Origin of the sequence: Maritimibacter alkaliphilus HTCC2654 (assembly GCF_000152805.1) — a bacterium.
Lineage (GTDB): Bacteria > Pseudomonadota > Alphaproteobacteria > Rhodobacterales > Rhodobacteraceae > Maritimibacter > Maritimibacter alkaliphilus.
On record NZ_CH902578.1, the window covers coordinates 3,187,750 to 3,243,549 of the forward strand.

Genomic DNA, 55,800 nt, shown 5'->3' on the forward strand with positions numbered 1-55,800 from the left:
CGCCGTTCACGCCGCCATTGGCGTTGATGTGCTCGGCGGCAAGCTGGAAGCTGGTGTAAGCGGCTTCGCCCGACGGGCCGAACGGACCCGAAAGCGGGTCGATGAAGGCCATCTTGATGGTGTCGGCGCTGGCCGCACCGATCGCGATCACGGATGTTGCAGCCGCCAGAATGGCGGTTTTGCGAAAGTTCATTGAATCCTCCCTTTTTTCGAAAACGCCCGTCTGCGGGTGCCTTCTATGTTCCGCAGTGAAAAACGATGTTTCATCCGAGTCAAGAAATTTGTGAAACTCATTTTCGCCTTGCAGAACTGCGAGGCTTTGTGCCGATATGAAGAAAACGGGAGGAGAATCACCCATGCCGGATATGGGTCAGGAAAGTCTTGCCGACTTTCGGGCAGAGATCGCTGACTGGATCGACCGCACCGCGCCCGCCTCGCTGCGGGATCGCGCCTTCAGTGAAGACGACATTTGCTGGGGTGGCAAGCGTTGGGTTTTCACCTCGGACGACCAGAAGGTATGGCTGGAGGCCTGCGCCGAGCGCGGGTTGACCGCCCCGACCTGGCCGGAAGCATACGGTGGCGCAGGGTTCAGCCGGGCGCAGGACAAGATCTTCAAGGAAGAGATGGACAGGCTTCGGGTCAAGAAGCCGCTGGACAGCTTCGGCCTCTGGATGCTCGGCCCGGCGCTGCTGGCTTTCGGGACCGAAGAACAGAAACGCCATTTCCTGCCGCAGATCACGCGCGGCGAGGTGCGTTGGTGTCAGGGCTATTCGGAACCCGGCGCCGGGTCGGATCTTGCCAGCGTTCAGACCCGTGCCGAGGACATGGGCGACCATTGGCTCGTGAACGGCTCGAAAATCTGGACCTCCTACGCCGACAAGGCCGACTGGATTTTCGCGCTCGTACGCACCGACCGGGACGCGCCCAAGCATCGCGGCATCAGCTTCATGCTGATCGACATGGAAAGCGAGGGCGTCACGACCAAGCCGATCCGGCTTATCTCGGGCAAATCGCCGTTCTGCGAGACGTTCTTCGACAATGTGCGCGTCCCCAAGAGTTATGGCGAAGGGCTGTCGGCGATCGTCGGAGAACAGAACCGGGGCTGGGACGTGGCCAAGCACCTGCTGACCCATGAGCGCGAGATGATCGGTGGCGGCGGCTCGGGTCTGACCGGCGGGCGCAGCGTGGCGAGCGTGCTGGCGGACGAGGGGCAGGACGATCCCGTCATCATGGGCCGCGCGATGAAACTGGGCGTCGATGAGCTTGCGATGAACCTGACGCTGGATCGCTACAAGGACATGGCGAAACAGGGGGGCGTCGGCAATGCCTCGGCCATGCTGAAATACTACGGGACCGAGTTGAACAAGGCGCGCTTCGAGCTGCTCATGTCCGCTGGCGGGTCCGATGCGCTGGCGTGGGAGGGGCCTTATGGCACGCTCGCGCCGGAATGGCTGCGCACCAAAGCGAATTCGATCGAGGGCGGCACGTCCGAGGTGATGCTCGACATCCTCGCCAAGCGCGTCCTCGAATTGCCGGGGGACTGACGGGATGGCGATGCTGATACCGACCGAAGATGAAACCATGCTGCGCGATGCCGCGCGCGGGTTTCTGGACGACGCGGCCCCGGTCGCGAACCTGCGGGCGAACCGCGATCAGGGCCGTGCCTTCGACCCGGACCTGTGGGCCGAGATGGTCAAGATGGGCTGGGCCGGTGTGCTCGTGGGCGAGGACGAGGGCGGTTCCGATATGGGGTTCGCCGCCGCGAACATTCTGGCCGAAGAGATGGGGCGAACGCTTGTCGCGTCGCCGTTCCTGTCCTCCGCTGTCATCGCGGCCAGCGCGCTGCGTGCGGCAGGGCGGCCGGCCGGTGCAATCGCGTCGGGCGACGTGACCTATGCGCTGGCGGTGGACGAGGGGCCGAAGTTCGCGCCCGCCGCGACGGCGATGCAGGCCAGCGCCGATGGAAACGGATTCCGGCTGTCGGGCACCAAGACATTCGTGGGCGAGGGCACCAGCGCGACACGCATCCTCGTGCTTGCCAAGGCCGAGGCCGGGCTGACGCTCTTCGATCTCGAAGCCGACCGCGTGGGCCTGACCCGTGACAAGCTGGATCTCGTCGACAGCCGTGACCACGCCGCGTTGACCTTCGACAACGTGCAGGCCACGGGCGAGGATGTCGTGGGCGAAGTCGGGCAGGGTCTGGCCGCTCTGGCTCCGGCGCTGAGGGCCGGACATGCTGCATTGGCCGCCGAGTTGACGGGCCTGTCGGCGGGTGCCTTCGGCATTACCGCCGCCTACCTCAAGGAGCGCAGGCAGTTCGGGCGGCGCATCGGCAGCTTTCAGGCGCTCCAGCATCGGGCCGCGCATCTGTGGTGCGAAATCGAGGTCAGCGCCTCGACGATCCTGAACGCGGGTCGTGTGCTTGACGCCACCCCCGATGAGGCCGACCTTGCGGTCTCGCTCGCCAAGGCGCGGGCCACGGAAACCGCGAACCTCGCCGTGCGCGAGGGGGTTCAGATGCATGGGGGGATCGGCATGACCGACGAATACGACATGGGCTTTTACATGAAACGCGCACGGGTCGCGGCCGAATGGCTGGGCGACTACGGCTATCACGCGGCGGTGGTCGCACGGGCGCGGGGGATGGCGGCATGAACATGACCCCTGCACGTCTTTTCGACCTCACCGGGAAGGTGGCGCTCGTCACCGGCGGTTCATCGGGTATCGGGCGTATGGCGACCGAAGGGCTCATGGCCGCGGGTGCCAAGGTGCTGATCGCCAGCCGCAAGGGCGATGCCTGCGTGGCGGTCGCAGAGGAACTGAACGCGCTGGGCCTGCCGGGAACCGTCGAAGGGTTCGCGGGCGACGTCTCGACACAAGAGGGCGTCGATGCGCTCGTCGCCGAGGTCAAGACCCGCACGGATCATCTGAACATCCTGATGAACAACGCAGGCCGCACCTGGGGCGCGCCGCTGGGCGAGTTTCCCTGGGACGGCTGGGACAAGATCAACGCGCTCAACGTCACGGGTATGTTCCAGCTCACCCAGGCGCTTCTCCCCCTGCTCGAAGCCGGGGCGCGGGATGCCGATCCGGCCCGTGTGGTCAACACCGGGTCGGTGATGGGCACCGTGCCCAAAGGCGGCGGGGCCTATTCCTATGCCGTGTCCAAAGGGGCTGTGCACCACATGACCGCGATCCTCGCCAACGACCTGGCCGAGCGCGGCATCACCGTGAACGCCATCGCGCCGGGCCCGTTTCCGTCGAAGATGACCGCCTTTGCGCTGACCGATCAGGATCAGGCCGGGCGCACCGCCGACCGTGTGCCGCTTGGGCGTCTCGGGCAGCCCTCCGACATCGCCGCGGCGCTGCAATACCTGTGCGGACCGGGTGGCGCCTATGTCACCGGGGCGATTCTGCCCTTGTCCGGTGGCATCAACGTCCACTCTCCCGGCTCGCTGTTTGCGGAGTGACGCGATGACGCTCGATGAATACCTTTCGCTTCAGGGTCGCGAACTCGGCGTTTCGCGCTGGTTCGACATTACGCAGGAGCGGATCGACGCCTTCGCCGAAGTGACCGAGGATCACCAGTATATCCATACCGACCCGGTGGCCGCCGCACGCTCGCCCTTCGGCGGGACGATTGCCCACGGGTTCCTGACCGTGTCGCTCTTGTCGGCCATGACATACGATGGCGTTCCGGCGATCGACGGCACGAAGATGTCCGTCAACTACGGCTTCAACAAGCTGCGCTTCCTGTCGCCGGTGAAGGTGGGGAGCCGCATTCGCGCACGCTTTGAACTGAAATCCTGCGACACGTCCCGGCCCGGCGAAATCACCACCGTGACCAAAGTGACGGTCGAAATCGACGGGGCCGAGAAACCGGCCCTCATCGCCGAGTGGATCGGTCGCAGATATCTGGAGACGAACGAATGAGTGTTTCTTTCGAGGGCCGCGTGGCCATCGTCACGGGCGCCGGGGCCGGGCTGGGCCGGTGTCACGCCTTGGGTCTGGCCGAGCGCGGCGCCAAGGTCGTGGTCAATGATCTGGGCGTCGCGACCGACGGCAGCGGATCGGGTTCGGACGCCGCGCGCGCGGTGGTCGAGGAGATCCGGGCTGCGGGCGGTCACGCCATCGCCAACGGGGCCGATGTGACCAGCGCCGACGACACCCGCAAGATGGTGGACGAGGCGATTGCCGAATTCGGCCATGTCGACATCCTCGTCAACAACGCGGGCATCCTGCGCGACAAGAGTTTCGCCAAGATGGACCTGTCCGACTTCGCCAAGGTGCTCGACGTGCATCTCATGGGGACCGTGAATTGCTGCAAGGCGGTCTGGACCCACATGGCAGCGCGCGAATACGGGCGGATCGTGGTCACGACCTCCTGCTCGGGCATGTACGGGAATTTCGGACAGTCGAACTACGGTGCCGCCAAGGCCGGTGTCGTGGGGTTGATGAACACGCTCGCCATCGAGGGCGCGAAGAAGAACATCAAGGTCAACACGCTGGCCCCCACGGCGGCGACGCGGATGACCGAGGCGCTTCTGACGCCCGAGACGCTGGAACTGCTCCAGCCCGAGACGATCACGCCGGGCCTTCTGGCGCTCGTGGCCGAGGATGTGCCGACCAAGATGGTGCTGGGCGCAGGCGGCGGCTGTTTCGCAGAGATCCGCATCACCGAAACGCAAGGTGTCGCGCTGGTCGGGGACGACCTGAACGTCGACGGCGTGGTCGCCGCGATGGACCGCATTCGTGACCCCGAAGGCGCTGCCGTGATGGACAACGCGTTTTCGCAAACTCGCAAATATGCCCGCATGGGCGCGGCGGCCCGAGGCCTCCCGCTCCCGTGGAACGAATAAGGAAGGACAGAACCATGCGCGATGCCGTCATCGTCTCGACCGCCCGCACCCCGATCGGCAAGGCCTTTCGCGGTGCCTTCAACAACACCCATGCGCAGGAATTGATCGGTCATGCCGTTCGCCATGCCGTCGACCGCGCCGGGCTCGAGGGTGGCGAGGTGCAGGATTGCGTGATCGGCACGGCGATCCAGCAGGGCTCCACGGGCGGCAACATCGGGCGTCAGGCGGTCATCCGCGCGGGGCTGCCGACCAGCGTGGCGGGCATGTCGATGGATCGGCAGTGCGCGTCGGGCATGATGGCGATTGCGACGGCGGCCAAGCAGGTCGTGCATGACGGGATGCAGGTTGCCATCGGCGGCGGGGTCGAGTCGATCAGCCTCGTCCAGAATCAGGACATGCGCACCGATCACCTGCGCGACCCTTGGGTGATGGAGCATGTGCCATCGCTCTACATGAGCATGTTGGAGACGGCCGAGATCGTCGCGGACCGCTACAACGTCAGCCGCGAGGATCAGGACGAATACGCGCTTCAAAGCCAGCAGCGCACGGCGGCGGCGCAGGCGGCGGGCAAATTCGACGACGAGATCGTGCCGCTGACTTCGACGCAGGCCATCATCGACCGGGACACCAAGGAAGTGTCCTTCGCCGAGGTGACGCTGGAGAAGGACGAGGGCAACCGCCCCTCGACGACCATCGAAAACCTCTCGAGCCTGTCGCCGGTGTTCCGGGACGGTCAGGTCGTGCAGGAGGGCAAGTTCATCACGGCGGGCAATGCCTCGCAACTGTCCGACGGGGCCAGCGCAAGCGTCATCATGGAGGCGAAAGAGGCCGAGAAGCGCGGGCTTCAGCCTTTGGGCCGCTATGTCGGCGTGATGGCCGCCGGTCTCGACCCCGACGAAATGGGGATCGGGCCCATCTACGCGGTGCCGAAACTGCTTGAGGCTCATGGGCTCAAGATGGACGACATCGGGCTGTGGGAACTGAACGAGGCTTTTGCCTGTCAGGTGCTCCATTCCGCCCGCGTCCTTGGCATTCCGAATGAAATCCTGAACGTGAACGGCGGCGCCATCTCGATCGGCCATCCCTACGGCATGTCCGGGGCGCGCATGGTCGGGCACGCGTTGATCGAAGGAAAACGTCGCGGCGCGAAATACGTAGTCTGCACCATGTGCGTCGGCGGCGGCATGGGCGCGGCAGGGTTGTTCGAGGTGCTCTAAGCGCCAAACACTATTGCCAATAATTGAACACTAGTGTTCAAATAAGCGAGCCGGCATCCGGCCGGACAAGGAGGACAGAATATGGATCTGGGCGTCACCGAAAAGGTCAAGCCACTGATCGAAGCCGTGCGAAAGCTGATGGCGGAAAAGATCGTGCATCTCAGCGAGGAATACGAAGGCGAGATCGGGAACAACCCTCAGAACGACCGCTTCGTGCTGAACGACCGTCAGAAGGAAATCCTCGACGAGCTGAAGTCCGAGGCGAAGAAACGCGGCCTGTGGAACTTCTGGCTGACCGACAGCGAGGCGGGCTATGGCCTGACCACGGTCGAATACGCCTACCTCGCCGAAGAGATGGGCAAGGCGCCGTTGGGGGCCGAAACCTTCAACTGCTCGGCCCCGGACACCGGCAACATGGAAGTGCTGGAACGCTATGGCACGCAGGCCCACAAGGACCGCTGGCTTAAACCGCTCCTCGATGGCGAAATCCGCTCGGCCTATGTGATGACCGAGCCGGGCGTCGCCTCCTCCGATGCCGTTCAACTGTCTTTCGAGGCGAAGAAGGACGGGGACGAATGGGTGCTGAACGGTGAGAAATGGTGGATCTCGGGCGCGGGCGATCCGCGCTGCCAAGTCTACATCGTTCTCGCCCAGACCGACCCGGAGGCGGCCAAACACGCGCGTCACACCATGTTCGTGATGGACGCCGACACGCCCGGCGTCGAGATCCTGCGCCCGATGCAGGTCTTCGGCAACGACGACGCGCCGCACGGTCACATGCACATGAAGTTCACCGACGTGCGCTTGCCCGCCGACGCCGTGATCCTTGGCGAAGGCCGGGGGTTCGAGGTCGCACAGGGGCGGCTTGGACCGGGGCGCATCCACCACTGCATGCGTGCCATCGGTCAGGCCGAACGCGCGCTGGAGCTCATGTGCAAACGCGGCCTGTCGCGTGAGGCCTTCGGCAAGAAGATCGCCTCGCTCGGTGCCAACTTCGACATCATCGCGAACGCGCGGATGGAAATCGAAATGGCCCGGCTGCTGTGCCTCAAGGCCGCCTACATGATGGATACGTTCGGCGTGAAGGAAGCGCAGCCGTGGATTTCGCAGATCAAGGTGGTGGCACCGCTCATGGCGACCAAGGTGGTGGACGAGGCGATGCAGATGCATGGTGGCGAGGGCATCAGTCAAGATCAGCCGCTGGCGCGGATGTATACCAACCTGCGCACCCTGCGCTTCGCCGACGGTCCCGATGCGGTCCACAGGCGTCAGGTCGCACGCGCCGAGCTGCGCAAGTACACCAACGAGAAGATCTGAATGGGTCTTCTCACCGTCATACGTCACGCTCAGGCGTCGTTCGGCGCGGCGAATTACGACAAGCTCTCCGAGCTTGGTCATCGCCAGTCCGAGGCGCTGGGCGTGGCGCTCAAACGGCAGGGCTGGGCGTGGCCGGACAAGGTGATGGTCGGCTCGCAGGTCAGGCATCGCGAGACGCTGGAGGGGATCGCGAAAGGCTTTGGCGTCGCGGCCCATCCGGTGGTGCATCCGGGCCTGAACGAGTTCGATTTCTCGGCGCTGCTGGCGGCGCACAAGCAGACCGACGCGCTGCCCGAACACACCAAAGGGGACCGCGCCGCGCATTTCCGGCAGCTCAAGGCGACCGTGCTGGCGTGGCAGGCGGATGAAATCGAAAACCCGCCCGAGACCTTCGGCGCCTTCGTCGGCCGGGTGCAGGATGCTATGGCGGCGGCCGAGGGCGATACGCTCATGGTCTCGTCCGGTGGCGCGATCAGCCAGATGGTGCGGCTGGTGATGGATGCACCTGCCGAGCAGCAGATCCTGCTTCAACTCCAGATGAAGAACTGCGCCGTGAACAAGATCGTGCAGGGTCGCAACGGCGCCTATCTGCACGGCTTCAACGAAACCCCGCATATCGACGCCGCCAATGCGGACGAGATGCTGACCTATAGCTGAGGGAGCCATGACCGACACCCAGCAGCTCGACACCGACGCCGTCGCGAATTGGCTGGAAGCCAATATGGACGGCTTTCAGGGGCCGATCACGGCAGAGAAGTCCAACGTGGGCCAGTCGAACCCGACCTTCCGGCTCGACACCCCTACGGGTCCGTATGTTCTGCGGCGAAAGCCGCCCGGGCAGCTTCTGAAATCGGCCCATGCGGTTGATCGGGAGTTTCGGGTGCAATCGGCGCTGGCAGAGACGGACGTGCCGGTCGCCAAGATGCATGTTCTTTGCGAAGACCCCGACGTGATCGGGTCGGATTTCTACGTGATGGAGGCGGTCGCGGGCCGCAATATCGACGACCCGCGCATCCCGGACGTGTCGAACGAAGAACGCGCGGCGATCTATGCCGAAATGTGCCGCGTGCTCGCCGCGATCCACGAGGTCGATATCGAGGCCGTGGGCCTGTCGGACTATGGCCCGCTGGGGAATTACTTCGAGCGTCAGATCGGGCGCTGGACAAAGCAGTATCGCGCGTCCGAGACCGAAAGCATCGCGGACATGGACGCGCTAATCGACTGGCTGCCGGCGAACATCCCCGACGACGATCAGCGGCGGCTGGTGCATGGCGACTACCGCATCGACAACATGCTGTTCGAGACGGACGGGCCGCGTTGCGCCGCCGTGCTGGACTGGGAGCTATCGACCATCGGGCATCCTTATGCCGATCTCGCCTCGCTCCTCATGCAGTGGCAGATGCCGCCGGGGGCCGAGGGGCGGGGTCTGGCTGGCGTGGACCGGGCGAGCCTTGGCATCCCGACCGACGAGGAGTTCGTGGCGATGTACTGCAAGGCGCGGGGGCTCACGGGCATTCCGGGCATGAATTTCTACATCGCCTTCGCGTTCTTCCGCATGGGGGCGATCATTCAGGGCGTCTATAAACGTGCGCTCGACGGCAATGCGTCGAACCCGGAACGCGCGATGCGTCTGGGCAAGGCGGTTCCACAATTCGCGGCAGGGGGGCTGAAGGCGGCGCATGGCTGAGTTCGACGGGAAAGTGGTGCAGATCACCGGCGCAGCCTCGGGCTTTGGCGCGATGGCGGCGACGGAGTTCGCGCGGGCGGGCGCGAAGCTGATGCTGTCCGACATCAATGGCGACGGGCTGGACGAGGTCGCGCGCAATCTCGAAAGCCTCGGGGCCGAGGTGGTTGCCGACGCGCTGTCGGTGGCCGACGATACTGCGATGCGGGCGCATATCGAAAAGGGCGTGGACCGCTTCGGACGGCTCGACATCGCGCTGAACAACGCCGGGATCGGGGGCGGGCTGGCGCGGCTGCCGGACATACCGCTCGACACCTACGATCAGATCATGCAGATCAACGCAAAGGGCGTCTTTATCGGGATGCGCCACCAGTTGCCGGTGATGCTGAAGCAGGGGGCCGGGTCGATCCTGAACACCGCCTCGGCTGCGGGGCTGGTCGGGTCGGGTCAACTCTCGGCCTATGCCGCGTCGAAGCACGCGGTGATCGGCATGACCAAGGCCGCCGCCGACGAGGTTGCGCGCAAGGGCATTCGCGTGAACGCGATCTGCCCCAGCTTCGCGTCCACTCCGATGGTCGAGGCGATGGGCGATGCGATGGGCGAACGCCACGGCGTCAGCCGGGACGATGCTTACGGCATGATCGCCAGCCGTGTGCCGATGCGCCGGGTGGCGGACCCGATGGAGGTGGTGCAGGCCATGCTCTGGATCGTCTCGGACGCGAACACGTTCATGACAGGCCAATCCATTTCGATTGATGGGGGCCTGACCGCTGTATAAAGGGGACTGTCATGGGTAAGGACGATCTGATCGACGACATCGACGCGGATGGTGACCGCAAGTTCGTGACCGCGCTTGCGCGGGGTCTCGACGTGCTCAGATGCTTCCGGCCCTATGAAACGAACCTGACCAATCAGGAAATCGCGCAGCGCACCGGCCTGCCGAAACCGACGATTTCGCGTCTGACGCATACGCTGCGCAAGCTCGACTATCTTGTCTATTCCGAACGCACCGGCACCTACCGCCTTGGCGCGGGGGTTCTGGCCTTGGGCTTCGGGGTGTTGTCGTCGATCGAGATGACCGACCGCGCGCGCGAGGAGCTGGCCGCCCTGTGCGATGAAGGGCCGAACCCGCACATCACCTCGGCGCTGGCCGAACAGCACCGGATGCGGGCGGTCTATACGACCGTGCACCGCTCGAAGGAAGCGATTGCGCTGACCATCAACGTGGGCGCGCGGCTGCCGTTGTTCTACTCGGCCATAGGCCGCGCGATCCTTGTTGGCATGACGGAGAAGCAGCGCACCGCGCTGGTGGATCAGGGGCTCGCGCAACTGCCCGACGAGCGGGAGCGGATCATCTCATCGGTCGAAAAGGGCCTGCGCGACTACGAGGAGCACGGGCTTTGCACCGGCTTCGGGGAATGGCGCAAAGATGTGAACGGGCTGGCGGTGCCGGTGTTTTCGCTGAATGGCGACCGGATCTATGGGTTGAACGTCGGGGGGCCGTCGTTCTTCGTGGAGCCGGATCAACTGCTCGAACATTATGCCGAGCGGGTGAAGCGCGCGGCGCATAACCTGTCGTCGGGGGCACCGGGGAAACCGGCGGCGTGAGCCTCGACCCGTCGCTCATCGAAGACCCGTATGAATTCCAGAAGCTTCTGGGGTTCGAGATCGAGGACTGGTCCGAGGACTATGCCCGGTTCAGGCTGCCGATCACCGATAAGCTGGGCAACCGTTACGGCATTCCGCATGGCGGCGTTTACGCAACCCTGATCGACACGGTCATGGGGTTCGCTGCCTGCTACACGGGTGACCCGGAAACGCGGCGGCTGGCGATGACCCTTTCCCTGAACGTGAATTACCTGGCGCAGCCCAAGGGCACGGTCCTGATCGCCGAGGGTCGGCGGACGGGCGGGGGGCGCAAGAGTGTCTTCGCCGAAGCGTCGATCATCGATGACACCGGGGTGACGGTCGCGACCGGGACGGGCGTGTTCCGGTATCGCTCTACCTGACATTTGGAGTTTGCAGGGTGTGGTCGGGGCCGCAATCGGTGCCTGTTCGCAATACCAGAATACTAGGATTCTAGTATCCTAGGCGGCTCTCGATGCCTTTGAAAATACAGTAAAATCAGTGATTTGAGAGATTTTCCGCGTCGCCCGATACCGTGATAAGGTTAATGCGGGGCGATGGCCCCGCATTGGAATTCGCAAGATCAACCCGCAAGATCAGGCCGCGTAGGTCGCGATCACACGTTCGAGGTGATAGTCCACGTCGCCCAATTGCGCGTCGATCATGACGAGCCGTTTGGCGTAGTGGCTGACCGCCGCCTCCCAGGTCATAGCGATGCCGCCATGCATCTGGATCGCTTCCTCGGCCACCAGCCGCGCTGCCCGGCCGATCAGAGTCTTGGCCATTGCGACGAACTTCGCCTGCTCCTCGGCGCCCATCTTGCTCGCGGCGAGGATGGTGATGGACCGGGCCTGTTCGATCTCGGTCACAAGGTCCACGGCGCGGTGTTGCAGGGCTTGAAACTTGCCGATGGCGACGCCGAACTGCTTTCGCGTGCGCAGATAGTCGAGCAGGATTTCGTTGGTCGCATCCATCGCGCCCACAGCCTCGGCGCACAGGGCGAGGCGACCGGCGTCCAGCGCATCTTCGAGCGCGGCGGTGGCGTCGGCGAGCACTTCGGTTCCCGGCGTGGCGTCGAGGAACAGTTCCGCCGCGCCGCCGCCATCGATCAAGGCGTAGCCCGTGACCTGCGCGTCCGAGGCCTTGACCTCATAGACCGCGAGGGTGCCACCGGATCTGGCCGCGACGAGGAACACCTTGGCATCCGCGCCGCCATAGACCACGGCCTTGCGGCCCGTCAGCTTGCCGTCCTTCGCCTCGGTCTCGATCGCGTCGAGGTCGTAGGGCGCGTCGAGTTCGCCGATGGCGACCGCGTAGCGCACCGAACCGTCGAGGAGCGCCGACTGGTCGGCCCCGGCGGCGGTCAGCAGTTTCGAGGCCAAGAGCGAACCGAGAACCGGGGCGGGGCAAATGCCGCGCCCGAGCGCCTCGAACACCGTCGTGATGTCGAAGCCAGCGCCGCCAAACCCGCCCGCATCCTCGGGCGCGAGGGCGTAGAGCACGCCCAACTCGCACATCTCGGCCCAGAGCGCTGTGTCGTGGAACGGCGCGTCATAGGCCACTTTCACGCGGTGGTCGTAGCCATATTTGTCCGAGATGAACCGGTTCAGCGAGTCCGACAGCATCCGGCGGTCTTCGGTCAGGGAAAAGTCCATGTCAGAGCTCCAGCATCGCTTTGGTCAGGATGTTTCGCTGGATCTCGTTCGACCCCCCGAAAATCGACAGTTTGCGGTTGTTGAAATAGTCGGCGGCATTGTTCACGTCGCCCGCTTCGACGAGGGCGGCGTTGCCGAACATCGCCTCGGACGGGAAGGGGGCCGCGGCCGGACCCAGCGCGCGGCGGGCCAGATCGTTCAAAGCCTGACGGATCACGGTGCCCTTGATCTTGAGGATCGAGGTTTCCGGCCCCGGCGCACCCTGCGTCTGCGCGGTGTAGAGCATCCGAAGGTTGGTGATCTTCATCGCTTCCAGCTCGATTTCGACATCCGCGATCCGGGCGGCGAAAAGCGGGTTCTCGATCAGCGGCTTGCCGTTGCGCTTGGTGCGGCGTGCGAGCGCCTTGACCTCTTCCAGCGCCTTCATGCTGAACCCGACGCCCGCGATGTTGGTGCGCTCGTGACCCAGCAGGAACTTGGCGATTGTCCAGCCCATGTTCTCTTCACCCACGAGGTTCGCGGCAGGCACGCGGACGTCGGTGAAGAACACTTCGTTCACCTCGTGGCCGCCTTCGATCAGCTTGATCGGGCGCATCTCGATCCCCGGCGTGGCGAGGTCGACGAGGATGAAGCTGATCCCCTCCTGCGGCTTGCCGTCGGTCTTGGTGCGCACGAGGCAGAAGATCCAGTCGGCGTGCTGGCCGAGGGTGGTCCATGTCTTTTGCCCGTTGATGACGTATTCGTCGCCATCGCGCACCGCGCGGGTCTTGAGCGAGGCAAGGTCCGAGCCGGCGCCCGGTTCGGAATAGCCCTGACACCACCAGTCGGTCCCGTCGAGGATGCGGGGCAGGTAATGGTCCTGTTGTTCTTTCGATCCAAATTTCTGAAGCACCGGCCCCAGCATCGCGAGGCCGAAGGGCACGATGCGCGGGGCGTTGGCGCGCGCGGCCTCTTCTTCGAAGATGTGTTTTTCGACGGGCGACCAGCCGGTCCCGCCGAACTCCACCGGCCAGCCATAGGCGAGCCAGCCCTTGTCGTTCAGGATCGCGTGCCAGCGTTCCATGTCGTGCTTTTCCAGCTCTCCGCCGATCCGCACCTTTTCGGCAAGGTCGTCGGGCAGGTTGTCGGCAAGGAACGTGCGCACCTCATCGCGGAACGCTTCCTCTTCCTTGGTGAAGCTCAGGTCCATCTCACCCCTCCTTGTTCAGATCGGCAAAGGTCGTCCCGTCCTCGGCCATACGCCGCAGGATCGCGGGCACTTTCCAGTAATACGCATCATCCTCGGCATAGCGTTCAATCCGCGCGACGAGTTCTTTCGCGCCGATGGTGTCCGCATAGTGAAGCGGGCCGCCGCGGAAGCGCGGGAAGCCGTAGCCGAACAGGAACACCGCATCCACGTCGATGGGCCGCAGTGCGATCCCCTCTTCGACCACACGCGCGGCTTCCGAGATCATGGCGGTCATATAGCGCTCGACGATCTCTTCGTCGGTGAACGTCTTGGGCAGGATACCTTTGGCCGCCCGTTCCGCGTCGATGATTTCCAGTGCACGGGGGTTCGGGCGGATGCCCTCGTCGTCGTAGATGTAGAACCCCGATCCGGTCTTGCGGCCGAACATGCCCTCTTCGCAGATCTTGTCGTGGATGCGCACATAGCGTTCGTCGTTCGGTCGTGTTGCCGACATGCGCTTGCGGTTGGCCCAGCCGATGTCGAGGCCCGCGAGGTCGCCGACTTTGTAAGGCCCCATGGCGAACCCGAAATCCTCAAGCGCGTTGTCGATCTGCTGCGGGCTCGCGCCATCCTCCATCAGATATCCGGCGGTCTTGCCGTAATAGGCGAGGATGCGGTTGCCGATGAACCCGTCGCAGACGCCCGCGCGCACGCCGACCTTCTTCATCTTCTTGGCCAGCGCGAAACCCGTGGCGACCACTTCGGGCGCGGTCTTGTCCGCGACGACCACTTCCAGAAGGCGCATCAGGTTCGCGGGCGAGAAGAAGTGGAGGCCGATCACATCCTCGGGCCGGGACGTGGCCGAGGCGATTTCGTTGATGTCCAGATAGGACGTGTTCGACGCCAGAATGGCCCCCGGTTTGCAGATCTTGTCGAGCTGGCCGAAGATGTCCTTCTTCACGTCCATGTTCTCGAACACCGCCTCGATCACGAGGTCGACGTCGGACAGCGATTCCATGTCGGTCGACGGTTCAAGCCGCGCCATCGCGTTGTCGCGCTTGGCCTCGCTCATCTTGCCGCGTTTCACGGCCCCGCCCAAGTTCCCGGTGATGAAGCCGACGCCCTTGTCCAGTCCCTCCTGCGAAATCTCGATCAGGCGCACCGCGAAGCCAGAGGTCAGGGCCGCCGTGGCGATGCCGGACCCCATCGTGCCGCCGCCGATCACGCCGATCTTTGCGATCTCGCGCGGCGTCGCCTTGCCTTCGGGGATCTTCGACACGGCGCGTTCCGCGAAGAAGGCGTGGCGCATCCCCTGCGATGCGGGGTCTTTCAGCCCTTCCATGAAACTCTTGCGCTCATAGGCCATGCCGTCGGCCATCGGGCCGGTCGACATCCTGACCGCTTCGATCATGTTCGGCGCGGTCGGGTGGTGCTTCATCTTCTTCGCGACCATCTTGGCCGCATCGTCCAGCGCGGCCTCGTCCAGTTCGACGCCAAGGTCGCTGGTGCGGCGGGTCTTGAGCTTGCCCGACAGCACGTCTTCGGCGGCGGCGAGCGCCACGTCGCGCGGTTCGCCCGCCTCAAGCCCGTCGATCAGACCCATCGACAACGCCTCTTCGCCCGAGACCTGCCGCCCGGACAGGGCCATGTCGAGCGTGTTCTTCATGCCCATCAGGCGCGGCCCGCGCTGGGTGCCGGACGCGCCGGGCAACAGGCCTAGGTTCACCTCCGGCAGACCGACGCGCAGCCCCTTGACCCCCACGCGCGCGTGGGTGCCCATGCAGATTTCCAGACCACCGCCAAGCGCGGTGCCATGCGGGGCCGAGATCACGGGTTTTTCGCTCGCCTCGATCGCGTTGATCGTGTCGGGCAACGACGGCTCCAGCGGCGTCTTGCCAAACTCTTTGATGTCGGCACCGGCGACGAAGGTGCGGCCCGCGGCGTAGATCGCGATGACCTCGATCCCGGCGTCCGCGTTGGCGGCGGCGACCGCGTCCACCAGCCCCTGCCGCACGGCTTGGCCCGAGGCGTTGACGGGCGGGTTGTCGATGCAGATCAGCCCGACCTTGCCCACACGTTCGAGGGTCATGACGTCGTTGATCTTGGTGGTCTCACTCATGGGTGGCTCTGTCCTCTGTCAGGTCGCGACCGCCGCATCCCGCTCGTCGAGCAGGTGGGCGAAAGTCTCGGTCAGTTTGTGTTTCAGAATCTTCCCGGTCGCTGCCGCCGGGAACTGTTCGATGATGAAGATATGCTGGGGCACCTTGTAGGGCACGAGGTGCTCGTGAAGAAAGGCCTTGAGATCCGCTTCCGTCACGCCGGGCTTCGCGGTGACGAAGGCCAGCACTTCCTCGTTGCCGGATACGCGACGCCCGACGACGGCGGTCTGATAGACGTCGGGATGGCGTGTGAGCATCGCCTCGACTTCCGGCGGGTAGATGTTGAAGCCGGACCGGATGATGAGTTCCTTCTTGCGGCCCATGATCCAGAGCGTTCCGTCCGGGTCGATCTTCGCGAAGTCGCCGGACCGGAAGAACCCGTCTTCGCGAATGGCGGCCCGCGTCGCTTCGGGGTTTCGGTAGTAGCCCTTCATGATGTTGGGGCCACGGATCAGAAGCTCTCCGATCCCTTCGTCGTCCGGCTCGTCGATGATGCATTCCACACCGTCGAGGATCTGGCCGCAGGACGTGTCGTCGCGCGGGGTGTCGCGCCGGGTGCCCGCAACGCCGGGCGAGGTTTCGGTCAGCCCATATCCGTTCTGAAGATGCAGGCCGAAGGTCGCTTCGATCTTTTCTTTCCACTCGGGGTCGAGCGGCGCACCACCGGACGAGATATAGCGCAGCTTGGGGGCATCGGGCGGTGTGCCGCGCTTTGCGAGTTCGGCGAGGATCGCCTGATACATCTGCGGAACGGCGGGCATGACGCTGCCGCCTTCGGCGAAGGCGTCGAGGATTGCGGGCGCCGAGAAGCGCGGCAGGAACCGGATTGCGCTGCCCCCGGCAAGCGAGGCGAGGAAGACCGAGGCGAAGCCGAAGATATGCGTCCCGGGCAAAACGCCGACGACCAGATCGCCGGGGGCCATCCCGCGCAGGCGCGCCGATATTTCCGCATTCCAGATCAGGTTCCCATGGGTGAGCATGACCCCCTTGGGGGCGGATGTCGTCCCGGTCGTGTAGATCAGGGCCGCGACGGAATCGCGCGGGGTCCCGGTCTCGGGTTCGGGCGCGGTGTTTTCGCCGGGCAGGGGGCCTGCCACCAGAACGTCGCCGCAAGGCAGGGTGCCGCGCGACGTCGCGCCAAGTCGGTCGGCATGGGCTGCGGACGGTACCGATGCCTCGGGCGTGAAGATCGCGAAGCGGGCGCCTGCGTGGTTGCGCAGGGCGTCCAGTTCATCGTCGGACATGCGGGCGTTCACGGGCATAACCCAGGCGCCGAGGCGGCTCGCCGCGAGAATCGCGATGGCATAGGTGGCGCAGTTTTCCGAAACGATCATCAGCCGGTCGCCGCGCTCGACCCCTGCGGCCTTCAACATCCCGGCCATGGTATCGGCCATGGCTTCGACATCCCCGAAGCTGTAGTGCGCCCCGTCATGGTCGACGATTGCAAGGGCGTCGGGCGACTGCCCGCGGGTCAGTTCGTGAATGCGATCCATTGATCCTCCCTCGGGCTCTGGCGGCCCGTATTCGGACCGTAGTCCAGCAAAGCGAGCAGGTCAATATTGTGAAACGACCGTTTGCATTGCGGAATAATGGCCGACCAGATGGTCGATTATTCACGCCCCATTGCGGTGGGGTCAAGTCACGTCCTGTCCGCCGCCGATCAGGCTGCACGATCTGGCGCGGATCGCCTTAACCGTTATAGTCCCGCCCATGACGACGATCCCCACGACACAGCCCGAAGACGCAGAACAGCGCCGCGCGATCGCGCCGGTGATCTGTTATCCGACCGAAACGCTGCCTGCGCCCGATCTTGCGCTCTATCGGGCGGCGCGCCGGACGGCGCGGAAGGTGGGCGAGGTGCTCGTCCCGCCCCGTGACGCTGCGACCTTCACGGTGCCGGCTGGGTCGTTCTTCCGGATTTCGAGCGTCGAGGGCCCGCAGGTCGGTGACCTGAACCTGTGGAACGCGCAGGATTTGTCGGAGCGATTCTACTCCGGCAAGACCCGCGCCCTACATGGCACGCACCTGACGGCGGGCGAGCGGATGTGGTCGAGCTTTCCGGACATGCGGCCGATGGCGACCATCACCGAAGATACGCTCGGCTGGTATGGGATCGACAGCTTCGGCGGTTCGGTCCACGACGTGATCGGCACGCGCTGCGATCCTTACACCAACAATCTGCTGTCGGGCGGACAGTATCACCACTGTTGCCATTCCAACCTGACGCGGGCGCTGGCGGGTCACCTTGGGGTCGGTCCGGCCGAGGCCGAGCCGCATGTGCATGACGTGCTGAACGTGTTCATGTGCACCGGCTTCACGCGCGACACGGGTCAGTATTTCATGAAGGCCTCGCCCGTGCGCCCCGGCGATTTTCTGGAGTTCTTCGCCGAGATCGACCTTCTCGGCGCCCTGTCGGCCTGTCCCGGCGGCGATTGTTCGTCCGAGCATTCGTCGGACACCGCTGCCTGCCATCCGCTGCTGGTCGAGGTCTTCACGCCCGAGGCCGCTGCGCTGGGCGGTTGGACGCCGCCCGCACCCAACGGCTACGACCGCAGCCACGGGCACTGAACCGGATCAGGCGGTTTTTCGGGTCCGTGCGCGGCCTTCCCACAACCAAGCGGCAACGGCGAGGCCGGCCGCGATCAGCAGCATGAGCCACGGGGGCGCAAGCGGCATGACGCGCAGGTTCTCGACCACGTAGGCCCCGCGCGGGGTGTAGCCGATCCAGCCGCGACCGATGGCGGCGCGGCCCGCGTTGACCGACCGAAGCTGCGGATTGCCCTCTTCGATGGCGGCCGTCCCGCCCCGCATCGCGGCCATGATCGGGGCGAGGGGGTCACCGCTGGCGATGGTTTCCTCGAATTCCTTAGGCGAGGCGGGGCCGACCGCGACGACCGAAGTCTGGTCGCCCTCTTCGAGCCGGAACAGACCGATCTGGGCCGAGGCGAATTCCGAGCGGTAGAGGCCGGGCGCGACCTCTTCCATCTGCACCTCTTCCTCGGTCCCGTCCGGGCGGGTGACGGTGACGGAGCGTGCGCCCTCGCTCATGGTGCGCCGGGTGATCGTGACCTGATTGCCGGTGGCTTCCGCGGTCAGCGCCTCTTCCTCAAGCTCCGGTTCCTTCATCATCCAGTGGGCGAGGCGGCGCAGAAGTTCCAGTTGCGGTCCGCCGCCTTCGAAGCCGCGATCCCAGAGCCACGCGTGGTCGGAGGCGAGGAGCGCGACGCGGCCTTCGCCCACGCGGTCCAGTGTAAGAAGTGGACGGTCGCCCGCGCCCTGCATGACGGTCATGCCAGCGGTTTCTTCGAGTTCGACAAGGCGCATCCAGCGGCCCCAGCCGCCTTCGGGCGCGAAATCTTCCAGCCCGCGCGTGACCGGGTGGCGCTGACCGAGGTCGGAAATCTGGGGCGAAAAGCCCTCTTCGATCACCCGCGCGGTCGGTTCGCCGGGGAGCACCTGACCGAGCGGCGAGCGGGCGAGGCTTTGGGCCGAGGCGAGGTCGGGTCCGGCGGCGACCAGCACGGCGCCGCCCTGTTCGATGTAGTTGCGCACGGACAGCAGATAGCTCGCGGGCAGGATGCCGCGCAGTTTGTAGCGGTCGAAGATGATGAGGTCGAACTCGTCGATCTTCTCCATGAACAGTTCCTGCGTCGGGAATGCGATGAGCGACAGCTCCGACACCGGCACGCCGTCCTGCTTTTCGGGCGGGCGCAGGATGGTGAAATGGACGAGGTCCACCGCACTGTCGGACTTCAGAAGGTTGCGCCATGTCCGCGTGCCGGGGTGCGGCTCGCCCGAGACGAGCAGCACGCGCAGGCGGTCGCGCACGCCGTTCATGGTGACGACGGCGGTGTTGTTGCGGTCGGTCAACTCGCCTTCGAGCGTCGGGGTGGTGAACTGGATCACGTTCTGGCCGCCGTGGGTCAGCGTGATCGGCACGGTCAGCTCGCGGCCCGTCGGCACCTGAACCACTTCCGGCTCGCCGCCGTCGATCGAGATCGACAGGTCGACCAGCCCGCTTTCGTCCGCGTCCCCCATGTCGTCGATGCGCAGGCCGATCTGCTGTTCCTCGTCCAGAATGCCGAACGCCGGGGCGTTGGTGACCACCAGCCGCCGGTCCCAATCCTCTTCCCGGCCGGTCCTGAGCAGATGCAGCGGGGCGGGCAGGTCGGGCGCGGCTTCAAGATCGTGCAGGCGGCCGTCCGAGATCAGGACCATCCCGGCGACGCGGTCGCGCGGCACTTCGGCCAGCGCCTCGGCCAAGGTGGTCATGAGGAGAGAGCCGCGATTGTCCTCGCCGTCGCTCATCCGCGTGATGCGCAGTTCCAGACCTTCCGTCGCCGCAACGCGGGCGGTGAGCGCGTCCAGCGCCGCCTCGGTTTGTTCCGCGCGGTCAGACAGGCCCTGCGAGGCGCTTTCGTCCACGATGGCGAGCATGATGTCACCCTCGGGCGCGCGTTCTTCCATCTGAAGCGACGGCCCCGCGAGCGCGAGCAGAAGCGCCGCCGCGCCCAGCGTCCTGAGCGCCCAGCCCTTGAGCCCGCGCCAGATGGCGAAGATCAGGATCGCGGCGACGATTCCGCCGGCGATCCAGAGGACCGGCCAGTCGGAGGCCGGGTCGAAGATGACGGACGAGGCGTTCATTGGCCGAGCCTTTCCAGCAGGGCAGGCACGTGGACCTGATCCGACTTGTAGTTGCCGGTGAGCACATGCATCACGAGGTTCACGCCGAAGCGATAAGCCATCTCGCGCTGCCGCTCGCCTGCAAAGCCCCGGCCCACCGGAAACATCGGCGATCCATTCTCGTTCACCGCCCAGGCCGACGCCCAGTCGTTGCCGCCGATCAGAACCGGCGTCACCCCGTCGTTGAGGTTGCGAAACGGCATGCCCTCGGCCCGTTCGGCGTCGGGCGGCGAGCTTTCGACCCAGACCGACTGACCGAAATAGCGGCCCGGGAAATCGGCGAGCAGATAGAAGGTGCGCGTCAGCACGTGATCGTTCGGGATCGGCTCCAGCGGTGGAATGTCGAGCGGGCGTGCCAGCGATCTGAGCCGCGTCCCTTCGGCCGTCGCACCCGAGCCGAACCCGGCCACGTCCCCGTCACGCGTGTCGAACACGATCATGCCGCCACCGCGCAGATAGGCGTTGAGCTTGGCATAGGCTTCGGACGAGGGCGCGGGCTGGGTTTCCTCGACCGGCCAGTAGAGCAGGGGATAGACCGCAAGTTCGTCGGTCTCGATGTCGATCCCGACCGGGGCGACGGGTTCGACGGAGGTGCGGGCGAAAAGCTGTTGGCCGAGGCCCTGAAGCCCGGCCTCGGATACGCGGTCGAGTTGGGCGTTGCCCGTGCGCACGTAGGCAAGGGTGACCTCGCCGGCGGCCGCGACCAGTGCCGCTTCGTCGATGGGGGTCGCTTTGGCCTCGTCCTGTGCGCGGGCGTATTGCGGCGCGATCATCAGGGCGACCCCGATCACCGCAGCGGTCGCCGCCGCCTTGCCGCGCTTGCCGCTCAGACGGCCCGTGAGGAACAGCGAGGCGATCACGTCGACGGCCAGCGCCGCCAGCGCCAGCAGGAGAAGCCAGCCGGACAGATCGGTTTCCTCGCGCTCGCCCTGCCATTCGGGCACGACGCCCGCGGGCCAAGCGGCGGGGCGCAGCACGGTGTCCTCACCGATCACGTTGACGGCGACGCGGCGATCTTCGTCGGCATAAAGGCCCGGCGGCAGGTCGGGGCCGACGCCCTGTGTCAGTTCCTCGCCCGGCACGCCGGGCCGCTCGCCCGCGTCGTCGAGCGCGCCGAAGCCGTCGAGCAGGGTCTCGGGCACCCATGTCGTGCCTTCCAATTCGCCCGCGTCGGGCGTGCCGGTCCGGGTCGAGACCGCAAGGCGTTCGAGCATCTGAACGAACAGGCCCGACAGCGGAAGCGACGACCATTCGGCATTGGCCGACACGTGGATCAGCACGACCTGACCATCGGCCAGCGTCTTGCGGGTGACGAGCGGGGTGCCATCGACCAGTTCCGCGATGGTGCGCTCGGCCAGCAGGGGGCCGGGTTCGGCCAGAACCTGACTGGTAACTTCGATGTCGTCGGGAATCGCGAGACCGTAGAACGGGCTGTCCTCGGGGAACGGGGCCAGCGTGCGGGGTTCGCCCCAGCTCATCGCGCCGCCCACTTCGCGCCCGCCCACGCGCAGACGCACGGGGAGAAGCGGATCTTCCTCGGCGCGGCCCGTATCGGCGGCGGCAAGCCGTGGTCCGGCGAAGCGCAGCAGCAGGCCGCCCTCGGCCACCCATTCCTCCAGCGCGTCCTTGTCACTGGGCGCAAGCGCCGGGACATCGGCAAGGACGACCACATCGGGGCTGGCCGCGATCAGGTCGGACAACGCGCCCTCCAGCACATCCGCGGTCGGCACGAGAGCTTCGCGCAGGTAGTGAAGCGGCGAGAGCAGTTCCAGCCCTTCCTCGCTGTCGCCGCCGATCAGCGCGACCTTGCGGCGGCGCAGGGTGTCGTCGGCCAGCGTCACGGTTCCGGCGCTGCGCAGCCCCTCGACCTCGAACCGGGCGATCCGGTTGCGCAGTTCGGGGGGCAGGGAAATTTCGGTCACCGCTTCGGTCGCACCCTGTTCGAAGGTAAGCGTGGCGCGGGCCAGTTCGCGTTCGATGCCGGCCGGATCGGGGCCTTGCCCGGTCAAGTCTATGGTTTGCGCGGCATCGGACGTGGACCGGGTGGCCGACAGGCGCACCATGCCGTCCGCGATCCGGGCCGGTTGCAGACCGATACGCGGGGCAGGCGGCTCCGACACCGTCAGCGCACCGCGCGACTGAAGCTCGCGGGCCAAGGCGGCGCGGGAGTCGCCCGCCAATCCGTCGGACAGCCAAAGCGTATCGAACCCCTCGTCCACCGTGTCCAGCCAATCGAGCGCGGGCGCATGATCGACGGGCCACGCTTTCGGCAGAAGGCCATCGAGCCGGGCTTGCGCGTCTGCGGCCGAGCGCAGGGGCAGGCCGCCTTCGGGTGGGAGGTCGTTCAGGGCCACCACGGCCACGCGGCGCCCGGTCGATGCCGCAGCCTCCAACCGCCGATCCGCAGCCTCGAGCCGTGGGCGCCAGTCGGGCGCGGCGGCGTAGCTGTCATCGACCAGCACGACCAGCGGGCCTGAGCCGGTCTCGACCGGCTCCGGGTTCAGGATCGGGCCGGAAAAGCCGAAGATCATCGCGGCGACGGCCAGCATTCGCAGAAGGAGAAGCCACCAAGGGGTCCTGTCGGCCTCGCTGTCCTCGTCCTCGAGACCCAGCAGAAGCGCGACACCCGGAAAGGCGCGGCGGATCGGTGCGGGCGGGATCGCGCGCAGGATGATCCAGAGGATCGGCAGGGCGGCCAGCGCGATCAGCAGCCATGGGGTCACGAAACCGATGGGACTGAGCGTGAACATCAGGCGCGGCCCTCCAGCGCCTGATACATCCAAAGCAGCGCCGAGGCGGGGCTGTCATTGGTGTGATGCGTGTGAAACCGCCATCCGGTCAGTCCCGCCATCGCGGTCAGCCGTTCCTTGCGCCGTGCCAGCCGGGCCAGATAGCGATCCCGCAATTCACCGGCCTTGCGCGTTTCGAATTCAAGCGTGTTGCCCATAGAATGAAACACGGTGCGCCCGTCGAAGGGAAACGCCTCTTCCGAGGGGTCGAGCACCTGAAGCAGAACGCCTTGCACACCCCGGTCGGCGGCCGTCGCCAGCGCCTCTTCAACCGGGCCGGGGTCGGCCATGAAATCCGAGATGAAGACGGCCCGCGAATGGCGCGGCAGGATCGACACGTCCGGCACGCCGTAATCCTGCGGGGTCTTGTCCGCCAGACGTTCGGCCACGCGGCCAAGCTGGACCTCGCCGCGCATCGGTCGGATGCCCATATCGGTCAGCCCGACCCGTTCGCCCGCCTGCACCAGAAGCACGGCGGCCGCGAGCGACAGAAGCGCGGCGCGGTCGGCCTTGGTGACAAGGTTCTTTTCCGACGAGAACTGCATCGACTGGCCGCGATCGACCCAGAAGACGACGGATTGCGCCGCCTGCCATTCCTTTTCGGCGACGAAATGCACGTCGGACCGGGCCGAGCGGCGCCAGTCGATCGATCGGGCGGGGTCGCCGGGCTGGGCCGTGCGGTATTGCCAGAAGGCATCGCCCATGCCGGGTCGGCGCCGCCCGTGTTCCCCCAGCACGACACCCCGGGCCAGTTGGCTGGCCTCGGCGAGCAGGGGGGGGAGCGGCGCGGCGAGCGCCTCGGCCCTTGGGCGCAGGGGAAGGGTCAAGCGGCGGCCTCGGACAGGCTCAGGCTTCCGACCACACCGTCGATGATCCCGCCCAGAGATTCGCCACGGGCACGCGCCGCGTAGGTCAGCGCCATCCGGTGAATGAGCACCGGGCGGGCCAGCGCACGCACGTCGTCGGGGCCGGGGGCGAGCCGCCCGTCCATCAGCGCACGTGCACGGGTCAGCAGCATCAGGGCCTGCGCGGCACGGGGGCCGGGGCCCCAGGCCACGGATTCGCGCACCGTATCAGGGGCGGACGAGTCGTCAGGGCGGCAGGCCCGCACGAGGTCGAGGATCATCTCGACGATGTTCTCGCCCACCGGCATCCGGCGGAGCAGGCGCTGCGCGGCGATCAGGTCGTCGGTGTTGAACACGGCGCTCGCCTGTTCCTCGTCCGCGCCGGTCGTGGCCAGAATGATGTCACGCTCGGCATCGCGGTCCGGGTATTCGACATCGACCTGCAAGAGAAAGCGGTCGAGCTGCGCTTCGGGCAGCGGATAGGTGCCCTCCTGCTCCAGCGGGTTCTGGGTCGCCAGCACATGAAACGGCTTGTCGAGCGCGTGTTCGTGGCCCGCGACCGTCACCGCGCGTTCCTGCATCGCCTGAAGCAGCGCCGACTGCGTGCGCGGCGACGCCCGGTTGATTTCGTCCGCCAGCAGGAGCTGACAGAATACCGGACCCTGAATGAACCGGAACGAACGGGTGCCGTCGGCGCCTTCTTCCAGAACCTCGGAGCCGAGGATGTCGGCGGGCATCAGGTCGGGCGTGAACTGGATGCGCCCACCCGAAAGACCCATGACGGTCGACAGCGTTTCCACCAGCCGTGTCTTGCCCAGACCCGGCAGACCGATCAGAAGCGCGTGACCCCCGGCCAGCATCGCCGCCATGACCTGTTCGACCACGGTGTCCTGTCCGATGATCCGCTTGGCCACCATGCTGCGCGCCTCGGCCAGCCGGCCCCCGAGCGCCTCGATATCCGCCACGAGGTCTTCTGCTTCGTCCATGACACGTCTCCGATCTGTTCGTCGGGATCAGTAAAGGGCAAGGAACGGGGGGAAGCAAATGACAGTTATGACAAAAGGCGTTCACGGCACCGTGTCGGCGGCCCTTGCGGAAAATCGAGGCGGATTCTCGCTGTTCGCGTGCCGGAATAGAACGCGGACTGCCCGTGCAGGGAGGCGGAGCATGGCGAGAATCCGGCACCCGCTTGCCGAGGTTCACGGAACGCGGGCCGGATGATACGTGTTGAGAGGGCCAAACAACCAAGGTGCACGGATGACAAAGACCACGATGACCGGACAAGTCGGAATCAGCGCCGAAAGCCTCGCCTCGTCCGCGAAGAAGGCAGCCAAGGGCGGCTTGCCGCCCGTGGACAAGTGGAATCCCGATTTCTGCGGCGATCTGGACATGCGCATCGCGCGGGACGGGACGTGGTTCTACCTTGGCACGCCCATCGGTCGGCATGAGCTGGTGAAACTGTTCTCGTCGATCCTTCGCAAGGACGGGGACGATTATTTCCTCGTGACGCCGGTCGAAAAGGTCGGGATCACCGTCGATGACGCGCCCTTCGTGGCGGTCGATTTCGCCCGCGAGGGCGACGCGCTGCGGTTCGTCACCAACGTCGAGGATGAGGTGCTGGCAGGCCCCGACCACCCGATCCGCGTGGTCCGCGACCCGGAAACCGGGGAGCCGTCGCCCTACGTCAACATCCGCCGCAACCTTGAAGCCCTGATCGACCGCAAGAGTTTCTACCGGCTCGTCGAGATCGGGGAACATGCCGACCATGACGGCGAAAGCTGGTTCGGCCTGCGTTCGCAAGGCGCGTTCTTCCCGATCATTCCAAGCGCGGAACTGCCCTGAGCCTTAGTCCCGCTTGGCGTATCCGTTCAGGTAAGCGTCGATCTTGTCACCGTTCAGGGTCATCTCGATGTTCCCGAAATTCGTGCCCGTGATCCTCACGCCGTCGGCGTCCGCGCCGGTCAGGAAGCCGTAGATCGGGGCGTCGATGTCGATGTCGGTATCGTCGCCGGTCAGGTTGCCCGAAAGCCGCGTGTTGATGTGCTGATCGGTGATCGTCGTCTCGGCGATCTCCAGCGCGCCGTTCAATATCGCCAATGCGTCGGCATTCGTCGCTTCGACGGCGGTGGTCTTCGCCTCTTCGGGCGTCAACGTGCGGTCGGTCAGAAGCGACTCGAACCCCGCGAATTTCGGGTCGTAGACCGGGATGCGCCCCGCGTTCTCCACCCGCCCGGAAATGGTGCCGCTCGACGCCGAGAACGCGGCTTCCAGCGTCATCGAGGCGAGCATCAGGTCGTGGTCCTTCGCGCCCGGTCGCGTCATGTCGAGGTACATTCCACCCGTGTAGGTGGCTGTCCCGCTGGTGGGCAAAGTCGCGGTCTGGTCGGATTCGTCGGTCGCCAGAATCGCGGCGGTGTAGGCGAAGGCAAAGGCTTCGATCCATCCTTCGTCGCTGCCGACGCCCGTCGTCGAGGCGATGGTGCATCCACACAGGGACAACGTGGAAACAGGCCAGACCAGATACGACCTGAAAGTCGTCAAGTAACGCATAACGAATCCCCTAAGTGTCCTAATCATTACATTGATGCACAGAACCCGCGATGCGGCCAGAAATACCCTGCATCCACGAACACGCTCATGTGGTGAAGATGGTTCGGGTCAGCGGGCGACCGCGATGCTCTCGAACCATCCGATCAGGGTTTCGCCGTTCCTCGTCGCGCCGAACGGACTCCCGATACTCGGATCGGGCGTGCGGCCATGCGTGTCGTTCACCGCGACCACCTCGCCTGAGTTTCCAAGGATGTTGCCCTGCAAGACCCCGTCAAAGGTCGTCTCGCCGCCCGCGCCATGTTCGACCGATCCCGAGGCGCTCGCGAAGAAAACACCGTTCTGCACGGATGTTTCGGCCAAGGTGATCTGGCCTGAGACCGCTTTCGCAGGCCGCAAGGCCGCGGTGATCCTTGCGCGTGCGGCCTCTGTGTCGACGCAATACCCACCGCACGACACGTTGCTGTCGACCGGGTCTTCGTAAACCCCAAGGTTTTCCAGCACGAGAAAATCGGACACCTCCCCTGAAATGCGCTTTCCCGTGGATGAGACGCCGCGTTGTAGGTCGCAAGCCCGACGTAAAGGTCTTTCGTGTTTCGGTTCGGATCGACCGCACTGACTTCGGCGATCCCTTCATACCGTGCCGTGCCGGAGGTGGGGACATTGGCCACTTGCTGATCGACCGTTGCGTAGAAGTAGGCGCGTTGGGCGTCGACCCAGACATCTGCGTGTCTGGACCCCATGCATCCAGTCAGTGTGGCCAGCACCCCCATCGACAGGAGCAGCCGAAATGAATTCATGGAAAAACCCTCAACAATCGTTCTGAGGGTGGCGTAACAATGCCGCCCGATCAAGCGCCGAACCGGCGTGCGCGATCAGTCCTTGAGCGTGGCTTCCAGAAACCGCTCGAAATCGTCGAGGTTAACCGGCTCGAACTGTCCGAACCCCTGCATCCAGACGCTCGCCGCCTTCAGCGCACCGGGTTCCAGCTTGCACCACGTGACCCGCCCGAGTTTTTCCTGACTGATGAGGCCGGCGGCGGTCAGGATGCGCAGATGCTTGGAAATCGCGGCCAGCGACATGTCGAAGGGTTCGGCCACGTCCGTCACCGCCATGTCGTCCTCGAGGAGCATGGTCAGGATCGCCCGTCGCGTGGGATCGGCCAGCGCGGCGAAGGTGAGGTCGAGCTTGTCATTCACGTTATGGGCGTAGGTCGCGCGGCGGCTTTGGTCAATGCACTTGGCGGGCGGGGGTGTTCCCCGCCCACCCTTGGGATCACTTTCGGGACAGCGACAAAAGGATACCGAACCGATCCTGACCGCCCTGGTCGAAGCTCAAGCCGTCGTCAGAACTCCCATAGACCGCCAAGTATTCGGCACCGTCGCCCATGAAAGCGCCGCTCGTCTGGCCTGACAGATCGGTCACGCGCGTTCCGCTCTTCAAAGTGCCGTCGGTCGCGAACGTCAAGAAAGATGGGTCGTATTCGCCGCGCGCGGTCAGGATAACTTCGCCGTCGATGACCGATGCGTTCTGCATAATGCTCTTCAACGCGCGTTCCTGTTCCGCCGTCGTATCGGCGCTGGCGTATGCGTTCAGCACCTGCTCCAGTTCCTGAACGCTCAGATCCTCGCGAACCACGAAATTCTCGAGCTTGCCGTCAATGTCGGCCTCGTACCCGGTGAACCGCGCTTCATAGGTCGATGTCCCCGCGAATAGATCCTGTCTCGTGGTCGCCTGATTGCCGACCGCGATCGTGGCCTGACCCTCGTATGTCGCCGTCCCCGAAACCGGCATGTCGTAAGTTGCGTCCGCGTAGAGCGCGCCTTCCGTCGCTTCGGACGCAGCATAGTAGGCATCGAGCCTTGCATCGCGCAGACCGGCGGCATCCGACGACATCTGACACCCGGCGAGCAGGATGATGGGCCCTATGAGGGCACCGTATTTTCCAAATTTCATTATTTTCCCCTTTTGGTTCCGACGTCAGGTCGGAGCCAGTACCGATACTAGGCGTCTTGATAGTAGGCAACTATTTAATTTTATTGGACAATTTCGTACAAGTGGGTCGCTTTCGAGTGAGTATCCTGAGCGGCGTAGCGACGAAATGCCGATTGGCCTGAGGCGCATCCGGTTGCGGGCCGGGACCGTCTTGAGCGGGTGCTGTCGAGCACGATCAACCAAAAGGTTGAATATGCCCGGACGCACCAAACGGTCCGCCTGCGCGGGGACGCGCGCGCCATTTCGGATTCTCGGTATTAGAAAAATTCAACCATTACAGATGCTTAACTCCATTTCCCGCGAACCGTTCCGGCGTTGACTCCTCACGTCCCACGGATTAGCAATCCGGCAACTCTTCGAAGGGGGCAAATCCGACTTGGCGAACCCGCTGGACGATCTTCCGAAAGACCGCCTGAAGGCGCTCGAGGACCGGATCGCTTCGCGAAAGCCGAAGGCCGAGGACTGCCCCCACCAGAAGAAGGACTATGCGATGGCGAACCTCGCCTGGCGCATGGTGATCGAATTGGTGGCCGGTCTGGGGATCGGTTTCGGGATGGGATACGGGTTGGATTACCTGTTCGGCACTTTGCCCCTGTTCCTCGTCATATTCACGCTGCTCGGGCTGGCAGCCGGCATCAAGACGATGCTGAACTCGGCCCGGGAGCTTGGGGAAAAACAAGCGGCCAAGGCCGCAGATGGTAAGGAAGACGCTCGTGGCGACTGAAGCACATGGTGAAGAAGGCGGCCTGGTATTCCACCCGCTGGACCAGTTCATCGTTAAACCGCTGTTCGGTGAGGCGGGTGACGCGGTTCATTGGTACACGATCACCAACGTGACCCTCTGGATGGCGCTGGCCGTCATCGCCATCGTCGCCCTGTTCGTCTTCGGCTCGCGCGGACGGGCCATCGTGCCGACCCGCACCCAGTCGATCGGCGAGATCCTTTACGGCTTCACCTACAAGATGGTCGAGGACGTGGCGGGCAAGGATGCGGTCAAGTTCTTCCCCTACATCATGACCCTGTTCATGTTCATCCTGTTCGCGAACTATCTTGGCCTTCTGCCGATGTCCTTCGCGACCACCTCGCATATCGCGGTGACCGCCGTGCTCGCGCTGGCCGTGTTCCTGACCGTGACCATCGTCGGTTTCGTCAAGAACGGCGCCAAGTTCCTCGGTCTCTTCTGGGTCTCGTCCGCGCCGCTCGCCCTGCGCCCGATCCTCGCGATCATCGAGCTGATCTCGTACTTCGTGCGCCCCGTCAGCCACTCCATTCGCCTGGGTGGCAACATCATGGCCGGCCATGCCGTCATGAAAGTGTTCGCGGGCTTCGCCGCCGTCGCGGCCATCTCGCCCTTCGCCGTGGTGTCGATCACCGCCATCTACGGGCTCGAAGTGCTCGTGGCCGGTGTTCAGGCCTACGTCTTCACGATCCTGACCTGCGTCTACCTGCACGACGCGCTGCACCCGTCGCACTAATCCAAGGACAACGGGTGCTCAGGCCCGCTTAACCCAAGAATATCAACTCGAATTCCATCGTAAGGAGAAACATCATGGAAGGCGATATCGCACAACTCGGTCAATTCATCGGCGCTGGTCTTGCTGGCATCGGTTCGGGCGCTGCCGCCATCGGCGTGGGCCACGTGGCTGGTAACTTCCTCGCCGGCGCTCTGCGCAACCCGTCGGCTGCCGGCGGCCAGACCGCCACGCTCTTCATCGGCATCGCCTTCGCGGAAGCTCTGGGGATCTTCTCGTTCCTCGTCGCGCTTCTGCTGATGTTCGCCGTCTGATCCTGCCGAACCATCCTTACGACCGGTGGGGTCGGCGCTAGCCGATCCCACCGAAGTATTCAGGGTTCCAGGAGGACACGATGGCAACTGAAACAGAAAACGGCGTAGCCGACGCGGCGCATGGCGCAGCCGAGGCCAGCGGTGCTGGTATGCCGCAGCTCGAGTTCTCGACCTTCGGGAACCAGATCTTCTGGCTCGTCGTCGCGCTCGTCATCATCTTCTTCGTGCTCTCCAAGATCGCGCTGCCGCGCATCGCGGGGGTACTGGCCGAACGTCAGGGCACGATCACCAACGACCTCGCCGCAGCCGAAGAGCTGAAGCAAAAGGCCGTTGACGCCGAAGAGGCGTACAAGAAAGCACTGGCCGACGCCCGTGCCGAGGCGAACAAGATCGTCGCCGACGCCAAGGCCGAAATCCAGTCGGACCTCGACGCCGCTCAGGCCAAGGCCGATGCGGAAATCGCCGCCAAGACCGCCGAGTCGGAGAAAGCCATCTCCGAAATCCGTGCGGGTGCGCTGGAAAGCGCGACCGAGGTGGCGAAGGACACGACCAAGGAAATCCTCGCCGCGATGGGCTTTTCGGCAGATGCCAAGACCGTCGATGCTGCGGTTTCCGAACGGATCAAGGGGTAAGGCCATGAAGAAACTTCTGACCCTTCTCCCCCTCGTCGCCGCCACGCCCGCGCTGGCCGCGACCGGCCCGTTCATCTCGCTCGGCAACACCGATTTCATCGTGCTGCTGGCGTTCATCCTGTTCGTTCTCGTGCTGGTCTACTTCAAAGTGCCCGGCATGATCGGCGGGATGCTCGACAAGCGGGCGGACACGATCAAGGCCGAACTCGAAGAAGCCCGCGCCCTGCGGGAAGAAGCGCAGACCATCCTCGCCTCCTATGAGCGCAAGCAGCAGGAAGTGAAGGATCAGGCCGCGCAGATCGTGGAACATGCCAAGACGGAAGCCGCCGAGGCTGCCGAACAGGCGAAGATCCAGATCGCCGAGTCGATCAAGCGTCGCCTTGCCGGTGCGGAAGAGCAGATCAAGTCGGCCGAAGCCGCCGCAATCAAGGAAATCCGCGACACCGCCATCGCCGCCGCCATCGGCGCGTCGAAAGAGGTGATCGCCAAGAAGATGACCGCGACCGAGGCGAACAAGCTGATCGACGCCTCGATCGGCGAGGTCGAAGCCAAGCTTCACTGAGCTTCACACACGATTATTTGGAAAACCCGGGCCATTCGCCCGGGTTTTTCGTTTTCGGGCCTAGCGTTCGACGGGCGCGCGCGTATCGCCCCAGCCATCCACAAGGCAGCGCGCCCGAATGGTCAGGGCGCCATCCGGCACCTCCGACAGCGTGAGGCTGCGGGTAAAGGGCTGCTCGTCCACATGGGGATGCACCAGTTCCCGGATGCCCAGCGAGGTGCCGTCCGGCCCGAACACCTCCCATGCATCGGCATAGTGATCCCAGCCTTCGTCCGGGTGGCTCAGGGTCACGTTGACCGTCGTCCCCTCAAGCCACGCGCGTTCGATCACCGGCACGTCGGCCAGCGCGGGCAGGGGGATGAGGGCAAGGATCAGCGCGGTTTTCATTATGGGTCCGGGGTCATCAGGGTCTTGCGGGAATTCGATGCGAACTCCCGCCGCCAGAGGACCACGAAGGTGATGACGGTTGCAATCAAGAGTGCGAGAGGTCCCAAAAGCCACGCCAGCGCGGCCATCGCGAAATAAACGGCTCTGAGACCCCGGTTGTAGCTGCGGGCCGCGTTGATGTTGATTTCGGCGGCCTTCTCGGCGCGCGGGTAGGCGTCGGGATCGTTGGGGTCGTTGGGCACGCTCGCCATGACGATGGCGTTGTAGCCGAACAGCCGGTGCGACCAGACGAAGGCCAGAAATCCGGCGGTCACGAAGAGCAGGACGAAGAGGATCTTGATCTCCCACACGATCTGTGGGGCTTGGGCGTCGATCAGATCTTCGGCCACATTTCCCAATCGCTCGGCATTGCCCAGAAGCGCGATGCCAGAGCCGATGGCGATCATGCAGGCCGAGGCGAAGAACGTCGTGCCCTGCCGAAGCGACGACAGCACCGAGGCATCGAAGATGCGCGGTTGGCGGGTCACGAACTGTTTCATCCAGTCATGACGATACTGGCGCATGACCCGGCCCATCGAGGGGCGGTGATCCGGCGAATGTTCGATCAGCCAGCGGATGCCGATCCAGGCCATGAGGAGTGACGCCACGGCCACGCCGTCGAGCCATGAAAACGCGGCGAGAACCTCGGCCACCGTTCCCATCGGTCAGAACGGCTTGGCCACGACGGCCCAGAGGATCGCGATGACGACGAGGACCGAGAGTTCGTTGAAGATGCGCAGGTACTTGTCCGACTGCTCGAACGATCCACGCTGCGCCTTGATGACGAGCCGTCCGGTCCAGACGTAGTGAACCGCGAGCAGGGCGACGAGGCCGAGTTTCAGCCAGACCCAGCCGGGAAACCCCTGATCCCATGCCATCCACAGCCCGGTGATCGCCGCGATCACGCCGAGCCCGGCGGAAAAGCGGTACAGGCGGAAGGTCAGGTCACCGATCGGCCCCTGTGCCGTGTGACGATCCCAGTCGCGCTTCCAGTAGATAATCGCGCGGGGGACGGCGAAAATCGACGTCATCCAGCCCATGACGCAAAGGATATGTATGATCTTGACCCAAGCCATGATGCGAGATGACCCGACATCCGATGCGAGCGCAAGGGCGATACACGGGTTTGCGTCGGTGCCGTGCGGGCCGTATTACGTTCGGGACAGGGAGGTGCGCCATGCAGATGCCAGAACCGCGCGAGGACATCCTCGCCCGAAAGGACCGGATCGTATCGCGCTTGCGCGAGGTGTTGCCCGCCGACGCCGTGATCGACGACGGGATCGAACTCAAGGCATATGAATGCGACGCCCTGTCGGCCTATCGCTGCCCGCCGATGTGCGCGGTCCTGCCCACCTCGACCGCCGAGGTGAGCGCGGTGATGAAAATCTGCCATGCCGAGGGCGTTCCGGTGGTCCCGCGTGGCTCCGGCACCTCGCTCGCCGGTGGGGCGCTGCCGACGGCGGACAGCGTGATCCTTGGGGTGGCGCGGCTGGCCGACGTGCTGGAGGTCGACTACGCCAATCGGTTCATCCGGGTCGAGGCCGGGCGCACCAACCTGTCGGTCACGGGCGCGGTGGAGGCGGACGGATTCTTCTATGCCCCCGATCCGTCAAGCCAGCTCGCCTGCGCGATTGCGGGCAATATCGCGATGAATTCCGGCGGGGCGCATTGCCTGAAATACGGGGTCACGACCAACAACCTGATGGGCGTCAAGATGGTCATGGCCGATGGTGAAGTGATCGAGATCGGCGGCGCGCATCTGGACGCGGGCGGGCTGGACCTTTTGGGTCTCGTCTGTGGCTCCGAGGGCCAGTTGGGCGTCGTGACCGAGGCGACGCTGCGTATTCTCGCCAAGCCGGAAGGGGCGCGGCCCGTGCTGATCGGTTTCGACTCGAATGTCGTCGCCGGGGCCTGCGTGTCGGACATCATCAAGACGGGCATCGTGCCGGTCGCCATCGAATTCATGGACCGCCCCTGTATCGAAGCGACCGAGGCCTTCACCGGCGCGGGATATCCCGATTGCGAGGCGCTGCTCATCATCGAAGTCGAAGGCAGCGAGGCCGAGATCGACGACCAGCTGTCCCGCATCATCGCCATCGCCGAACGCCACGACCCGGTGGAGGTGCGCCAGTCGGCTTCGCCCGAGCAGAGCGCGAAAATCTGGCTCGGGCGCAAGTCGGCCTTCGGCGCGATGGGGCAGATCAACGACTACATGTGCCTCGACGGGACGATTCCGGTCAGCGAATTGCCGCATGTGCTGGGCCGGATCGGGGAGTTGTCGGATCAATACGGGCTGAAGGTCGGTAACGTGTTTCACGCGGGCGACGGCAACATGCATCCGCTGATCCTCTACAATGCCAACACCCCCGGCGAGCTTGAGAAATGCGAGGCGATGGGCGCGGATATCCTGAAGCTCTGTGTCGAGGTTGGCGGCTGCCTGACCGGCGAGCACGGGGTGGGGATCGAAAAGCGCGACCTGATGGGGGTGCAATACACACCCGAAGATCTGGACATGCAGATGGCGGTCAAGGACGTGTTCGATCCGGGGTGGATTCTGAACCCGGCCAAGGTGTTTCCGCTCGACGTGAGCGCGGCGCGGCGCGGATAGATTTCGCCCGGGCTTGGGCCCGGTCGACCCGGTCGGGGGGCCAGCCCCCCGAACCCCCCGAGGTTTTTTGAAACAGAGAAGATGATGCGGATCGAGAGTGAGACGGACCTCGCGGAGGCGGTGAAGGGGGCGAACGGGCCGCTCCGGATCAAGGGTGGCGGCACGCACGACGTGGGCGCGCCGGTCGTCGGCGAGGTTCTGGAGGTCGGGATCGTTGGCGTGACGCTCTATGAACCGGGGGCGTTAACGCTGGTGGTCGGGGCCGGAACGCCGCTGGCAGAGATCGAGGCGCTTCTGGAGGACGAGGGGCAGAGGTTGGCGTTCGAGCCGATGGATCATCGGGTGCTCTTGGGCACGTCAGGCGTGCCGACCATCGGCGGGGCGGTCGCGGCGAACGTGTCAGGGCCGCGGCGCATCCAGTCGGGCGCGGCGCGCGATTTCACGCTCGGCGCGCGGTTCGTCGATGGCGCCGGGCGCGTCGTGAAGAACGGCGGGCGGGTGATGAAGAACGTCACCGGCTACGATCTGGTCAAGCTCATGGCCGGGTCGTGGGGCACGCTCGGGGTGTTGAGCGAAGTGAGCCTGAAGGTGCAGGCGCGGCCCGAAGTGCAAGCCTCGCTCGTGGCCGAGGGGCTTTCGCCCGCTCAGGCCGTGCGGAAACTGTCCGCCGCATTGGGATCGCCCTTCGACGTCACGGGGGCGGCGCATCTGGTGGGCGGGCGCACGCAGGTGCGGCTCGAAGGGCTGACGGGGGCGGTCGCTTACCGGACCAAAGCCTTGCAGGACGGACCGCTCGCCGGGTTCGAACTGGTCGAGGGGGCCGCGAGTGCGGCGCTCTGGGCCGAGGTGCGCGACGTGGCGCCCTTTGCCGGGACGGATGCGGCGGTGTGGAAAGTCAGCGTGAAGCCGGGGGATGCGCCGAGGCTTCTGGACGCTCTCGGCGCACGGGTGAGCGATGCGGTGCTGGACTGGGGCGGGGGGCTCATGTGGCTCGCCGTGCCGGACACGGGCGACTGCGGTGCCGAGGTGTTGCGGGGCGAGATCGCGAAGCTGGGCGGACATGCGACGCTGGTGCGCGCGCGTGCCGAGACACGGGCCGCCGTGCCGGTGTTCCAGCCGGAGCCTACGCCCATCGCGGCGCTGAACCGGCAGATCAAGGCGAAATTCGATCCGCGGGGCATTCTGAACCCCGGTTTGATGGGGGTGTAGTTGCAGACGTTTTTCTCGGATGAGCAACTGATCGACCCCGGCATCGCCCGGTCGAACGAAATCCTGCGCGCCTGTGTGCATTGCGGGTTCTGCACCGCGACATGTCCGACCTATCAGGTGCTTGGCGACGAGTTGGACAGCCCGCGGGGGCGCATCTATCTCATCAAGGATATGTTGGAGAGTGGGCGGCCCGCAGATGAGAAGACGGTCAAGCACATCGACCGGTGTCTGTCCTGTCTGGCCTGCATGACGACCTGCCCGTCTGGCGTGCACTACATGCATCTGGTGGATCATGCGCGGGCGCATATCGAGAAGACCTACAAACGCCCCCTGATGGACCGGTTACTGCGCTGGACGCTGGCGCGTATCCTGCCCTATCCGGGGCGGTTCCGGCTGGCGCTGCTGGGTGCCAAGATCGGCAAGCCGTTTCGCGGGCTGATCCCGGATGCGCGGTTGCTTGCGATGCTGGCGATGGCACCCAAGCAGATCCCGCCGGTGAGCCGGAATGACGATGCGCAAGTGTTTCCGGCGACGGGCCCGCGCCGGAAGCGGGTCGCGCTGATGACGGGCTGTGCGCAGCGGGCGCTTGATACGGACATTAACGACGCGACGATCCGGCTGCTTCGGCGTATGGGCTGCGACGTTGTGGTGGCCAAGGGGCAGGGGTGCTGCGGGGCGCTCACCCACCACATGGGCAAGGAGGCCGAGGCGCATGGGACGGCGGCCAAGAACATCCGCGCGTGGGTCGCCGAGATGGATGGCGAGGGGCTGGACGCGGTGGTCATCAATACGTCCGGCTGCGGGACGACCGTAAAGGATTACGGCCACATGTTCCGCACGACCGATATGGCGGCGGACGCGGCGCGGGTGTCTGCGATTGCGATGGACGTCTCGGAACTGCTCATGCAACTCGATCTGCCCGAGGGCACGCAAGACATGCGCGTGGCCTATCACGCGGCCTGTTCGCTTCAGCATGGCCAGCAGATCAAGACCTATCCCAAGGACCTGCTGAAACGCGCCGGGTTCGAGGTTGTTGAGCCTGCCGACAGTCACCTGTGCTGCGGCTCGGCGGGAACGTATAATCTGATGCAGCCGGAGATTTCCGCGCAACTCAAGGAGCGCAAAGTGCGCACGCTCATGGCCAAGGGGCCAGAGGTGATCGCGGCGGGCAACATCGGCTGCATGATCCAGATCGGGAGCGGCGCGGACGTGCCAGTGGTGCACACTGTCGAGCTTCTTGATTGGGCGACGGGCGGGCCGCGTCCGCGCAAGATGGCAACAGACTGAGGTGGGCCGCGCGCCGGGCCACATTTTCGCCCTAAACCCCCGGTAGCCCGAACCTCGACCCGAATTGCAGGCCGAGGTTCGCCCATGATCCGATTGTTCGCCGCCTTCATGGCGTTTTTCGCTGCGATGCCCGTGGCCGCGGACCCGTCCGAACTGCGCGCGCTGATGACGGCGAACGACAGCAAGGGGTGGGAAGCGGTCGGGCGGCTGAATATCGCGGGCGAGGCGTTCTGCTCCGGGGCGCTGATTTCGGAAACGCTGGTGCTGACGGCGGCGCACTGCGTCTACAACGCCGATACGGGCGAGCGGTATCCGGCGAACAGCATCGAATTTCTCGCAGGCTGGCGCAACGGGCGCGCGGTCGCCTATCGCAGCGTGCGGCGCTACGTCGTGAACGAAGCGTATGACTTCGCGGGTGAGGATAACACCCGGCGCGTGGCGAACGACATCGCGCTTCTGGAACTCGATCAGCCGATTCAGAAAACCAACGTGGCCCCCTTTGCCGTGGGCGACTGGCCGCGCAAGGGCGATGAGGTCGGTGTCGTGTCTTACGCCTTCGACCGGGCCGAGGCCCCGTCGATCCAGGAGACGTGCAAGGTGCTGGGTCGTCAGGGTGGATCGCTGGTGATGAACTGCGACGTGGATCACGGATCGTCCGGTGCGCCGATCTTCATGATCCAGTGGAACCGCCCGGTGGTGGTGTCGGTGGTGTCGGCCAAGGCAACGGCGGGTCGGCTTCCGGTGTCTCTGGGCACCAGCCTGGGCGACACGCTCGACACGCTGAAAGTGGCTCTCGCCAATTCGGACGGCATTTTCGTTCATGTCGCGGCCCCGACCGAGGGGGCCGCGCCGGTCGTTGTGCGCCGCGATACGGGCGCGGCGTCGACCGCCAAATTCCTGCGTCCGGGCGGCTGATCCGGAACCGTTCGCGCGGGTCTTGAAACCCCGAAAATCTTCCCCATCTGACTATCACGGGCGCCGATGACCGGGTCCGTATTCCCGCCTGTCCCCTTGGGAAGGCTCAACATTGTTATTGCTCAGATGAGGATGACCATGCGTACGATCGATATGCAGCCGCTCTACCGTGCCACCGTCGGTTTCGACCAGATTGCCGACCTGATGGACCGGGTATTCACCAACGACGTGAGCCGCGAGAGCTACCCCCCTTACAACATCGAAAAGACCGCCGACGACGGCTGGCGTATCTCGGTGGCCGTGGCCGGCTTCACCGATGAGGAGCTGGGCGTCGAGGTGAAGGAAAAGTCGCTCGTGATCTCGGCGAAAAAGGCCGAGGACGGCGAGCAGAAGACCTACCTCCATCGCGGCATCGCGACCCGCGCGTTCGAGCGCCGCTTCCATCTTGCCGACCACGTCCGCGTGACGGGCGCCGTGCATGAGAACGGCATGCTCCACGTCGATCTTGTGCGCGAAGTGCCGGAAGCACTGAAGCCGCGCCGGATCGAAATCGCGAAGGCGAACGACATCGAGGCGAAAGCCATCGAGGCCTGATCCCGGGCCACATCCAAAGGTGCAGACGCGCGGGTTTCGGCCCGCGCGTTTTTCTTTGCGTCGGGTTTGTTTCAAAAACGCCGCGTTCCGACGACGGTTAGTCACCCATCTTTAACGCGACCCCGGCCATACCCATCCTGCGTGACTATTTTGAGGAGTGGGGTAATGCCATTTGAAAACGCAGGTTTGATCCGGGCGTGCCTGAGCGATCTGTATTCGGTCCGGATCGAATTTTCCCGCCGGTTCTACGACCGGTTCTTTGAACAGGTGCCGGAAGCGCGTCGCCTGTTCGTCCACAATCAGGACAAGCAGGCGCTGATGCTGTATGCCGCCGTCGCGATGACCATGCGTGGTATGGAATCCGGTCGCGATCTGGATGGGGAGCTGATCGAGTTCGGCAAACGCCATGCGCGGCTGGGTGTGAAGCAGGATATGTTCCCGATCTTTGGCTCGACCTTTCTGGAAACGCTGATCGAATACCTGCCGCATCACGACCATCCCAAGATCGCGAAGGCGTGGTGGGGCGGTTTCACGGATATGTCCACGCCGATCATCGCCGGCATGATCGCCGAACAGGAGGAGATGATGGCGGACAAGAAGTTGTTCAGGAAAGAAGCCGAAGAATCCGCGGTCATCCGCCTTGGACGCCGGATGGAGGCGACGATGGACCTTCGGCTGCACTGAAACGAAACGAGCGGGGCAAAACCCCGCTCGGTCTCCATGGCCGCACCTACGACCGCGTCATGCGCGGGCCAATTCACCGAACGGGCCGCGCAGGCTTCAATTGAAGTGGCCCGCGTGCCGCCCCGACCAAAGCCGGGACGCCGCGCCCTTTGCGTCTCGGGTTCCCGGACCGCGCAGAAGCCTTAGACGGACATGCAGATGTATTTCAGTTCGAGGAAATCCTCGATCCCGTGCTTCGATCCTTCGCGGCCAAGCCCGGACTGCTTCACACCGCCGAACGGGGCGACCTCGGTCGAGATGATGCCTGTGTTCACCCCGACGATGCCGTATTCCAGCGCCTCGGCCACCTTGTAGACCCGGCTGAGATCGCGGGCGTAGAAATAGCTGGCGAGGCCGAAGATGGTATCGTTCGCCTTCTGGATCACATCGGCCTCGTCGGTGAAACGGAAGAGCGGGGCGAACGGCCCGAACGTCTCGTCGGTCGCGCATGCCATGTCCTGCGTCGCGTTCTTGACGATGGTCGGTTGATAGAACAGCCCACCCAGATCGTGCGGCGTGCCGCCGAGGATGATCTCACCGCCCTTGGCGACCGCGTCGTTCTGGTGCTCCTCCACCTTCTCGACCGCCTTCGATGTGATGAGGGGGCCGAGGTCGGTCTCCGGGTCCAGCCCGTCGCCCACCTTGAGTTTGGCGACGGCAGCCGCGAATTTTTCGGCGAAGGCGTCATAAACCCCGTCCTGCACGTAGATCCGGTTGGCGCAGACACAGGTCTGGCCGTTGTTTCTGAACTTGCAGGCGATGGCGCCCTGAACCGCTTCATCGAGGTCCGCGTCGTCGAACACGATGAAGGGCGCGTTGCCGCCCAGCTCCATCGAGCATTTCATGACCTGATCGGCGGCTTGGGCCAGAAGGATGCGCCCGACGCCCGTCGATCCGGTAAAGGTCAGCTTCCGCACGGTCGGGTTCTCGCAGAACTCCTTGCCGATGTCGGACGAGCGCGACGAGGTGACGACGCTGAACAGCCCCGCCGGAATGCCCGCACGTTCGGCCAGCACGGCGAGGGCGAGTGCGGACAGAGGCGTTTCACCCGCCGGTTTGGCCACGAAACCGCAGCCTGCGGCAAGCGCCGGGCCGCATTTCCGCGTAATCATGGCATTGGGGAAGTTCCACGGCGTGATCGAGCCGACGACGCCCACCGGCTGACGAATGACCATAAGGCGCTTGTCCGGCTGATGGCCGGGGATCGTCTCGCCATAGATGCGCTTGCCCTCTTCGGCGAACCACTCGATGAAGGACGCGCCATAGGCGATCTCGCCCTTGGCCTCGGTGATCGCCTTGCCCATCTCCGCCGACAGGATCGCGCCCAGATCCTCCTGGTTCTCCATCATCAGGTTGAACCATGTGCGCAGGATGTTCGCGCGTTCCTTCGCCGTCATCGCCCGCCATCCGGCTTGCGCCGCCTCAGCCGCCGCGATGGCGCGCGCGGTCTCGGCCCGGCCCAGATCGGGGACGGTGCAGATCACATCGCCCCGCGCGGGGTTCGTGACTTGGAATGTGGCGCCATCATCGGCGTCGATCCATTCCCCGGCGACATAGGCTTTGGTCGCCAGAAGCGAGGGGTCTTTCAGAAGTCCGGCCAGATCGGTGGTGTCGCGCGGCATGGCATCCTCCAGTGCTTAACGTGTTAATTGTATCGCTCTAAAGCGAAACGGGGCCTTTGGCAACGCAAGCCGATCCGGACGCGTAGCTCAACCCCCGAAGTCTTCGAGCGCCTCGAAGTCCATGGTTTCGAGGACGGAGAGTACGAGCTCCCGTTCGCCGCCCTCGGCCCGGATCAGAATGCGACCGTCGATCAGCCCGGTGATCTCGTCGTCGTCGACGATGAATTTCTCCCGCCCGATCCGCTCGACCTTCATCCCCAGAAGGGCCGCGTTCTGGAGCATCCCGCCGAATGCGGTGACCATCGGGTTGTCGACCATGATCGAGATCGAGAATTCGTCGGACCCGTTGGAATAGGTGCCCTCGGTCCCGACGCCGCCTCCCAGCATCGCCATTCCCGTGCCGACGTCCGTGTCGACCTCGACCGTATAGCCCGCGGGCGGCTCCGGCAGGAACTGCTCCAGCGCGGTCGTCTTCATCGCCCGCATCAACGACTTGGCGTAGTCCAGTTCCTCGATGGCATAGTCGATATCGCCCTCCTCATAGGCCTGAAGGGCCGAGGACAGGGTGTCGGTCACTTCATCGGCAAGAAGCGGGGTCGCGGCAAGGGAAAGGGCGGCGGCGAACGCGGCGATACGGGTCATGGTGTCCTCCGAATGACTGGCTGAAATCGCGAGGAGTGTCGGCGCATATCGGCGTCCGGTCAATCGCCGCCGAAACGCGCGGCCCAGGTGGGCATCACGTCGCCCGGTTGCGCGGAGGCGGTATAGACCGCCCGCGCAATGGCACGGGCAAGACAGGTGGCGGCCGCATGACCGATGTGCATCAAGTCGATGTCGGGACTTGCAAGCGCGCGCGCGCCGGTGGCGGCGGCGAAGACGAGGTCACCGTCATGCGGCGTGTGGCTCGGGTGGATCGCGCGCGCCATTCCGTCGTGGGCCGCCGTCGCCATGCGGGTGGCCTGCGCCTGTGTCAGGGCCGCGTCCGTGGCCACGATGGCGATGGTCGTTGCCGTTCGGGGGGTCAGCTTCGTGACTGGCGTTTCGCCCGGGTCGAAACCGGTGACAGGTCCGCGCGCCCCGAACTCACCGTCGAATTCCCAGGGGCTGGCCCAGAACTGGCCCTGTGGCCCCACGACACCGCCCACCGGGTTCGCCGCGACCAGCGCCCCGACCGTCACCCCGTTGTCCAGCACGAGCGAGGCAGACCCGAGCCCGCCTTTCAGGTCCGCCGTCAAGGCCCCGGTGCCCGCGCCTTCGCTGCCCAGAGAGAAGTCCTCGCGTGCGGCCTCATACGCTGCGCGCCCTAGCGCCTTGTAAGGGTTCTCGCCCCAATCCTTGTCTCCGCCATTGATGAGGTCGAACAGGATCGCGCCCGGAACGATCGGCACGTTCACCGGCCCGACGAAGAACCCGCGCCCTGCCGTGCGCAGCGCATCCGCCACGCCTGAAGCCGCATCCAGCCCGAAAGCAGAGCCACCCGATAGCACAAGCGCGTCGACCTCCTGCACCGTCTTGTCGGGGGCGAGCAGGTCTGTCTCCCGCGTGCCCGGCGCCCCGCCCATGACATGCACGCCCGCGACGAAGGGCGTGTCGCCCACCAGCACCGTCGACCCGGTCTTGATCGTGGCGTCGGAGGCGTTGCCGACCCTCAGGCCCGCCACGTCGGTAATCAGGTTTCGCGCTCCGGGTCGCATCGCCGCCCCTTCTCTGTTTCAAAAAACCTCACGGGGGTCCGGGGGTGTGAAACCCCCGGCCCGTGCCACGGGCGTTGCCCTCAGATACAGCGCCCGCCGTCCACTTCCATCGCGACCCCTGTGACCATGCTGGCCTCGTCCGAACACAGGAAGCAGGCGGCGTTGCCCATGTCTTCGGGCGTCGAAAAGCGGCCCAGCGGGATCGTGGACACGAACTTGGCGCGCATCTCGGGCGTATCCTCGCCCATGAACGACTTGAGGAGCGGGGTTTCACCGGCCACGGGGGCCAACGCGTTCACGCGGATGCCGAAGGGGGCCAGTTCCACCGCCATGGTCTTGGTCGCCGTGATCATCCAGCCTTTCGAGGCGTTGTACCAGTTCAGGTTCGGGCGCGGGCTGAGACCTGCGGTCGAGGCGATGTTGAGGATCGCGCCCTTGCCCGCCGCCTTCATGTCGGGGACGAAAGCGCGGGCCATGAGGTAGACCGATTTCGCGTTCACCGTGAGCACGCGGTCGAATTCGTCCTCGGTGACCTCTTCCATCGGTTTCGGAAGATGGGTGACGCCCGCGTTGTTCACGAGGATGTCGATATCCCCCAGCGCCGCTTTCACGTCCCGCGCGAAGGCTTCGACCGACGCGGCTTTGCCCACGTCCACGGACAGGGCGACCCCGCCCACTTCTTCCGCGATCGTCTGCGCGGCGTCGAGGTTGATATCTGCCACGCAGACCTTCGCGCCTTCGGCTGCGAATTTGCGCACGATGCCCGCGCCGAAGCCCGAACCGCCGCCGGTCACGATCGCTGTCTTGTCTTGAAGCCGCATGGTCCTCTCCCAATTTTGCCGCGAGACTGACGCAGGTCAGGGGCGGGGGCAAGTCCACGTGACGCCTGCCTGGCCGCCGAACCGCGCGAAGCGGTCGAGCTCCGCGTCGAGCCGTGCGGTGCGCCCTGCGCCCCAGCGCACACTAGGCTCGGGCCAGAAGCCCGTGACGGTAAGCATGCCCGAGGCCTTGTCCGCCTTCACCTCCGTCCGCCCGACGAACCGGTCGCCTTCGAGCAGGGGATAGACGTAGTATCCGTAGACACGTTTGGCCTGCGGCACGAACATCTCGTTTCGGTAGTGAAAGCCGAACAGACGTTCGGTACGGGCGCGGTCGCGAAACGCGGGGTCGAACGGGTTCACGATACGGATGCGGGTGGTCGGGTCGGCCAGATCGGGCAGGCGGGCGAGGTGCTCGGGATGCGCAAAGGATCGGGCCACCGTGCCGTCCGCCGCCTCGACCTCGACCGGGACGAGGTCGGCGCGCTCGGTCCAGTCACGAGCCTCGGCGGGGCCTGTCGCATCCCAGTAGCGGTTGAGTTCGCTTGCGTTGGCCAGCCCGAGCCGCGCCATGGCCGCGTCATGCAATGCGCCGGCCTGTTCGGCCTCGCTCCGCCCGTGGTCGATCCCGCCCAAGACGCGGTCGCCCAGATCGTAGAACTTGACGAAATTTTCCCGGTGGCAGGTGGCGAGGTCGCCCGCATACCACATCTGGTCCAGCGCCTTTTTGTGCGGCGGGCGCGCCCACATTTCCCGGCTTTCGACCTTGGTGTCGAAGGCATGGGTGGACAGGGCCCCCTCCTCGGCGATGCGGGCGCGGATCGCGTCGATCTCGCCACGTGCGAGTCCTGACTGATACCACGCGCCGCGCGCGGCCTTCGCGCCGAGCCTGCGAAACTGGCGGTGCCAGTCAGGCAACACCTCGCGCGGAATGAGCGAGGCGTCGTGGGTGAAATGTTCGAACAGCTCTCGCCGTGCCAGATGTCGCCAGACCCGGCCTTCGCGATAGGTGTGGGCGCGGCTCCAGAGGATGTGGTCATGGGCGCGGACCACGTTTCGGATCGTGTCGATCTGGAGAAAGCCAAGGTCGCGGATGATCGCCATCACGTCCGGCGCCCGTGTCGGCGCGTCGAGCAGGCCGTGGGCCGCGAGCCAGAGGCGGCGGGCGTCGCGGTTCGTCAGGCGTGTTGCGATCACGGGGCTTTCGCCTTCTGGCGCGGGCGATCCTTTGGAGCAGGTGCTGTCTGCCCCAAATCCCCACCGGCGTAATCGTGGACCGATAAAGAGCCGCGGGGCGTGTGCAGAGTATCAGCCATGTTTCGCGGCGACGGTCTTGAGCGTCGAGAAGCCGTAAAGCGCCTCGAACCCCTTTTCGCGGCCATGGCCGGACTTGCCGGTGCCGCCGAAGGGCAGTTCGACGCCGCCGCCCGCGCCGTAGTTGTTGATAAAGACCTGACCGGCGCGGATTTTCTTGGCCATACGCATCTGGCGGGCACCGTTCTCGGTCCAGACGCTCGCGACGAGGCCGTAATCGGTGCCGTTGGCGATGGCGATGGCCTCTTCTTCGGTCTCGAATGGGATCGCGACCTGAACCGGGCCGAAGATTTCCTCCTGCGCCAGCGGGTGATCCGGGGGCACGTCGGCAAAGAGCGTGGCGGGGACATAGTGGCCCCCCTCCGGCGCGCCTTCGGCGATGGAGCCCATGCCGGCCACGCGCAGGTCGCGGCCTTTTTCCAGATAGCCCGTCACGATGTCTTTCTGCTTGGCCGAGATCAGCGGGCCGAGGTTCGCATCGGTGCGCGCGGGGGCCGAGATCATCGCGTCGTATCGTGCCGCCATCGCCTCGATTAACTCTTCGTAGATCGGGCGCTGGATCAGGACGCGGGACGAGGCCGAGCAGGTCTGGCCTGCGTTCTGGATGCAGGCGCCGACGAGGAAGGGGATGGCTGCCTCGAGATCGGCATCCGCAAAGACGATCTGTGGCGACTTGCCGCCGAGTTCGAGCGTGACCGGGACCACGTTCCGGGCCGCCGAGGCCTGCACGAGCGACCCGACGCCCACGGAGCCGGTGAAGCTGATGTGGTGCACGCCGGGGTGGGAGGTGAGCGCCGCGCCCGCCTCTTCCCCCAGTCCCGGCACCACGTTCAGCGCGCCGGGGGGCAGCCCCGCCTCTTCGGCCAGCGCCACGAAGGCCAGCGCGGTGAGGCAGGCTTCTTCGGCGGGTTTCAGGACACATGCGTTGCCCATGGCGAGCGCCGCACCGACCGAGCGGCCGATGATCTGCATCGGGTAGTTCCACGGGATGATGTGTCCGGTCACGCCGTGCGGTTCGCGCAAGGTATAGACGGTGTAGCCGTCGAGATAGGGGATCGTCTCGCCATGCACCTTGTCGGCGGCGCCCGCGTAGAATTCCATGTAGCGGGCAAGCGCGATGGCGTCGTTGCGCGCCTGCGTAAGCGGTTTGCCCACGTCGGTCGCCTCGATGATCGCAAGGTCGTCGATCCTGCGTTCGACGAGGCGCCCGATTTCGGCAAGGATGCGACCGCGTTCCAGCGCACTCATCCGGCCCCAGTCGCCATCCAGTGCGGCTTGCGCGGCGGTGACGGCGGCGTCGATGTCTTCGGCGGTGCCGCGCGCGATGGAGCCGATGACCTCGCCCGTCGAGGGGTCTTCGAGGTCGAGCTGTGCGCCGCCGAAGGGCGCGCGCCATTCGCCGCCGATATGCACCTGCGTCGCGTCGTACCAGAGATGATCACGCATGTTTTGCCTCCTGCCAGTCTTCGGGGATGCGCGGGGTCGCGGCGATGAGTTGCCGCGTATAGGGGTGCCGGGGCGCGTTGAACACGGTTTGTGTTTCGCCCGCCTCGACGATCTCGCCCGCCTTCATCACCATCACCCGGTCGGTGACCGCGCGCACGACGGACAGGTCATGGGAGATGAAGATATAGGCCAGCCGATGCTCGGCCTGAAGCCGCGCGATGAGGTCGAGGATCTGGGCGCGGATCGACACGTCGAGCGCCGAGACCGCCTCGTCCAGCACGATCAGTTCGGGGCGCGTGATGAGCGCGCGCGCGATGGCGATGCGCTGACGCTGGCCGCCGGAGAATTCGTGAATGTAACGGCCCATCGCATCGGCGGGGAGGCCCACGTCCCTGAGCACCTCGGCCACCCGTTCGCGCCGGTCGGCGGGCGGCGTGGGCATGAGGTGGAAGGGTTCGGCCACCAGACGTTCGACCCGCCAGCGCGGGTTGAAAGAGGCGTAGGGGTCTTGGAACACGACCTGAATGCCGGAGCGCAGGGCGTTCGGGAAATCCGGGCCGATCCGTTTGCCGAAGGCGTCGATCGTGCCGCCCTGAACCGGGTCGAGGCCCAGAATGGCGCGGGTGAGCGTGGATTTGCCGCAGCCGGATTCACCCACGAGGCCAAGGCTTTCGCCCGCGTGCAGCTTGAACGACACCTCGTTCACGGCGCGGAAAGGGTCCGAGCGGCCGAACAGACCGCGCCGCCTGCCGGGATATTCGCACACCACGCCCGCGAGGTCGAGGATCACGTCGTCCGGAGGCAGGGGGCTGCGCTGGGGCTGGTGCGATGTCGCGGCGAACAGGCGCTTTGTGTAGTCATGCCGCATCCCGCGAAAGAGCGGTTCGGTCGCGTCCGCTTCGACGATCTCGCCCTCTTTCATCACCGCGACCTGATCGGCCATGCCCGCGACCACGGCAAGGTCGTGGGTGATGAGGAGCAGCGACATGCCGCTCTCATCCACCAGTTCGTTCAACAGGTCGAGGATCTGCGCCTGCGTGGTGACGTCGAGCGCGGTCGTCGGTTCGTCGGCGATGAGAAGCTCGGGCGAAAGCGCGATGGCCATTGCGATGGCGACGCGCTGGCGCTGACCGCCGGACAGTTCGTGCGGGAAGCGCGACAGCGGGAAGCGGTCAGGGGGCAGGCCCACGCGGGTCAGTTTTTCGGCGGCGATGCGATGGGCCTCGGCGCGCGAGGTCTTGCCGTGGATGAGCAGGGTCTCGGCCACCTGATCGCCGATGGTCTTGACCGGGTTCAGCGCCGTCATCGGCTCCTGAAAGATCATGCCGATCCGGTTGCCCCGGATGCGGTTCAGTTGTTTCTCGCCCGCGTCGAGCAGGTTCCGGTCGTCCAGCATGACCCGCCCGGTGACCTCGGCGCTCCGGGGTTGAAGGCCCATGACGGTGAAGGCGGTCATGGACTTGCCCGAGCCGCTTTCGCCCACGAGCGCGGTCACCTTGCCCGGTGCGATGTCGAACGACACATGGCGCAGGATCGACGCCTCGCCGATGGTAAGGGACAGATCTTCGACCCGGATCATGCGCGGCCTCGTCTCAGCCGCGGATCGGTCAGGTCGCGCAGACCGTCGCCCATGAGGTTGAGGCCCAGCACCATCGCGACGATGGCAAGACCGGGCCAGAGGGCGAGGCGCGGGGCTGTGTAGATCATCGTCTGCGCCTCCGACAGCATCCGGCCCCAGCTTGGCGTGGGTGGCTGCGCGCCGAGGCCGATGTAGCTGAGGGCCGCTTCCGCAAGAATGCCCAGCGAGAACTGGATCGTGCCCTGGACGATCAGCAGGTTCAAGATGTTGGGCAGGATATGCTCGGCGCTGATCCTGAGCCGCCCCTTACCGGCCACGCGGGCCGCGAGGATGTAGTCGAGGGTCCAGAGGCTGAGTGCGCCGCCGCGCGTGACACGGGCGAAAACGGGGATGTTGAAAATGCCGATGGCGAGGATCGCGTTCACGGCGGACGGGCCGAAGACGGCGGTAATCAGGATCGCGATGACGAGCGAAGGGAACGCGAAGACGAGGTCGTTGCCGCGCATGATGATCTCGTCGATCAGCGATCCCCGATTGGCGGCGGCGGCGAGACCCAGCGGCACGCCGATGACGATCCCGATGCCGACGGCCACGATGGCGACCGCGATGGAGGTGCGCGCGCCGACCATGAGCATGGACAGCGTGTCGCGCCCGAAATGATCGGTGCCGAGCCAGTAGGTCGCGCTCGGGGCCTGCATCTTGTCCGCGATGTTCAGCGCGGCGACGTCGTGAGGTGTCCAGACGAAGGACAGGAGCGCGACCAGCACGAAGAAGGCCGACAGGATCACGCCGAAAATGAGCGTTGCGGGCACCTTCATCGTGGCTTCCTCAGCCGCGGATCGACGGCGGCATAGGCGATGTCGACGAGGAAGGTGACGAGGATCACCGCGAAGACCAGCAGCATGACGAGGCTTTCGACCACGACGAGGTCGCGCTGGGTGATGCCTTGGAAGATCAGGCGACCGAGGCCGGGCAGGTAAAACACGTTCTCGATGATGATCGCGCCCGCGAGCAGGAACGAGAACTGAAGCCCGATGATGGTGAGCACCGGAATGAGCGCGTTCCTGAGCGCGTGGCGGGTGGTGGCCTGTCCCCGGCTCAGGCCCTTGGCGCGGGCGGTGCGGATATAGTCCTGCCCGAGCGTTTCGATCAGCGCCGAGCGCATGACGCGGGCGAGGATCGAGGCTTGCGGCAGGGCAAGGGCCACGGCGGGCAGGGTCAGTGCCTTCAGTCCGGGCCATAGGCCTGCGTCCCAGCCCGGAAAGCCCCCCGCGTTGAACCACCTGAGCGTCACGGCGAAGATGAAGACGAGGATCATCGCGAACCAGAAATTCGGCACGGCGATGCCGAGTTGGGTGGCCCCCATGATCCCGTAATCCGCCACCGAACCGCGGGTGGAAGCCGCGATCAGACCCACGGGAATCGCGATGATCGTGGAGAGAACCAAGGCGTAGAGCGCAAGCGGCACCGAGACGTTCAGGCGCTGGGCGACGAGTTCCGACACCGGCACCTTGTAGGTATAGGACGTTCCGAAATCGCCGGTGAGCATCCCGCCCATCCAGCTGATGTAGCGTTCCGGGATCGAGCCGTTCAGGCCAAGCTGATCGCGCAGCGCCTCGACCGCTTCGGGGCTTGCATTCATGCCGAGCATATAGGCCGCCGGATCGCCCGGAATGACCTCGATCACGGCGAAGATCACCACTGACGCCACGACAAGCGACAGGGCGAGGGACAGGGCACGGGTAAGGGCGAACCGCAGCATGGGGGGAGCCTATGCCGGGGCGTGGGGAGGGGAAAGGGGGATTGCGGCCCGGAGGCATGGCCAAGGCCCGACCCGTCCCGATCGGGCGCCGGGGCCGGTCAGCGGTTCGCGAAAGGGGCGGGCCGACAAGCGGCCCGCGCTCTGGGAGCCTTGGGGTCCGGTTCCCGGACTCGAAGGCGGAATGAGGGGCGCTGCCCCTCAAACTCCCCGAGGTTTCCGGAAACGAAGAAGATCAGGATTTCGAGAATCGGCGCTTCAGCCAGCCTTTCTTGTCGTCCGGCGTGTCGCCCGCGCCCTCGAGTTCGGTTTCGGCTTCGGCCGGTCCTTCGACCACCTCCTGAAACCGCGTGAAGAACTGGTCGGTCATTTTCTTGGCGAAACCGTCGATGATGCGGCTTCCCAACTGGGCGAGCTTGCCGCCGACCTTCGCTTCGACTTCGTAGGTCAGCCGCGTGCCGCCCTCGATCTCGTCCAGCCTGACCCTGGCACCGCCCTTGGCGAACCCGGCGGCACCGCCCTTGCCCTCGCCCATCAGCGTGAGGGCTTCCGGCTGCGTCATGTCCGATAGCGTGACCTGGCCTTTGAAGGTCGCTTTGACCGGACCGACCTTCTGCACGACGACCGCCTCGAAGCCGTCCTCGACCGAGCCCGACATTTCCTGACACCCCGGCACGCAGTCTTTCAGGACATCCGGGTCGAGCAGGGCGTTCCAGACGGTCTGGCGGTCGGCGGCGATGTCACGGGAATCAGTGAGTTCCATTGTCTTGTCCTGTCCTCTGGCCCGTCGGATTGGACCGGTCGGGGTGTCTGCGGTGCGAAGGGGGCGCGCGAGGCATCTGTGGGCCTTTGCCGGCAAGCTCGGTCGTCGCGCGCCCTCAATCATCGGGTCCGGTGATACGCGGCGCGGCGCGGTCCGACTATGCGACCTTCGTTCAAGTGGCCCGCGCGCGCCTTATTCGACCTTTGGCGCATATTTCGACCCCTTTCCGATTTGTTAGGGTAAGATGGACAGACCAGCGCGCGCCTTGCGCCCCAGACGGGACCGAAACCTTATGGACATCACCTCCGCCCTCATCGTCGACGACCATCCGCTGTTCTGCGATGCGCTCGCCATGACGTTGCAGGCGGTCGGCGGGATCAGGAGCGTCACCACGGCGGGGAGCCTGACGGCCGCGATGGCCGAGGTCGAAGGTGGCGCATCGGTCGATCTGATCGTGCTCGACCTCAATCTGCCCGATGTCGACGGGCTCGACGGGTTGATCCGTCTGAGAAAGGCGGCGGGCGTTCCCGTGCTGGTCGTGTCGTCGATGGCGGACAACCGGATGATTTCCGCGGTGACCGAAAGCGGCGCGTCGGGATTCGTTCCGAAGCATAGCCCGCGCGATGTCTTTCGTGCGGCCATCGACACGATCCGGGCCGACGGCCAATACCTTCCCGATGGTTACGTCACGCCGCAGAAAACCGAGGAGAGCGGCCCGCGCCGGGGCGACGACGCCGCCACGCGCATCGCCACGCTTACCAATCAGCAGGCACGCATCCTGCAACTCATCTGCGAGGGCAAGCTGAACAAACAGATCGCTTATGATCTGTCCATCGCCGAGACGACGGTGAAGGCGCATGTCACGGCGATCATGCGAAAACTTGGCGTGCAGAGCCGAACGCAGGCGGTTCTGATCGCCAAGGAGACGAGCTTTGCGAGCGTCTTGCAGGGGGCGGCGCGTCCGGCATAGGCTCGCCTCCGGGGGGAAATGAGGGAGGAGCCGTGTGGGCCAGCTCGACGCTGCCGCACTGACACGCAGCTATCCCGCAGACGTTCTGCGGACGGTCCATCTGCGCCACGACGACCTCGACAGCCTCGCCGGGCTTGCGGACCGGATGCGCCCGGAGGACATGGAACTGATCGTTCTGTTCGTCTCGTCGATGGCCGATTTCGACGAGGTTCTCGCCCGCATCAGCGCCTGTTGCGCGGGCACGCATGTGATCGGGTGTTCGACGGCGGGTGAGATTTCGCCCGACGGCTATGCCGAGGGTGAGATCGTCGCGGTCGGTTTCCCCCGCGATCTGTTTCGCGCGAAGATCCACCTTATTCCCGATCTCGACGATATCGCGCCGCAGAACCTGATCGACCGCATGATCCAGAGCCGGGGCGAGCTGGACTCCGAAAAGCCGGACTGGCGTTTTGAATTCAACTTCGTGCTGATCGACGGGCTGTCCAAACGCGAAGACGCGCTGACATCGGGGTTGGCGATGGGTCTGGGCCCGGTGCCGCTGTTCGGCGGCTCGGCGGGGGATGGGACCGATTTCGAAGAGACCTTCGTTCTTTACGATGGTCAGGCCTATCGCAATGCCGCCGTACTGGCGCAGTTTCGCACGCGTTGCCCGGTGCGCGTGTTCAAGACCGACCACCTGATCCCGTCCGACACGCGCATGGTTGTGACCGGCGCCGACCCGGAGCGGCGCACGGTGCATGAGATCAACGCCGAACCGGCCGCTCGCGAATATGCCCGCATCCTCGGCAAAGACCCGGAGCAGCTGACGACCTTCACCTTCGCGGCCCATCCCGTCGTCGTGCGGATCGGTGGGCAGCACCATGTGCGCGCCATCCAGCGGGTCGCCGAGAACGGCGATCTCGTCTTTTTTTCGGCGATCGACGAGGGTCTTGTCCTGACGCTGGCCGAGGCCGAGAACATGGTGGATCACCTGCGTCGCGAGCTTGGGGCGCTGTCCGATGACGGGCCGCCCGCCAATATCCTCGGCTGCGACTGCCTGCTTCGCCGGATGGAGGCGCAGGAGAACCAGATGACCGGGGAAATCTCGTCGCTGCTGCGGGAAAACCGGGTGATCGGGTTCTCGACCTACGGCGAGCAGTTCAACTCGATGCATGTGAACCAGACCCTGACCGGCGTGGCGATCTATCCGCCCGAGGAGGACGGGCCATGATGTGCGGTATCCTCAACCCCGAGGACCCGATCGAGCGGCAGAACGAAAAGCTCATCAAGATCAGCGAGGCGCTGATGCGCCGGATCGAACAGAACACCGATGCTGAAGGCGCGGCCTATGCCCAGTTCCAGCGGGCGGCCATGCTGGAGGAAGAGGTGCAGGAGCGCACCCGCGATCTGGAACATGCGCTCGACCTGCTCAACACCTCGAACGCGAAACTCGCCGAGGCGAACCGCGAGGCGGAAGAGGCGCGCTCGAACCTCGCCAATGCCATCGAGACCATTCAGGAAGGGTTCGCGCTGTTCGATCCCGACGAGAAGCTCGTCATGTGCAACAGCCGCTTCGGGCTGCACATGCCCGACATTCGTGCGGCGTTCGTGCCGGGGCTCGATTTCCACGACTACGTGCAACTCATCAGCCGGTCGCGGTTCCGCGAACATGCCGACAGCGAAGCGCCGGAGGACTGGGCGCGCGGGAGGTTGGAACGACACAAGGACGACCACGTCATCTTCAATGTGCGGATGATCTGGAATCGATGGGTGCAGGTGTCCGAGCATCGCACGCCGGACGGCGGCACCGTCATCATCCAGACCGACGTGACCGACATCATGCGGCTCGAGCGGCAGGAACGCGAACGAATGCTCGACGATCAGGCGCGGGTCATTCAGGCGACGCTCGAACAGCTCAATCAGGGCGTCTGCATCTTCGATGCGCAGGCCCGGCTGGTGGGCTGGAACCAGAGGGTCGGGGAACTCCTGTCGATGCCGGCCACGCTCATGCGGATGGGGATCCGGTTTTCCACGCTGCTCGACCGGTTTCGCGACGATATCTCGTTCACCGACGGAACCACCATCGAAACGGTCGAGGCCTGGGTGCAGATGCCCGGTGGCCGCCCGCCGGTCAATTTTGAGGTCAAGCGCGGCCCCATGCTGATCCTTGCGGTGACGGCGCAGGAAATGCCGGATCAGGGGTTCGTCATCAGCTTCACGGACGTGACGGCAGAACGTGCGGCGGTCCGTGCGATCAAGGATGCCAACGAAATGCTCGAAGCGCGGGTGGCGGAACGCACCCTCGCCCTAAAGGAGGCCCTGTCGGAAGCGGAGCGCGCGAATGCGTCGAAGTCCCGTTTCGTGGCGGCTGCGAGCCATGACCTCCTGCAACCGCTCTCGGCCGCGAAACTCTATCTGGCGTCGCTGGAAGGCGAGGGGGAAAGCCCTGTCGTGGCTAAGGTCAGCCGGGCTTTGGAAAGCGTCGAACACATTCTCGACGCCCTTCTCGACATCTCGAAACTCGATATCGGCAAGGCCGCGCTGCACGAAGCGCCGGTCTCGGTGGGGACCGTGCTTGCGCAGCTGGGCGAGGAACTCATGCCCGTCGCGCGGCAGAAGGGCCTCGATTTGCGGATGGTCTCGACGAGCGCGGTGGTGCGTAGCGACCCGACCTATCTTCGGCGCATCCTGCAAAACCTCGTCTCGAACGCGCTGCGTTACACGGACAGGGGCCGGGTGCTTGTCGGTGCACGGCATGTGCCGCGCGGGGTGCGGATCGAAGTCTGGGATACCGGTCCCGGCATTCCCGAAGATCAGCAGCAGGCGATTTTCGACGAATTTCGCCGCCTCAACGCCTCTGCCAGCGCCGCCGAGGGCATGGGGCTTGGCCTCGCCATCGTCGAGCGGGCTTGCCGGCTTTTGGGGCATGACCTGACGCTCACCTCGGCACCGGGCATCGGCACGTGTTTCCGGGTCACGCTGCCCCTGCATGACGGCGCGGCGCTTCATCCCGAACAGGCGGCGCCGCGGGGCTGGAACGCGCCACGAAACCTCGGCGCGGAACTCGTCCTCCTGATCGAGAACGACGCGGATGTTCTGCGCGCACTCACCACGATCCTCGAAAAATGGGACTTGTCCGTGCTCGCCGCCAGGAGCGAGGCGGAGGCGCATGACTTGGTGGACGAGGTCGGCGTCGCCCCGGACGCGATCATCGCCGATTACCAGCTTGACGACGACAGGCTCGGCACCGATGCGATTGCATCGCTCAGGGGGCGCCTTGGCCCGATCCCGGCCTGTATCGTCTCTGCGAACCGAAGCCCCGAACTGATCGCAGCCTGTGGCAAGCTCGGCCTCACGTTGTTTCCAAAACCACTGGAGCCGGCCCGGCTTGCGGCTTTCCTTGCGAACGTCGAAGCGAGCACCTGACCCCCCCTCCGTTCTATCGACAAAGGAAAAGGGCACCGGGTTGCCCCGATGCCCTTCCCAATCCATCACGCGGGTTTATTCGACCCAGCGCACGCCCGTCAGATCGTTCGCCTGCGTGGGCGCGTTTTCCCACATGCCTTCGATCTTGGCGTTGATGACGCCGACCTTCGCAAGCTGGAACAGGTAGCCGTTGACGAAGTCCTCGGCGATCACCTGTTGTGCCTGCTGGTTCAGCTCGGTCCTCATGCCGGGTTCCGAGGTGACCGAAAGCTCTTCGATCAGGGCCTGGAAATCGGCATTGTCGTACTGGAAGTAGTAGTCGGGCCGCGCGTAGATGTTGATGTCCTGCGGTTCGGTATGGCTGACGATGGTCAGGTCGAAATCCTTGCCGCCGAACACCTGCTCAAGCCACTGCGCCCATTCGAGGTTGGTGATCTCGGTCTCGATACCCACTTCGCGCAGTTGGCTCGCGATGATCTCGCCGCCGTTGCGGGCATAGCCGGGGGGCGGCAGCATCATGCGCAGGGTCAGGTCGGTGGCACCCGCTTCTTCCAGCAGCGCCTTGGCCTTTTCCGGGTCGTAGTTCGACATCTCGGTGAGGTCGACATAGTCCGGGTTGTGCGGCGCGAAATGCGTGCCGATGGGCGTGCCATAGCCGAACATGGCGCCGTCGATGATGTCCTGACGGTTGATCGCGTGGCTGATCGCCTCGCGCACGCGCACGTCGTCCAGCGGCGGCTGCTTGTTGTTCATGGCGAGGATGGTCTCGCCTTCGGTCGAGCCCACGACCACCTCGAACCGCGGATCGCTTTCGAACTGCGACAAAAGCTCGACCGCCGGGAAGTTCGGGAAGGCGTCGATGTCGCCCGCCATCATCGCGGCGAAGGCGGCGTTGCCGTCCGAGATGAACTTGAAGGTCGCCGTCGACAGCGCGACCGGCTCGCCCCAGTAATTCTCGTTGCGCACCAGCGTCACGTGATCGCCCTGCACCCATTCCGAAAAGGTGAAGGGGCCGGTGCCGATCGGGGTCGTCGCCAGTTGTTCGACCGTTTCCGGTGCCACGATCACCGCGTCGCCCCAGGCCATGTTGAACGGGAAGTTGCCGTTGGGTTCGGACAACGTGACTTCGACGGTCAGCGGCCCT

The 55,800-nt window shown here is 65.1% G+C and carries 55 protein-coding genes (2 of these 55 cut by a window edge); 28 read left to right on the forward strand and 27 right to left on the reverse strand.

The annotated features are described in order from the left end of the window. Positions 1-193 carry the start of a branched-chain amino acid ABC transporter substrate-binding protein gene (locus RB2654_RS16615; protein WP_008333980.1) on the reverse strand. Its footprint begins 1,043 nt before the window's first position, so 193 of the gene's 1,236 nt are visible here — the first part of the coding sequence; it begins with the start codon at positions 191-193; the stop codon falls past the left edge of the window. Positions 194-356: 163 nt separating this feature from the next. Here RB2654_RS16615 and RB2654_RS16620 point away from each other — a divergent pair, with 163 nt between their 5' ends. From RB2654_RS16620 to RB2654_RS16675, 12 genes are all read left to right on the forward strand, one after another. Next, positions 357-1,544, forward strand: coding sequence for an acyl-CoA dehydrogenase family protein (locus RB2654_RS16620; RefSeq protein WP_008333981.1), 1,188 nt, complete (start codon positions 357-359; stop codon positions 1,542-1,544). A 4-nt stretch (positions 1,545-1,548) separates the two neighbouring features. Next, positions 1,549-2,655, forward strand: coding sequence for an acyl-CoA dehydrogenase family protein (locus RB2654_RS16625; RefSeq protein ID WP_008333982.1), 1,107 nt, complete (start codon positions 1,549-1,551; stop codon positions 2,653-2,655). Continuing rightward, the gene (locus RB2654_RS16630) at positions 2,652-3,470 is read left to right on the forward strand and encodes an SDR family NAD(P)-dependent oxidoreductase (protein WP_008333983.1); all 819 of its coding nucleotides are present in this window, start codon (positions 2,652-2,654) and stop codon (positions 3,468-3,470) included. The genes RB2654_RS16625 and RB2654_RS16630 overlap by 4 nt, the downstream gene beginning before the upstream one ends. A gap of 4 nt (positions 3,471-3,474) precedes the next feature. Then, the gene (locus RB2654_RS16635; RefSeq protein WP_008333990.1) at positions 3,475-3,933 is read left to right on the forward strand and encodes a MaoC family dehydratase; all 459 of its coding nucleotides are present in this window, start codon (positions 3,475-3,477) and stop codon (positions 3,931-3,933) included. Then, positions 3,930-4,859, forward strand: coding sequence for an SDR family NAD(P)-dependent oxidoreductase (locus RB2654_RS16640; RefSeq protein ID WP_008333992.1), 930 nt, complete (start codon positions 3,930-3,932; stop codon positions 4,857-4,859). Before RB2654_RS16635 ends, RB2654_RS16640 begins: the two co-directional genes overlap by 4 nt. A 14-nt stretch (positions 4,860-4,873) precedes the next feature. Then, entirely contained in the window at positions 4,874-6,076 is a 1,203-nt protein-coding gene (locus tag RB2654_RS16645) for an acetyl-CoA C-acyltransferase (RefSeq protein ID WP_008333993.1), read from the forward strand. A gap of 81 nt (positions 6,077-6,157) precedes the next feature. After that, a complete protein-coding gene (locus RB2654_RS16650; RefSeq protein WP_008333997.1) occupies positions 6,158-7,393 on the forward strand; it encodes an acyl-CoA dehydrogenase family protein in 1,236 nt (411 codons plus the stop codon). Further along, entirely contained in the window at positions 7,394-8,050 is a 657-nt protein-coding gene (locus RB2654_RS16655) for a histidine phosphatase family protein (protein WP_008333999.1), read from the forward strand. A gap of 7 nt (positions 8,051-8,057) precedes the next feature. Then, positions 8,058-9,080, forward strand: coding sequence for a phosphotransferase family protein (locus tag RB2654_RS16660; RefSeq protein WP_008334001.1), 1,023 nt, complete (start codon positions 8,058-8,060; stop codon positions 9,078-9,080). Beyond that, complete coding sequence (locus RB2654_RS16665) at positions 9,073-9,855, forward strand: SDR family NAD(P)-dependent oxidoreductase (protein ID WP_008334003.1); 783 nt, start codon at positions 9,073-9,075, stop codon at positions 9,853-9,855. Before RB2654_RS16660 ends, RB2654_RS16665 begins: the two co-directional genes overlap by 8 nt. Before the next feature lie 11 nt (positions 9,856-9,866). Then, entirely contained in the window at positions 9,867-10,685 is an 819-nt protein-coding gene (locus tag RB2654_RS16670; RefSeq protein WP_008334005.1) for an IclR family transcriptional regulator, read from the forward strand. Then, positions 10,682-11,086 (forward strand): PaaI family thioesterase, encoded by a 405-nt coding sequence (locus tag RB2654_RS16675; RefSeq protein ID WP_008334007.1) that lies wholly within the window; start codon positions 10,682-10,684, stop codon positions 11,084-11,086. Before RB2654_RS16670 ends, RB2654_RS16675 begins: the two co-directional genes overlap by 4 nt. 213 nt (positions 11,087-11,299) lie before the next feature. Here the strand turns inward: RB2654_RS16675 and RB2654_RS16680 are convergent, their stop codons facing one another. The 4 genes from RB2654_RS16680 to RB2654_RS16695 are packed head-to-tail and all read right to left on the reverse strand — an operon-like array spanning position 11,300 to position 17,178. Beyond that, positions 11,300-12,358 (reverse strand): acyl-CoA dehydrogenase family protein, encoded by a 1,059-nt coding sequence (locus RB2654_RS16680; RefSeq protein ID WP_008334009.1) that lies wholly within the window; start codon positions 12,356-12,358, stop codon positions 11,300-11,302. A 1-nt stretch (position 12,359) separates the two neighbouring features. Then, positions 12,360-13,547: an acyl-CoA dehydrogenase family protein gene (locus tag RB2654_RS16685; protein ID WP_008334010.1), complete on the reverse strand. Its 1,188-nt coding sequence runs from the start codon at positions 13,545-13,547 to the stop codon at positions 12,360-12,362. A gap of 1 nt (position 13,548) precedes the next feature. Further along, a complete protein-coding gene (locus RB2654_RS16690) occupies positions 13,549-15,645 on the reverse strand; it encodes a 3-hydroxyacyl-CoA dehydrogenase NAD-binding domain-containing protein (protein ID WP_008334012.1) in 2,097 nt (698 codons plus the stop codon). Positions 15,646-15,663: 18 nt separating this feature from the next. After that, complete coding sequence (locus tag RB2654_RS16695; RefSeq protein ID WP_008334016.1) at positions 15,664-17,178, reverse strand: class I adenylate-forming enzyme family protein; 1,515 nt, start codon at positions 17,176-17,178, stop codon at positions 15,664-15,666. 217 nt (positions 17,179-17,395) lie between these two features. On the opposite strand from RB2654_RS16695, the gene RB2654_RS16700 reads away from it, so the two are divergent. Then, positions 17,396-18,253, forward strand: coding sequence for an urea carboxylase-associated family protein (locus RB2654_RS16700; protein WP_008334018.1), 858 nt, complete (start codon positions 17,396-17,398; stop codon positions 18,251-18,253). Between the two features lie 6 nt (positions 18,254-18,259). Here the strand turns inward: RB2654_RS16700 and RB2654_RS16705 are convergent, their stop codons facing one another. From RB2654_RS16705 to RB2654_RS16720, 4 genes are read right to left on the reverse strand one after another with little or no spacing between them, the layout of a single operon-like run. Further along, the gene (locus RB2654_RS16705; protein WP_008334019.1) at positions 18,260-20,329 is read right to left on the reverse strand and encodes a membrane protein; all 2,070 of its coding nucleotides are present in this window, start codon (positions 20,327-20,329) and stop codon (positions 18,260-18,262) included. Further along, a complete protein-coding gene (locus RB2654_RS16710; RefSeq protein WP_008334020.1) occupies positions 20,326-23,118 on the reverse strand; it encodes a DUF4159 domain-containing protein in 2,793 nt (930 codons plus the stop codon). Before RB2654_RS16710 ends, RB2654_RS16705 begins: the two co-directional genes overlap by 4 nt. Then, positions 23,118-23,984 carry a DUF58 domain-containing protein gene (locus RB2654_RS16715; protein WP_040885145.1) on the reverse strand — a complete coding sequence of 289 codons (867 nt, stop codon included), beginning with the start codon at positions 23,982-23,984 and terminating at the stop codon, positions 23,118-23,120. The genes RB2654_RS16710 and RB2654_RS16715 overlap by 1 nt, the downstream gene beginning before the upstream one ends. After that, positions 23,981-24,988 carry an AAA family ATPase gene (locus RB2654_RS16720; RefSeq protein ID WP_008334023.1) on the reverse strand — a complete coding sequence of 336 codons (1,008 nt, stop codon included), beginning with the start codon at positions 24,986-24,988 and terminating at the stop codon, positions 23,981-23,983. Before RB2654_RS16720 ends, RB2654_RS16715 begins: the two co-directional genes overlap by 4 nt. 271 nt (positions 24,989-25,259) lie before the next feature. On the opposite strand from RB2654_RS16720, the gene RB2654_RS16725 reads away from it, so the two are divergent. Further along, on the forward strand, positions 25,260-25,844 hold the full coding sequence (locus RB2654_RS16725) for a DUF1285 domain-containing protein (protein ID WP_008334025.1): 585 nt from the start codon (positions 25,260-25,262) through the stop codon (positions 25,842-25,844). A gap of 3 nt (positions 25,845-25,847) precedes the next feature. Here RB2654_RS16725 and RB2654_RS16730 read toward each other — a convergent pair whose 3' ends face one another. From RB2654_RS16730 to RB2654_RS16745, 4 genes are all read right to left on the reverse strand, one after another. After that, complete coding sequence (locus RB2654_RS16730) at positions 25,848-26,552, reverse strand: hypothetical protein (protein WP_040885147.1); 705 nt, start codon at positions 26,550-26,552, stop codon at positions 25,848-25,850. Positions 26,553-26,660: 108 nt separating this feature from the next. Beyond that, positions 26,661-27,068, reverse strand: coding sequence for a hypothetical protein (locus RB2654_RS16735; protein WP_008334029.1), 408 nt, complete (start codon positions 27,066-27,068; stop codon positions 26,661-26,663). Between the two features lie 356 nt (positions 27,069-27,424). Beyond that, positions 27,425-27,748, reverse strand: coding sequence for an ArsR/SmtB family transcription factor (locus RB2654_RS16740; protein ID WP_008334031.1), 324 nt, complete (start codon positions 27,746-27,748; stop codon positions 27,425-27,427). Positions 27,749-27,824: 76 nt separating this feature from the next. Continuing rightward, positions 27,825-28,505, reverse strand: coding sequence for a HupA family protein (locus RB2654_RS16745; RefSeq protein WP_008334033.1), 681 nt, complete (start codon positions 28,503-28,505; stop codon positions 27,825-27,827). A 415-nt stretch (positions 28,506-28,920) separates the two neighbouring features. Here RB2654_RS16745 and RB2654_RS16750 point away from each other — a divergent pair, with 415 nt between their 5' ends. From RB2654_RS16750 to RB2654_RS16770, 5 genes are all read left to right on the forward strand, one after another. Beyond that, complete coding sequence (locus tag RB2654_RS16750) at positions 28,921-29,268, forward strand: AtpZ/AtpI family protein (RefSeq protein ID WP_008334040.1); 348 nt, start codon at positions 28,921-28,923, stop codon at positions 29,266-29,268. After that, positions 29,240-30,019, forward strand: coding sequence for a F0F1 ATP synthase subunit A (locus RB2654_RS16755; RefSeq protein WP_050771983.1), 780 nt, complete (start codon positions 29,240-29,242; stop codon positions 30,017-30,019). The genes RB2654_RS16750 and RB2654_RS16755 overlap by 29 nt, the downstream gene beginning before the upstream one ends. 74 nt (positions 30,020-30,093) lie before the next feature. Then, complete coding sequence (locus RB2654_RS16760; protein WP_008334043.1) at positions 30,094-30,330, forward strand: F0F1 ATP synthase subunit C; 237 nt, start codon at positions 30,094-30,096, stop codon at positions 30,328-30,330. A gap of 80 nt (positions 30,331-30,410) precedes the next feature. Beyond that, complete coding sequence (locus RB2654_RS16765; protein WP_040885150.1) at positions 30,411-30,962, forward strand: F0F1 ATP synthase subunit B'; 552 nt, start codon at positions 30,411-30,413, stop codon at positions 30,960-30,962. 4 nt (positions 30,963-30,966) lie between these two features. Next, positions 30,967-31,524: a F0F1 ATP synthase subunit B gene (locus tag RB2654_RS16770; RefSeq protein WP_008334045.1), complete on the forward strand. Its 558-nt coding sequence runs from the start codon at positions 30,967-30,969 to the stop codon at positions 31,522-31,524. Positions 31,525-31,584: 60 nt separating this feature from the next. Here the strand turns inward: RB2654_RS16770 and RB2654_RS16775 are convergent, their stop codons facing one another. From RB2654_RS16775 to RB2654_RS16785, 3 genes are read right to left on the reverse strand one after another with little or no spacing between them, the layout of a single operon-like run. Next, positions 31,585-31,911, reverse strand: coding sequence for a hypothetical protein (locus RB2654_RS16775; RefSeq protein ID WP_008334046.1), 327 nt, complete (start codon positions 31,909-31,911; stop codon positions 31,585-31,587). Next, on the reverse strand, positions 31,911-32,612 hold the full coding sequence (locus RB2654_RS16780) for a DUF599 domain-containing protein (RefSeq protein WP_008334047.1): 702 nt from the start codon (positions 32,610-32,612) through the stop codon (positions 31,911-31,913). Before RB2654_RS16780 ends, RB2654_RS16775 begins: the two co-directional genes overlap by 1 nt. A 3-nt stretch (positions 32,613-32,615) precedes the next feature. Next, entirely contained in the window at positions 32,616-33,026 is a 411-nt protein-coding gene (locus tag RB2654_RS16785; protein ID WP_008334049.1) for a CopD family protein, read from the reverse strand. Positions 33,027-33,127: 101 nt separating this feature from the next. On the opposite strand from RB2654_RS16785, the gene RB2654_RS16790 reads away from it, so the two are divergent. From RB2654_RS16790 to RB2654_RS16815, 6 genes are all read left to right on the forward strand, one after another. After that, a complete protein-coding gene (locus RB2654_RS16790) occupies positions 33,128-34,558 on the forward strand; it encodes an FAD-linked oxidase C-terminal domain-containing protein (protein WP_008334052.1) in 1,431 nt (476 codons plus the stop codon). Positions 34,559-34,642: 84 nt separating this feature from the next. Beyond that, a complete protein-coding gene (locus RB2654_RS16795; RefSeq protein WP_040885791.1) occupies positions 34,643-35,767 on the forward strand; it encodes an FAD-binding protein in 1,125 nt (374 codons plus the stop codon). Beyond that, a complete protein-coding gene (glcF, locus tag RB2654_RS16800; RefSeq protein ID WP_008334061.1) occupies positions 35,768-37,054 on the forward strand; it encodes a glycolate oxidase subunit GlcF in 1,287 nt (428 codons plus the stop codon). Positions 37,055-37,138: 84 nt separating this feature from the next. Then, on the forward strand, positions 37,139-37,969 hold the full coding sequence (locus RB2654_RS16805) for a trypsin-like serine peptidase (protein WP_008334063.1): 831 nt from the start codon (positions 37,139-37,141) through the stop codon (positions 37,967-37,969). 138 nt (positions 37,970-38,107) lie between these two features. Then, positions 38,108-38,563, forward strand: a complete 456-nt coding sequence (locus RB2654_RS16810) for an Hsp20 family protein (RefSeq protein WP_040885152.1) — start codon at positions 38,108-38,110, stop codon at positions 38,561-38,563. 165 nt (positions 38,564-38,728) lie between these two features. After that, positions 38,729-39,247 (forward strand): globin domain-containing protein, encoded by a 519-nt coding sequence (locus tag RB2654_RS16815; protein ID WP_040885155.1) that lies wholly within the window; start codon positions 38,729-38,731, stop codon positions 39,245-39,247. A gap of 182 nt (positions 39,248-39,429) precedes the next feature. Here RB2654_RS16815 and RB2654_RS16820 read toward each other — a convergent pair whose 3' ends face one another. The 10 genes from RB2654_RS16820 to RB2654_RS16865 all read right to left on the reverse strand — a co-directional run bounded on the left by RB2654_RS16820 (position 39,430) and on the right by RB2654_RS16865 (position 50,281). Beyond that, positions 39,430-40,908: an NAD-dependent succinate-semialdehyde dehydrogenase gene (locus RB2654_RS16820; RefSeq protein ID WP_008334070.1), complete on the reverse strand. Its 1,479-nt coding sequence runs from the start codon at positions 40,906-40,908 to the stop codon at positions 39,430-39,432. 87 nt (positions 40,909-40,995) lie between these two features. Further along, complete coding sequence (locus RB2654_RS16825; RefSeq protein WP_008334072.1) at positions 40,996-41,550, reverse strand: hypothetical protein; 555 nt, start codon at positions 41,548-41,550, stop codon at positions 40,996-40,998. A 59-nt stretch (positions 41,551-41,609) separates the two neighbouring features. Further along, complete coding sequence (locus RB2654_RS16830; RefSeq protein ID WP_008334078.1) at positions 41,610-42,602, reverse strand: P1 family peptidase; 993 nt, start codon at positions 42,600-42,602, stop codon at positions 41,610-41,612. An 80-nt stretch (positions 42,603-42,682) separates the two neighbouring features. Beyond that, positions 42,683-43,423, reverse strand: a complete 741-nt coding sequence (locus RB2654_RS16835; RefSeq protein ID WP_008334079.1) for a glucose 1-dehydrogenase — start codon at positions 43,421-43,423, stop codon at positions 42,683-42,685. Between the two features lie 36 nt (positions 43,424-43,459). Further along, a complete protein-coding gene (locus RB2654_RS16840; protein WP_008334089.1) occupies positions 43,460-44,617 on the reverse strand; it encodes a winged helix-turn-helix domain-containing protein in 1,158 nt (385 codons plus the stop codon). A 111-nt stretch (positions 44,618-44,728) separates the two neighbouring features. After that, on the reverse strand, positions 44,729-46,180 hold the full coding sequence (locus RB2654_RS16845; protein ID WP_008334090.1) for an aldehyde dehydrogenase family protein: 1,452 nt from the start codon (positions 46,178-46,180) through the stop codon (positions 44,729-44,731). Further along, positions 46,173-47,759: an ABC transporter ATP-binding protein gene (locus RB2654_RS16850; protein ID WP_008334091.1), complete on the reverse strand. Its 1,587-nt coding sequence runs from the start codon at positions 47,757-47,759 to the stop codon at positions 46,173-46,175. Before RB2654_RS16850 ends, RB2654_RS16845 begins: the two co-directional genes overlap by 8 nt. Further along, entirely contained in the window at positions 47,756-48,577 is an 822-nt protein-coding gene (locus RB2654_RS16855) for an ABC transporter permease (RefSeq protein WP_008334093.1), read from the reverse strand. The genes RB2654_RS16850 and RB2654_RS16855 overlap by 4 nt, the downstream gene beginning before the upstream one ends. Next, on the reverse strand, positions 48,574-49,521 hold the full coding sequence (locus RB2654_RS16860; RefSeq protein ID WP_008334094.1) for an ABC transporter permease: 948 nt from the start codon (positions 49,519-49,521) through the stop codon (positions 48,574-48,576). Before RB2654_RS16860 ends, RB2654_RS16855 begins: the two co-directional genes overlap by 4 nt. Positions 49,522-49,753: 232 nt before the next feature. After that, entirely contained in the window at positions 49,754-50,281 is a 528-nt protein-coding gene (locus tag RB2654_RS16865; protein ID WP_008334095.1) for an SRPBCC family protein, read from the reverse strand. Between the two features lie 292 nt (positions 50,282-50,573). On the opposite strand from RB2654_RS16865, the gene RB2654_RS16870 reads away from it, so the two are divergent. From RB2654_RS16870 to RB2654_RS16880, 3 genes are read left to right on the forward strand one after another with little or no spacing between them, the layout of a single operon-like run. Continuing rightward, positions 50,574-51,251, forward strand: a complete 678-nt coding sequence (locus RB2654_RS16870; protein ID WP_008334096.1) for a response regulator transcription factor — start codon at positions 50,574-50,576, stop codon at positions 51,249-51,251. A 34-nt stretch (positions 51,252-51,285) separates the two neighbouring features. Beyond that, positions 51,286-52,461 carry an FIST N-terminal domain-containing protein gene (locus tag RB2654_RS16875; protein WP_008334098.1) on the forward strand — a complete coding sequence of 392 codons (1,176 nt, stop codon included), beginning with the start codon at positions 51,286-51,288 and terminating at the stop codon, positions 52,459-52,461. After that, positions 52,458-54,656, forward strand: a complete 2,199-nt coding sequence (locus tag RB2654_RS16880) for a hybrid sensor histidine kinase/response regulator (RefSeq protein ID WP_040885158.1) — start codon at positions 52,458-52,460, stop codon at positions 54,654-54,656. The genes RB2654_RS16875 and RB2654_RS16880 overlap by 4 nt, the downstream gene beginning before the upstream one ends. Positions 54,657-54,731: 75 nt before the next feature. Here the strand turns inward: RB2654_RS16880 and RB2654_RS16885 are convergent, their stop codons facing one another. Continuing rightward, a protein-coding gene (locus tag RB2654_RS16885) for an ABC transporter substrate-binding protein (protein WP_040885792.1) crosses the window boundary here: on the reverse strand, positions 54,732-55,800 show its 3' portion. The gene runs 401 nt beyond the window's last position; the window shows 1,069 of its 1,470 coding nt (coding positions 402-1,470); its start codon lies off the right edge, out of view; it ends in the stop codon at positions 54,732-54,734.

Bases quoted from the DNA above. Each gene is read 5' to 3' on its own strand.
- RB2654_RS16685 (WP_008334010.1), bottom strand. From the start codon at position 13,547: ATGGACCTGAGCTTCACCAAGGAAGAGGAAGCGTTCCGCGATGAGGTG.
- RB2654_RS16845 (WP_008334090.1), bottom strand. From the start codon at position 46,180: ATGCGTGATCATCTCTGGTACGACGCGACGCAGGTGCATATCGGCGGC.
- RB2654_RS16805 (WP_008334063.1), top strand. From the start codon at position 37,139: ATGATCCGATTGTTCGCCGCCTTCATGGCGTTTTTCGCTGCGATGCCC.
- RB2654_RS16630 (WP_008333983.1), top strand. From the start codon at position 2,652: ATGAACATGACCCCTGCACGTCTTTTCGACCTCACCGGGAAGGTGGCG.
- RB2654_RS16720 (WP_008334023.1), bottom strand. From the start codon at position 24,988: ATGGACGAAGCAGAAGACCTCGTGGCGGATATCGAGGCGCTCGGGGGC.
- RB2654_RS16625 (WP_008333982.1), top strand. From the start codon at position 1,549: ATGGCGATGCTGATACCGACCGAAGATGAAACCATGCTGCGCGATGCC.
- RB2654_RS16860 (WP_008334094.1), bottom strand. From the start codon at position 49,521: ATGCTGCGGTTCGCCCTTACCCGTGCCCTGTCCCTCGCCCTGTCGCTT.
- RB2654_RS16710 (WP_008334020.1), bottom strand. From the start codon at position 23,118: ATGTTCACGCTCAGTCCCATCGGTTTCGTGACCCCATGGCTGCTGATC.
- RB2654_RS16650 (WP_008333997.1), top strand. From the start codon at position 6,158: ATGGATCTGGGCGTCACCGAAAAGGTCAAGCCACTGATCGAAGCCGTG.
- RB2654_RS16700 (WP_008334018.1), top strand. From the start codon at position 17,396: ATGACGACGATCCCCACGACACAGCCCGAAGACGCAGAACAGCGCCGC.
- RB2654_RS16785 (WP_008334049.1), bottom strand. From the start codon at position 33,026: ATGGCTTGGGTCAAGATCATACATATCCTTTGCGTCATGGGCTGGATG.
- RB2654_RS16835 (WP_008334079.1), bottom strand. From the start codon at position 43,423: ATGCGGCTTCAAGACAAGACAGCGATCGTGACCGGCGGCGGTTCGGGC.
- RB2654_RS16725 (WP_008334025.1), top strand. From the start codon at position 25,260: ATGACAAAGACCACGATGACCGGACAAGTCGGAATCAGCGCCGAAAGC.
- RB2654_RS16755 (WP_050771983.1), top strand. From the start codon at position 29,240: ATGGTAAGGAAGACGCTCGTGGCGACTGAAGCACATGGTGAAGAAGGC.
- RB2654_RS16695 (WP_008334016.1), bottom strand. From the start codon at position 17,178: ATGGATCGCATTCACGAACTGACCCGCGGGCAGTCGCCCGACGCCCTT.
- RB2654_RS16850 (WP_008334091.1), bottom strand. From the start codon at position 47,759: ATGATCCGGGTCGAAGATCTGTCCCTTACCATCGGCGAGGCGTCGATC.
- RB2654_RS16760 (WP_008334043.1), top strand. From the start codon at position 30,094: ATGGAAGGCGATATCGCACAACTCGGTCAATTCATCGGCGCTGGTCTT.
- RB2654_RS16640 (WP_008333992.1), top strand. From the start codon at position 3,930: ATGAGTGTTTCTTTCGAGGGCCGCGTGGCCATCGTCACGGGCGCCGGG.
- RB2654_RS16655 (WP_008333999.1), top strand. From the start codon at position 7,394: ATGGGTCTTCTCACCGTCATACGTCACGCTCAGGCGTCGTTCGGCGCG.
- RB2654_RS16780 (WP_008334047.1), bottom strand. From the start codon at position 32,612: ATGGGAACGGTGGCCGAGGTTCTCGCCGCGTTTTCATGGCTCGACGGC.
- RB2654_RS16660 (WP_008334001.1), top strand. From the start codon at position 8,058: ATGACCGACACCCAGCAGCTCGACACCGACGCCGTCGCGAATTGGCTG.
- RB2654_RS16770 (WP_008334045.1), top strand. From the start codon at position 30,967: ATGAAGAAACTTCTGACCCTTCTCCCCCTCGTCGCCGCCACGCCCGCG.
- RB2654_RS16865 (WP_008334095.1), bottom strand. From the start codon at position 50,281: ATGGAACTCACTGATTCCCGTGACATCGCCGCCGACCGCCAGACCGTC.
- RB2654_RS16820 (WP_008334070.1), bottom strand. From the start codon at position 40,908: ATGCCGCGCGACACCACCGATCTGGCCGGACTTCTGAAAGACCCCTCG.
- RB2654_RS16705 (WP_008334019.1), bottom strand. From the start codon at position 20,329: ATGAACGCCTCGTCCGTCATCTTCGACCCGGCCTCCGACTGGCCGGTC.
- RB2654_RS16635 (WP_008333990.1), top strand. From the start codon at position 3,475: ATGACGCTCGATGAATACCTTTCGCTTCAGGGTCGCGAACTCGGCGTT.
- RB2654_RS16855 (WP_008334093.1), bottom strand. From the start codon at position 48,577: ATGAAGGTGCCCGCAACGCTCATTTTCGGCGTGATCCTGTCGGCCTTC.
- RB2654_RS16665 (WP_008334003.1), top strand. From the start codon at position 9,073: ATGGCTGAGTTCGACGGGAAAGTGGTGCAGATCACCGGCGCAGCCTCG.
- RB2654_RS16810 (WP_040885152.1), top strand. From the start codon at position 38,108: ATGCGTACGATCGATATGCAGCCGCTCTACCGTGCCACCGTCGGTTTC.
- RB2654_RS16670 (WP_008334005.1), top strand. From the start codon at position 9,867: ATGGGTAAGGACGATCTGATCGACGACATCGACGCGGATGGTGACCGC.
- RB2654_RS16730 (WP_040885147.1), bottom strand. From the start codon at position 26,552: ATGCGTTACTTGACGACTTTCAGGTCGTATCTGGTCTGGCCTGTTTCC.
- RB2654_RS16795 (WP_040885791.1), top strand. From the start codon at position 34,643: ATGCGGATCGAGAGTGAGACGGACCTCGCGGAGGCGGTGAAGGGGGCG.
- RB2654_RS16645 (WP_008333993.1), top strand. From the start codon at position 4,874: ATGCGCGATGCCGTCATCGTCTCGACCGCCCGCACCCCGATCGGCAAG.
- RB2654_RS16870 (WP_008334096.1), top strand. From the start codon at position 50,574: ATGGACATCACCTCCGCCCTCATCGTCGACGACCATCCGCTGTTCTGC.
- RB2654_RS16775 (WP_008334046.1), bottom strand. From the start codon at position 31,911: ATGAAAACCGCGCTGATCCTTGCCCTCATCCCCCTGCCCGCGCTGGCC.
- RB2654_RS16830 (WP_008334078.1), bottom strand. From the start codon at position 42,602: ATGCGACCCGGAGCGCGAAACCTGATTACCGACGTGGCGGGCCTGAGG.
- RB2654_RS16825 (WP_008334072.1), bottom strand. From the start codon at position 41,550: ATGACCCGTATCGCCGCGTTCGCCGCCGCCCTTTCCCTTGCCGCGACC.
- RB2654_RS16620 (WP_008333981.1), top strand. From the start codon at position 357: ATGCCGGATATGGGTCAGGAAAGTCTTGCCGACTTTCGGGCAGAGATC.
- RB2654_RS16790 (WP_008334052.1), top strand. From the start codon at position 33,128: ATGCAGATGCCAGAACCGCGCGAGGACATCCTCGCCCGAAAGGACCGG.
- RB2654_RS16690 (WP_008334012.1), bottom strand. From the start codon at position 15,645: ATGAGTGAGACCACCAAGATCAACGACGTCATGACCCTCGAACGTGTG.
- RB2654_RS16680 (WP_008334009.1), bottom strand. From the start codon at position 12,358: ATGGACTTTTCCCTGACCGAAGACCGCCGGATGCTGTCGGACTCGCTG.
- RB2654_RS16815 (WP_040885155.1), top strand. From the start codon at position 38,729: ATGCCATTTGAAAACGCAGGTTTGATCCGGGCGTGCCTGAGCGATCTG.
- RB2654_RS16880 (WP_040885158.1), top strand. From the start codon at position 52,458: ATGATGTGCGGTATCCTCAACCCCGAGGACCCGATCGAGCGGCAGAAC.
- RB2654_RS16765 (WP_040885150.1), top strand. From the start codon at position 30,411: ATGGCAACTGAAACAGAAAACGGCGTAGCCGACGCGGCGCATGGCGCA.
- RB2654_RS16745 (WP_008334033.1), bottom strand. From the start codon at position 28,505: ATGAAATTTGGAAAATACGGTGCCCTCATAGGGCCCATCATCCTGCTC.